Here is a 57,671-nt window from a genome sequence, read left to right as displayed (position 1 = left end):
AAATATCTCGCTAATTGTGCATCATGATTGTTTAAATTTTCATTTACTGATTTTGCTTCTATAAATATTATTGGTTCATTTTCTTTAAATAAAGCATAATCAACCTTTTCGCCTTTTTTTATTCCAAAGTCAGCACTATATTCTGGTCTAATTTCAATAGGATTAAAAACATCAAATCCTAATATTTGAATAAATGGTATTATTAATGCTTGTTTTGTCATTTCTTCATTAGTGATATATTCTTTTCTCTCTTTTACCTGAACTGATAATTTTTGAATGTCATCTTTAAAAGCCATTTTAAACCTCCCCTTAAATTAACCTCTTTAAATAATATGTATTTGTTACTCTTTTATTACACTAAGCTAGTTCATCATTTTAAAAATTTAAAGCTTTAAATATATTTTTATATAATTTATTTTTATATTTATAAAGCTTAATTTTTCTATCTCTTGGCATATTAAAATTAAGAGTCTTATAATTGAATTATAAATAAATATTTGGAGATGATTTCATGGATGATAAGATAAACAAATTAAAAGAAATAATAAAAAATAGTAATAACATAGTTTTCTTTGGAGGAGCTGGCGTGTCAACTGAGTCTGGAATTCCTGACTTTAGAAGTGCTAATGGCTTATTTAATGAAAAGCTTAATATTACTTTTACCCCTGAACAATTAGTTTCTCATAGTTTTTTTGAAAGATATCCAGAAGAGTTTTTCAACTTTTATAAAGCTAAACTTATTTATCCTAATGCCAAGCCTAATGATGCACATATTGCCTTGGCTAAACTTGAAGAAATGGGAAAATTAAAGGCTATAGTCACTCAAAACATAGATGGACTTCATCAAATGGCAGGGAGCAAAAATGTTTTTGAACTTCATGGTTCAGTTCTTAGAAACTACTGTGTAGATTGCCACACTTTCTATGATGAAAAATTTATTCTTGAATCAAAGGGTGTTCCAAAATGTACTAAGTGTGGTGGAATAGTTAAACCTGATGTGGTTTTATATGAAGAGCCTTTAGATGATAATGTTATTAGAGGTGCTATTGATGCTATTTCTAAAGCAGATACCCTTATAATAGGCGGAACTTCCTTAGTTGTTTATCCTGCTGCAGGGCTTATTAACTATTTTAGAGGAAAGAATTTAGTTTTAATAAACAAAAGTTCAACTCAAGCTGATTCTAAAGCTGACTTAGTTATAAATGACTCCATAGGAAAAGTATTAGGAAAAGTTATTGATTAATTTTTATTGTACTATAAATTTTTTGTTAAAAATATCCAAAAGATTATTGTTTGATATATAATTAATAAAAAGCATTATTATATATTACTTTAAATAAATTTAATTTAGGTATATTAAGGGGTTGGGTATTAAACAAATGTTTATTCAAAAGATTTTAAGTTACAAAAAAATTTTTAAAATTAATATGTTATTTTTAATACTATGCTTAGCTATAAATATTATCTTATTTAAAAATTTACCGAACAAAATTGCTTTACAGATAGTAGAAAGCGGAGAATTAGGTAATTATATTCCAAAATTATTTTTTATATTTTTCACACCAATAGTAATTTCTTTAATAACTTTTTATAATTATATGAAAACTGAACTTAGGGTTTCACGTTCTATAGTACCAGTAATAGTTCTGTTTATTCTTAATATAATTATTTTAATAACAAATTTATTTGCTTAATAAAAAAGAGACTATTAATTTTTTAATAGTCTCTTTCTAAGTTTATTTAACAAATTTCTATGTAGTATTCTTAGTTAGATAATTTTATCCTTGAGAAACTTGTTGTTTTACAGTAGCTACTTCTTCTGGAGTTGCTTGTTGAGCAGGGATATAGTATCCTTTTTCTTTTGCAATTTTGAAAAGAGCATACTGACGTACTTCATCTTGGTTTCTCATGTTTTGTATAGTTTCTCTTAATTCTTGATTCTCACATTGAGAAATTATACCACCATATCCTGCTAAACTTGCATTTATTCCAGCAAGATAATCGCTTATCATTTCTTTTTCTTGCATGTTAATTGCCTCCTATCCTAAAAATGACATTAATTTTTCTTTACTGTTTTTAGCATCTTGTGCATCTTTTTTTAACATATTTTTTAATGTTGGATCAGTACATTGTTCTGAGTAACATTCAAGTTTTTTCTCAATTGTACAATGAGCTCCTATTAAGTGACGAAGATTTTGTAATTCTAATTCATTTAGATTAGCCATAATAATCCCTCCTAACATTTTAAAATTCTCTATTAGTTTAAGCTTTTTTTTTTAATTTATTCATACAAAATTATGTAATTAATCTTATGTTTAAACAATATATTATATTAAACACTAATATAAAGGAGTAATTTAATTTGATCTTTTTATGTATTTTTTTAATACTATTAGGTGTGTGTGCTGTTGCCTTTGTACTATATCAATGCAATATTAAAATTACTGAATATAAAAGGCAAATTTTAACTTTAAATAATCAACTTTCAAAATATAAAGATACAACTTATAAAAAAAGTAACAATGATTCCAAAAAAAATTTAATAATAAATTTTAATAAGCCTGAATTTAAATATGGAATTACACTACCTTATACCTCAATTTTCATAGCTCCCTCTGAGGAATCTATTGCTATTAGTAAAATCAAAGAAAAATCACAAGTAAAAATTATTGATGAAGCTGAAATAAACAATGAAATTTGGTATTATTCATTGTTAAATACAGAATCAAAAATAAATTGTAATGGATGGATTAAAAAAAGCCAATTTTCAATGCTTATGGAAGATACTAATAATATTATTGGAGAATAAATATTTACTTTTTAAACTTAAAACCCCCACTTCATTCTAAAAATGAAATGGGGGTTAAAAATAAATTTTATGTTATTTAAGTTTCTCAGTATCTTCTCCTAATAATATTGTTTTTTCACTTGGAATAAATTCACCGGTATTATTATTTCTACCTTGTAAAAAATATCTTTCATCAGATTTTCCCATAGTTTCAATGGCTTTATCACAAAGCTCACCAATCTTTCCACCTTTACATCTATTTATAATTAAGCTAACCTTTGTATCATCAAAATCTGATAGCATATAATAGTCACCATTACTATCTCCTCCAGTGATTACAGGGCCTTTATTATGAGTTGGAACTAAAAATTTTTTAATAGTTTCTGTCTTACCTTTTCCTTGAGTTTGATAATACTCTGGATTTAGTTCAGCCTTTATTTTACCATCATCTGTTTTTAAAAGTTCCATAGCATATATATTTTTAGATGGTAATTCATATCCGTACTTAGGATTTGTTGCAAATTCCCTAACAACGTCAATGTAAGAAGCTGAGCATACATAAACATCAATACCATTTTTCATTAAAGTTTTATATAAATTTTGTTGTTCTTTAATAGTTCTTAATCCTGTATCAAATGTAACAGAAACAATTCCTGCTTTTCCTGGAATCTCTTCACTACTAGTCCACGTTTCAACACCTAACTTTTCATTTAACCAGTAATCATTAGACTTTTCAGTAAGTTTAGCAACCTCCTCAGAAGTCATTCCTTTAAACAAATAAGTTACCCATGGATAACTTACATCTGAACTAAATGATTCTCCAATTGCACTATAAAGATATCTAAGTTTTGCTTTAAAATCCTCATACTCTTTTTCTTTTTTTATTTCATCCAAGGATTTATTTCCTTTAAAACCTTTATAATTTTCATATAGATATGTATAATCACTAACAATATCCTCTGTAATTAAATCAATATTAACAGGCTTTCCCTCTTTATTATTGCATTTCTCAACAAAGTTATCCTTTGGAATATTAGTTTTCATAACAGTATCCAATTCTTCAGGCGTCATTTTAAATTCTAAATTCATCAACTGATAAGCAAGTAATGCTTCTTCAACATCATTCATTATTGTTGTATTATCCCAATCAAAAACAGCATAAGGCTTTTGATTTTCATCATAATTTTTACTATCCTTTCCATATTCCTTTATAACATTTACTAATGCCTTATAATTATCAGGGTCCCAGTTTAACTCTTCTAATCCATATTGAACTTTTCCATCAGCTTTTTCTTCTAATTTTGTCTTTGAAGCCGTTGAATCCTCCTTTACTGAACTACTTCCACAAGAAACTAAAGAAACTGTAATTAATGATGCTAAAACAATACTTAAACTTATTTTTTTATTATTCTTCATAATATCTCCCCCTTTAAAATTTTTTAATATCCTTACAAACCATAATTTAAATATAAAAATAATCCTGTATATTAATTTTATTAAAAACTTATAACTTATTGATGCTTTTATAAATCTAAACGTTTTCAATAACTTTATAGTTATTATATCAAACTTTTTATTTAATAAATACTCTTTTTTTGAATTTTTATGAATATATTTTATTTTTTATTAACATTTTTAAATATAGTTTTCTTTAAAAGAAAAAGTCTATATCAAAATTTAATAAAATTATCTTGATATAGACCTATATTTAATAGCTTATAAATTAACATCTATCTTTTGAAGAATGAAAATAATCCTTTTTTCTTCTTTTTAACTTTTTGTCCTTGGAATACTATCTTTTCATTATTTAATAAAGCAAGTCCATTAGCTTCAAATCTTCTACTTGCTCCTCTGCTTATACTATTTGCAACTTCACAAGCTTCCTTTAAGCTAGTATTTCTATTTCCATTACTATGAGCATCAGATCCAATAAAGCTATATAGATTATTTTCTAAGAATAGCTCTGCTGTTTTCTTTACTTCTTTTCCAAATAATCCAGTAAGACTTCCTCCATTTAACTGGAATAAGTATCCCTCATCAATAAACTGATTTATTTCCTCTGGATTATTTATGAAATCAACATATCTTTCTGGATGAGCAATCACTGGAGTTATTCCTTTTATTTTAAGTTCATATATTTCATCTATTGCTTTTTGAAAATATATTTTATCCATAGGGAATTCTATAAGCATATATCTTGATTCCCCTAAGGTTCCAATATCTCCAAGCTTAAAATCCTCTAATATGTAATTATTAAAGAATACTTCTTGTCCTGGATAAATTTCAATATTTAAATTATTTTCCTTAGCTAGCTTATTTAATTCTTTAACTTTATCTTTTACACTGTTATAGTTTTCTGTCCAATATCCCTTAAAGAAGTGAGGAGTTGCTATTATTTTCTTAGTTCCTGACTCTTCTGCTCTTTTTAACATTTCTAAGGACATTTCTAAACTTTTTGAACCGTCATCTATATTAGGTATTATATGTGAATGTATATCTATCATTGCTTTCCTCCTTAAAATAAATACCTAAAAGGAAATCTATCTTCCTCTATAGGGTTTAAATAATTTTTACTATAATATAAAACCCTTTACTAATCTACTCTTAACTTTCTATTTTTTACATGAATATTTTACCATAATACAAAACCAAATAATACATTCTACATACATATATTTCACAGGAAATATTATCTTCATAAAAAACAAATAGCTGTATCAAATTATATTCTAAGAAATTTATTTTTTAGAATATATTTAATACAGCTAAATTAATTTATAAACTCAATTTTTCTTTTTTAGTATTTAAAGATTCAATTTCTAAATTCATATTTTTGATTTCTTCATATAAGGATTTTATTTCTTCATTTCTATACTTTAATTCCTCTTCATAAAAAGAGTTTATCCTATAATTCAAAATCATTACCAAATTTAGAATAGACTCAGAAAAAGTTAATTCTTCACTTTCCTCTTTTTCTTCATCCTTTGCTAAATCACATTTTATTTCATTATATATCTCTTTTATCTTATAATTTGATATATCATATGATAAAGCACTTTCTATATTTTTAAAGGCCTTATTTTTCTCATCTATTATCATATATAATAATGCTAATAGAATTTTAACTTCTATTAATTCACTTCTTCCTTTATTAATTTCCTCTAAAACCTCTATTGCTTGTGAATAATTTTTATCTTCTATTAAGTTTAGTGAATATATATATTTTTCACTTATTAGTTTAAAATCATCACTTTCTATATCTTCTATAAATTCAGAAGCCTTATTATCTTCACATGAAACTTTCAAACTCTCATTCCAATATTTCTTAGCTCCATAAAAATCGCAATACATATATTTTATTATCCCTAAAAGATTTAAAATATCTATATTTATATTTCCAGAGCCATAAATTTTTTCTAAGAGCTTTTCTCCCTCTTTCAATTTTTTATTTAAGATTAAATCTAAAGCATTATTATAAGCACCTTCTAAAGCTTCTTTACTATTTTTCATAAGAAATGCTCCCAATATTAATTTACGAAATCAAATAAAAAATCTGTAAGTTCTTCATCTAATTTCATAAGTGCCATTTTATCATTATCTACTATGGCATCCTTCATATCACTCATAATTTCTTGAAGCTTTTCTCTATCGGCACTTGGTAGCATAGGAATTTTTCTTTCTGCTAATCTAAAGTTAGGTTCTACTAATTTAAATAAATTGGCTGATTTCCAAGGTACAAGTTCATTATTATTTTCATTACTTGAAACTACCTCTTTAAGATCCTGAATCTCTTCTTTTGAAAGGCCTTTAGTAGACATTATTTTAGAAATTTCATCTCCAGTAGAAAGAATTTCTGCTGAAACATTTAAAATTCCATTTAAATCATAGGTAAAGGTAATATCTATTTTTTCTTTACCAGTATCAGCCTTTGGTATTCCTGATAATATAAATTCATCTATTAAGGTATTATCACTAACATATCTACTTTCACCTTCATAAACACTTACTAATACTTCTGTTTGATTATCCATGACTGTACAATATCTCTTTGTTACATTTGCAGGTAATTTTGAATCTCTATCAATTATAGGATCAAATATTCCTCCCTTTAATGCCACTCCTAAAGTATAGTTGCATGTATCAGTAACTATTATTGTACCTGAATCTCCAACTGGAATATCATTTTTAATAGCAGCTTGTACTGAAGCCCCTAAAGCCACAGCCTCATCTGGATTTACTCCCCTTGCTATTTTTCCTTTAAATCTTTTTTCAAGCATATTTCTTACATAAGGTATTCTACTAGAACCACCAACTAATAATACTGTATCTATCTCATTATCAGTAATATTTGCATCCTCTAAAGCCTCATTTACTATATCCTCAGTAGAATCTATTATCTCTTTAACATTAAACTCAAATTCTTCCCTAGTTAATACCATTTCTAAGTTTATTGGATTATTATCTTTGTCAGCACTAATATAAGGAAGTACTATTTCAGCCATCTTAGATGTGGATAATGTTTTTTTAGCTTCCTCTACCCCTTCTTTAAGTCTCGCCAAAATTCTACTATCTGAGGTATCTAATTTTACACCTGTTGATTTATTAAATTCATTTACCACATGGTCTATTAATTTATTATCAATATCTTTTCCACCTAAATAATTATTTCCTCTACTTACCTTTACATCTAAAACTCCATTAAACATTTCTAATATAGTTACGTCAAAGGTTCCCCCTCCAAAGTCATAAACTAGAATATTACCGTTTTTATCTAGGTTGTCTACTCCATAAGCCATGGCAGCCGCAGTAGGTTCATTTATTATTCTTTCTACTTTAAAACCAGCTATTTCCCCAGCATTTTTTGTAGCTTTTCTTTGTATATCATTAAAATTAGCAGGGACAGTTATTACAGCCTCTTCTACTTCTTCTCCTAAAAAATATTCAGCTACTTCTTTTAATTTTTTTAAAATTAGCGCTGAAATTTCTTCTGGTCTGTATTCTTTCCCTTGAATTTGTATAATATTTTCTGTTCCCATAACTCTCTTTACTTCAGCAACTGTTAATTCAGGCTTTAGTAAAATTTGATTTTTAGCTTTCTTTCCAACCTTTATTTCATCTCCTTCTATAGAAACCACTGATGGAATAGCATGTTCATCTCCTTCTTCAATATTTCTTATTATGCATGGCTTACCATCTTTTACATAAGCTATTTCTGAAGTTGTTGTCCCTAAATCAATTCCTATTATTCTTCCCATTCTATATCCTCCTTATTTTTAACTACTACTACTTGAGCTGTCCTCTCAACTTTTCCCTTGTATATGTATCCAAACTTTAAAACCTCGTTTATCTCATAATCTTTTCTTTCGTCATTCCAAATAGTACTAACACACTCATGTAAGCTTTCATCAAAAAAAGTTTCTTTCCCATCAATAAGAAGGATATCTACATTCACCATTGCCCTTTTTACTGTGTTTAATAGATTATTCATAGCCTCATTTAATACTTCATTGTTAGATTTTTGGCTAAAATCATAAATATATTTTATATTGTCCACTATACTTATTATGCTTTTAACTAATCTCTTTTCTCTTATTTCTAATTCTTTGTTTATTCTTTTACTTCTTAGCTCTTCTTCCTCACTCTTTTTACTTATATAGGTTGTAATCCATTCAAGGCTACTAGCTATTTTATAGACCTCTTCAATATATCCTTGATTCATATTTTCATTTTGTATGGCTATTTTTTTTATAAAATTTTTTATTTCTTTTAATCCTCTATCCTCTTCAAATAAATCTATATACTTTTTTTCTTCACAAATATCCTTTAAAGCCTCTTCATAATTCAAATTAGTACCCCCTTATTTTATTTATCTCTAAAACTATTTATTACTTTTCTAAATAAAATTTTTACGGGATTCCCCTCTCTCCTATTAGAATAAAATTCCTTAGGTACATTCTTTTCCTCTTTTATTTTCTGAACTTTGCTATATCTACCCAAGACCTTATCACTTAACTTTCTTGTTTCTAAGTACACATTCCTATAATCATTTTTTAACTTCCCAATTGATTTTACTAATTCATCATTTTCAAAGTTAAAGTTATTAAAAAAGTTTTGATTTATTCTTTCAAAATCCCTATTAAATTCAATATCATCCTTTAAAAATTTGCTTACAGCATTATAAAATACTATCTTTTTAAAATCTTCATTTATACTCTTATCCTCATAAAGCCTAGATAGTTCTAAAAAACTACGCCTTAAATCCATTATCTTTTCTAAGGTTTCCATATCTTTTTTTTCATCTATTAAAACTAAAGCTGTTGATGTAAGTCTAACTCCATTTTTAAAATGAAACTCTTTTAAAATTCTATCTAATAAATTTAATATTGAACTTTTTACTTCTTCATAATTATCCTTTAAAATGATTCCGCTTAAAGCTTCACACCCCTTATTAAAATCATCTTTGCAATCTAATCTATCTGATAAATCTAAAAACTTAAGGTATAACTTATACTTCTTTGAATTTATATTTTTATTTTCTAAGCCATCCTTTAAAACCTTAATAGCCTTTGTATAATCCCTTAATTCGCTTTCATTGTAAATTTCAAATAACTTTAAGTAAAAATCTACTTCTACATTTTTTAAATTCAAGCTCTTTTTAAGGACACTCTCTAAATTTTTAAGATCATAATTATCTCCATAGGCATTTATTAAAAGCTTATAGTATTCTATATTGTTAGGTTCTCTTATAACTAATTCTTTTAATATCTTAGAACTTTTTTTATAATTTCTACCTCTCATTAAACATACAGCTAAGTCCTTTTTAACCTTTGAATTATCAGGGTATTTTTTAAGAACTTTTTCAAAATTCAAAGCTGCTAAATCATATTTTTCACTTTTAGCTAAATCAATACCTTCATTAAGTATATTTTTTATTTCAATATCAAAAGTCTCTAAAATATATGCATCCCTTTTAGACTTGTCTATTAAGGTTTCATAGGCATCCCTTATAACTCTATATTCCTTTGGAAACTTTTCTGGTGGATATTTTTTAGTCATATTAAAATAGGCATTTTTAACTTCATTATCAGAGGCATCTATCTGAATATTTAATTCTTTAAAATAATCTATCATATAATCCTCCTAAAATTAATTAACGATATATCTCTATACCATAACTTTATTTCAGTAAAACTAATAATATTCATTGGTAAGCCTATTTTATTTATAAAACTTAGAATACTCTAGATTAGAACTATTTTTTTACCCATAATTATATTTATTTTAATTTGACATAAATTACTTATATTAATAAAATGTTAATGAATTATTTGATAAAAATAACTAATAATTCAAATATTATATTAAGAAGCTTTCGGAGGTTTATATGACGCATAGACCTATGCTCAATAAGATAAAACTTTTTTTTATAGTTCAAATTATATTAAGTTTTTTAGTTTTGGCAGGAACATTAATTTCTATATTGGTAATACCATCACACTTACCAGACTACTTTATATGGGCCATAGCCTTTTCATTTTGGGTTTTTCAATGTGGCTTTAGTACAATCTTTGCATTTAGATATAGAATTTCTAAAAGTTCTCTAAGCACCATAAAATTAAGCTTTATATTAATTGGAAGCATACAAATTTTAATAACCTTAGCAACAAACTTGTTTGGTATATTTGACCTTCCAATTTTTAATACACTAATAATAAAAAACTTTCAATTTTTAATATTATCATTGATATTTATTGTAATGATTTATAAACTTATAAAAGATATGCTTAAGTATAGGGTTTTAAAGGATTATATTATTCGTGATTCATTTTTTACCTTTATACCTTTTGCTTTTATTATTTATAAAAATTCTAAATACTTTATATCCTCAATATATTTCTTAGATGATTCAGTATATAGTTTGGCTCTATTAAATATAAACAGCTTAAGGATTTTTTTAGAAGGATTTCTTATTATATTGATCTTTGTAAAAACTATTTATTTAAGAGGAAATAAAAAGAGTAGTTTTCTATTATTAATCTACTTTTATGTTTCAAATCTTAACTGCTATATAGTCTCATATTTTAATAGTAAGTTGCTTTTTTCTCATTACTTATATCAAGGTATTGGAATCTACTTTATATGTCCAATATTATTAATGCTTTCTATATATTATTCAATTACAGAACAAGAAAAAGCTCCAGATCAAGTGCTATTTGATGATTCCTATATGAATATAAATAACTCATGGATAAGTATTACTATTGGAATTTTCCCAGTATCCTTTTCGGCTATAGATATAATTTCATCTTCTATAGCAAGTGGTGATTTTAACGGCATAGAAAGCTTAGTAATTATACTTCTTGTTATGATTTTACTAGTATGTAGAGATGTTATATTAAGAAAAGATAATCTAAGATTAATTGCAAGTGTTAAGAGGGCTAATGAAATAGACTTTTTAACTAATATGTATAGTAGAAATTATTTTTTAAAGAAACTTGAAACCATAAATACTGATTATGCACTTTTCTTTATAGATATAAAGAGCTTTAAGGACATTAATAATATTTTTGGACATGTTGTTGGTGATAAGGTATTAGTAGAAGTTGCAAATAAATTTAAAGAACTTAAACTACTTCTAGGTAAAAATGTTTTCTACTGTAGATATAGCGGAAATGAATTTGCCTTAATCTCTAAATTAGATCAAGTTGATCTTATATTAAAATTTTTTAGAGACCTTGAAAATATAAAAATTCAACATAACTCTGATTTAATACATATAAACTTTAATATTGGATATTCATTAAATGATTCAAATATTAACTTAGACTTACTAATTCAAGAAACAGATTATGCTCTAATGAGAGCTAAGAAGCTTAAAGGTCCTAATAACTCTATACTTATGTATGATGATAATTTAAAAACTGATTTAGAACATATGAATATATTAAAAAAGGATTTTAAAAATGATCTTTTAACAGGTAAGTTTCATTTAGTCTTCCAACCTAAAGTTTGCGTAAAAACATTAAAAATAGTTGGTTTTGAAACTCTACTTCGTTGGAAACATGATAAACTAGGTGAAATTTCTCCTTCTAAGTTTGTACCTATAGCTGAAAACTTAGGTGAAATTTCTTCCCTTGACTTATATGTTTTTAAAAAGTCCTGTGAATTTCAAAGATGCTTAATAGATAAAGGAATAAAATTAAAGTGCAGTGTAAATTTATCCTTAAACACTTTAAAATCCTATGAAAAAATCAATGAAATTCTAAATATTTATAAAGAATATAAAATTCCAAAACATTTAATAACAGCAGAAATATTAGAAAATGTATCACTAAATAATAATGCTAAAACAATCTCTTATATTAATCTTCTTAGAGAAAATGGAATTTGTATATCCATAGATGACTTTGGGACAGGCTACTCTTCTCTTAGCCAAATATCTAATCTGTATTTTGATGAGTTGAAAATTCCAAGAGAGTTTGTAATAGATGCAAGAACCCCTAGTAAATTAGCTGTTATTGAAGCAATATCTATATTAGCTAAAAAATTAAAGGTAACCTCTGTTATTGAAGGGGTAGAAAATTACGAGGACTTTAAACTCTTTAGTAGTTTAGGATTTGATATTGTTCAAGGATACTATTTTTCTAAACCCTTAACTAAATCTGAAATAATAGATTATATAAAAGTTAATATTAATAACAAAATAAGCTAGTAACTAAGTAAGTTTTCATATTTAAATAAGAAGAAAAAGAGGCCATATCAAAATATAATAAAATTTATTTTGATACACGCCCTTTTTCTTTATTTATATACATATCTTTCATATTTTCCAATGATTTTTATAAGTAAAAAATTAAATGCATAATTCCTAAAATTAAATTTCATACTAAAATAGCCACTATTTAGAAATTTTCCTAACTTTAATACATCTTGAAATCTCAATTAAATATGGTAAAATTAACAAGAAACTGAAATTATTGTAGTTAATACTATTACTACTATGATATTTTCTTTAATTACAATTATAGAGTGCCACAAGACATTCTTTATATTTTCAAAAATTATAATCATTTAAGCTATATGATTAAATCTTAAATAACTTAGGAGAAATTATATGAATACTACTAAAATAGCTTTATTTGATGTAGATAAAACATTGATACATGGTGATTCCATGTTTTATTTACTTAAATACACAATAAAGAAAAAACCTTATTTATCCATTCATTTACCTATATTATTTATAAAATTATTAGGATATAAGGCTAAAATAATAACTACTACCAAAGCAAAAGAATCTATGTTTTATACCTTAAATTATCTCTGTGAAGGTGATTTAAGTGACTTTTTTAATACAATGATAAAACCTAAGATTTATAAAGATGCTTTGACTAAAATTAAAGATTTAAAAAGTAAAGGATATTATATATTATTGATTTCAGCATCTCCAGAATGTTACTTAAAATATTTTGAGGATGAAGATTTTATAGATGGTGTAATAGGAACTAAATTCGAATTTATAAATGGCAGATTTATAAACAAAATAAGTGGACTAAATTGTAAGGGTGAAGAAAAGGTCTCAAGAATAAATACATTTTTACAAGAACATGATTTGATAATTGATAAAGAAAATTCCGTTGCTTATTCTGACTCTTTATCAGATGCGCCAATGTTTAGTTTAGTTAAGAATGCATATCTTATTAATAGCAAAAATTCAAATCATGAATATGAAATATTAAAATGGAAGTAGGTAAGAATTTTGAAGAATAAAAATTTAAATAAAGGGATAATTTTAATATTTTTCTCCGCACTCTGTACTTCTTTCGGACAATTATTTTGGAAAATAGGGGTTGATTCTAATCTCTTTCTATTAATTATAGGTTTTGTCCTATATGGCATAGGGGCTCTTAGTATGATATTAGCCTTAAAGTTTGGAGATCTTTCAATAATACACCCTTTAATGTGCACAAGTTATATATTTGCATTAATTAATGGTAGCTTATTTCTAAAAGAACATATATCATTAGTTCAATTATTAGGAATTATAGTTATTATTACTGGAGTTATTTTTATAGCAAGAGGTAAATCTTATGAATAATATATATTTAGTTTTTCCCATAATGACATTCTTCGGTGCATTAGGTGGTTTCTTTTTTAAAAAAGGTGCAGAAAATGTAGATAACTTCTTATCTCTTATATTTAATTTCAAAATTTACATAGGTGGTTTTTTCTATGTAACAGCTGCCATTTTAAATATATTTGTACTTAAATATCTACCTTATAGCATTGTACTACCCCTTACTGCCATGACTTACATATGGACTATGATCTTAGCCAAAATAGCTTTAGGTGAAAAAATAACTAGTAATAAAATTATAGGTACAATATTAATAATTTTAGGTTCTCTACTAATAGCTATATAATAACCTATTTAGAAATTTTCTATAAAAATAAACTTCTTTATCAACCCTTTATTTTTATAGATAATTTCTTTATTTTTTGATTTTATAAATAATTTATGAGACTAATGAAATTTATAATAAAATATATGGATTGGAGACTTTTTGATGAAAAAAAATGTAGCGCTCAGTAGTTTTTTAAACATATCATTGAAATTTTTATTTCTTTTGATATTAGTAGAAAGCATTGTTCATAGAAATTTATACTATAAATTTTCAATTACTTCATTAATGCTTTCTATTATAGCAATAAGCTTAGTAATATTTGTGTATTTTTATTTAAAGAAAAATTATAGCAAAAAACTATTATTTATTATTCTTTTATCCGTAGGACTAATATTTAGAGTCTTATGGTTTCTAAATTTAGATAGTATTCCTGTAGGTGATTTTAACAGGATGTTTATATGTGCAGGTGAATTTCTAACTGGAAGTAACTATATGTTTATAGGAACAAGTTACTTTGCAAGATTTCCACATATGACAGTAACAGTACTTTATTTTGCCATAATAAGAAATTTTTTTAGTAACCCCTTAATATCTATCCGAATTATAAACATATTACTTTCAATGTTTAACATAATTTTGCTTTATATGATTTCTAAAGAAATTTTTAAAGATGAAAAGAAAAGTTTTTGGGTTTTATTAATAAGTGCCCTGTATCCACCTATGATATTATATAACAATGTTTATTGTTCAGAAAACTTAGCTATGCCACTTTTATTGCTAAGTGTACTTATGTTCTTTAAATCAATAAACAATAAACAAAATTTATTATACTTATGTCTATCTGGAATCTTTTTAAGCTTATCTCATTTATTTAGACCTAATGGATATGTTTTTATAATAGCTTACATAATGTATTTATTTCTTTATTTCAAAGAAAACATTACTGTTAAGCTTAAAAATATTCTAGTAGTATTAGTATCATTTATAGTTCCTTTTGTTTTATTTAGTACACTGCTTATTAAATTAAATATAACTGAATATCCTCTTTGGCATGGTACAGAACCACCAAGCATTTCTATGCTAAAAGGAACAAATATAGCTTCTGGTGGAAAGTGGAATGAAGAGGACTTTAAAGTTTTTCATGACTGTGATGAAAACTATGAAAAGGCTGATAAAAAGGCTAAAGAAATAATAAAAGACAGATTAATAAATACTCCTAAATTAGAGCTTGCTAAATTCTATGTTTCAAAATTTTCAAACTTCTGGAATAATGGAAGTTTTGCTGGTGATTACTGGTCTGAAGCTGGATTAGATGAAGCTTATAATAAGGAAGATTACCTAAAAATGCTAGGAAAAGAAAATGGAAATATGACTATAAGAATCAGTGAAGAAGGAGTATTCTATATTCAAAGTTTCTACATTATACTTCTTGCATTATCATATGTTGGATTATATAAAAATAAGTCAAAAAGAAAGAACTTAATTGATCTTCTTTATATACTTTTTGGTGGTATGTCACTACAGTTATTACTTATAGAAGCTCAAGACAGATATTCATATCCTTTATCATGGATATTTATAATTCTTGCCATGACTGCTTTTAATCCAAAAGAAAATGAGGAGGCGTTAGATTATGATTAAATACATAATCAAACTACTTAGACCAAATCAATGGATAAAGAATCTATTTATATTTGGCCCAATAATTTTTTCAAATAAATTTTTAAATATTGATATTCTAAAAAATAATATACTTACCTTTATAGCATTTTGCTTTATATCTTCCACAGTCTACATAATGAACGATATTGTAGATGTAGAAAATGATAGAAAGCACCCAAACAAATGTAAAAGACCTATAGCTAGCGGTAAAGTTAGTATTCCAGTAGCAATATTAATTGGCATAATTCTTTGCATAACCTCTTTAGCTATAGCCTTTAGCTTAAAAATTTCTATATTATTTATAATAATTGTTTATTTAATAAATAATATATTTTACTCATTTAAAATTAAAAATTTAGTTATTATAGATGTCTTCTCAATAGCATTAGGATTTATTTTTAGAGTATTAGCTGGTAGTTTTGCTACTGGTGTCCTTGCATCAGATTGGATAATTTTATGTACATTATTTTTATCTTTATTTTTAGGTTTTGGTAAAAGAAGAAATGAAGTTATTTTTTTAGGTGAAAATGCAAGTACTCATAGAAAAAATTTATCAAAATATAATTTAGAATTTTTAGATAAAGTAATTAATATTTCACTAACTTGTACAATAGTCTTTTATTCTATATATTGTATTTTAGGTACATCAATAAGATTTTTTATTTTTACAGACATATTGGTAATCTGGGGAACAATAAGATACTATTATTTAATGTATTCCAGTAGTGAAGGAGAAAGCCCTACTGATTTAGTTCTTAAAGATAAACAATTAATCTATTTAATATTAATATGGGGAATTTTTTGTATAATCTTACTTAACTTAAATAATTATAATTTTTATTATTAATATGAGTATTTAAAAACTATAGGAAGATTTGTTTTACACAAATCTTCCTAAAAAATTTAATTTTTTCTTTCCTTTATTGCTTTTTCTAAATCTTCATTGCTAAATACCATACGCACTTCAATTCTTCTATCTTTCTTGGTTTCTTCTATATTATATTCATCATATCCCCTATCTCTTTCCTCTTTAGAAGCATAGTTTTCAAACTCAGACATCCCTGAAGCTTTAAACTTTTCTCCATGTAAATTTTCAAGTTCACTATCCTCTGGCATCATTTCATTTAAAAAGCTTATTGCTCTTTCAGTGGATAGCTCTCTTCCATGAATTGTGCTTCCTGCAAAATCTGTATGCCCTACAATCTCTATATAATCTATTTTTTCTTTTATATCCTCATTAGATAGTAACTTAAAAAATATATCTCCAAGTTCAGAGGCTAATTTCTTTCCATCTTCCTTTAAAACTGAACTATCACTATCAAAAAAAGTTTCTGTTTTTATATCAATTTTTCCTTCTTCTCTGTTAAAATTCATTACCTCTTCATTAACTGCATATTGATTTAATTCTCCTTGAATTTTATCATATACAGTTTCTCTTTCTACAGCTATATTATCTACAAAAATACTTGAAATTCCTATTGAAGTAAGTAAGATAAAGAAAAAAACTAATGTAACAGTAGTCATTATGTCAACAAAGGAAGGCCAATAAGAAGGTACTTCTTGTTCTGTCTTATACTTTCTTCTCCTAACCTTCATTTTTAACACCTACCAATCTCTTTACTATCTTTTTTCCACCCTGAATCTGCCTTTCCAATTTCTCTATTCCTATTAGTACTTCTACTTAACTCCTCAGTTGCTAGGCTAATATCTCTTAGAGGAACATTTAATTTATCAACTATATTTGATGAAAGTTCTTGAGTTTCTCTTTGAAGAGCATAGTATATACCATTTGCAACTTCATTTTTCATATTTGAAACATTGCTTGAAAATTTATTTATTCCTCTTTCAAATTCTCTATATCCATCATTTAATTTTGAAATTTGATTTGAAATAATTTTATTATTTCTGCTTTGCTCATCTTTTATAATATTAAAGACATCATTAAAGGTATTATATCCTCTTCTCACCTCATTACTTTGAACCTCTAATCTCATACAAAGCTTATTTATTTCTCTCTTATTATCATTTATAGCCTTTGATAGTTCATTTACACTCTCCTCAAGTCTAGTAGATTTATTAAGGAATTTATTATTTGTTGAATTTACAGAATTACAAAACTCTGCACTTACCCTACTAAACTTTTCTAAATCTTCCCCAAAGCTTTTTATAGGTGTTTTTATTCCCATAACTGAAACTCTAAAGTATGATACAATATTCTCTAAATCACTTATATGTTTATTCATTCCATTAAAGGTACTTGTCATATCTACGGTGTTTTTATTTATGCCTTCAACTAAATTATTTATTCCCTTGTTAAATAATTCATCTAACTTTATTGAAAAACTTCCTAAAGCTTTATTCATAAAATCAGTAAGTACATCTTTATCTGATTTTATATAAATAGAAAATAATATGTTATCTAAATAGTCTTCAAAAACATCATAAAAATCCTCTTTAGCTCTCTTTAAATTAATGTTTAGACAATTTAAGATGATAGAACCTATTACCCCTACAATACTTGTCCAAAAGGCACTAGACATACTTCCTAGAGGCATATTCATACTTCTTGAGAAATCAGCCATGCTCTGTGTTCCAGAGGATAATATACCTGTTGTTGTCATAATAGCCACAGTAAGCCCTAAAAATGTACCTATAAGACCTAAAGCTATTGAAATAGATGGCAGTATATTTGCAATATTTTCTTCTTTTAATATTCTCTTTTCTATATTCTTTTGAATTATTACCTCTGTATTAATATTATATGTTCCTTTAATAGCACTCTTTCTAAAATCATCTGCCATTGCCTTTAACTCTGAATTAAGAAATTTAAGTTCCTTTTGATCTTCATTATTTGAAACATTAATCCACTCACTCTCATTAAAAGCATTTAAAAGATTCTCATACTTTTTCTTAACCCTCATATTGTAGATAAATCCTAGGCATATAACTATTAAAATTAATGTAACACCAATATACCCTAAAATATTTTGAGTTAAAAAAGATTTTAATATGTTACTTATTGTACTCATTATAAAAAATTCTCCTCCCCTATTAATTAATCTTTATATGAAATATATGATTACAAATAGGTTTTTATAATGAATTTCCATAATAAATAAAATAAAAAAGCCTTATGAATACTCAAGTTACCCTTGATTTCATAAGACTTAATTTTAAATATTTCTTAAACTATAAACTATCTATATAAAGAATAAAGGCTGAAGAAATTATTCTCCAACCAAATCCAAAATAAATACTAACACGCTATAAGTATTTACTATATGTAGACAGTATCATATTCTGGTTAAAAATTCAATAAAATCTACATATTTTTCTCTATTCTTTAAAAATTTTTATCATTTTATTGAATAAACTGGCTGTAACACCATAAAAAATCATAAAAATCTGCCTATTTCTCTTGTCTTAACTTTAGAAATTAAATAAATTTATATTTCATTAAAGCTCTGTTTCCATAAATCTAATTCTTCTAAATGCTCATCAATTAAAGAATCTTTTATGTACTTAACTCGCTTTCCCTCTGCACTTCTATATTTAGTTTCACATATCTTTACTAAAAACTGCATTATTCCATCATAACATTTCATAACGTTTCCTATTCTATAGCTACGCTTCTCTATATTGCAATCCCCATATATTAGCCTGCTGCTTTGTATCATAGGTATGAAATCTCTAAACCGTTCCTCTATTGCTTCCCCTAAATTAGTTGCAGAACATATTAATTTATAAATTCTTATTAATTTAAGTTTATCATCCTGTGCACATTGTGATATCTTTTTCATTTCATCTCTTGCAGATTGTATTTCCATAGTTTCTTCATCTAAATTTTTATTTATTTTGTTTATCTTAAAGACCTTAATAAAAGGATTCTTTATATTTTTTATAATAGACTTTTCATCATAATCTATCAGTAGCAGTTCTTTAATAGGTCGTATATTATAATCATTTATTATATATTCACTACTGACTTCTTCTCCTAAAGTAGCTTTTATACTTTGTCTTTCTAAAATACTCATATTCTTAGCATATTTAGGTACTAGTGTTTCTAATATATATATTTTTTCTTCGTTTATTTTGTTAACTAAATGCTTTATGTCCCTATTTTCATTCTTTAACTCTTCATTATATTTTTCTTTTTCACCATAAAATAATTTCTGAAGTTCTAAAGCCCTATTATATGCCTCGTCAAAACCTTTGGTAAACATTTCTCCTCCTGAATAAAAAATTAAAACTAATATACGTCCCTATATTTATTATATATCACAAAAGAGAAAGTTCTAAGTACTTATAACAATTTAAATATAATAAATATTTAATTTTCTTGACTTTAATTATATATTAACGTATAGTTAAAGAGTAGTAGATACAATTTAATGACGCGGGATGGAGCAGCTGGTAGCTCGTCGGGCTCATAACCCGAAGGTCGTAGGTTCAAGTCCTGCTCCCGCAACCATAAAAGGTTCTGTAAAACAGAACCTTTTTTTATTTTTATTATAATATATGTTTAAAAAAGCTATATCAAAACAAATTATTAAAATAAAGTTTTGATATAGCTTATTTTTTAAATCTAACTATATTTTATTTTTCTAATCTTTTTAAATCTCTTCTAATATCTTTTTTTAATTCCTTGTATTGTTTTTTGTACTCTATAGCCTCTTTCTTTAACTCTCTTATCCATTTTTCAGCTATTTGTTCTTCATGAGTTTTAAAATGCTCATATTTCTTGTATTCTTTTAAAGCCTCTTTTATTTTTTTATCTAATTCTTTAGAATCAATTAAATCTTCGCATTCCTTACCAGTTAGATCCTCATACTCTCTATAAACTTCATATAAAGCTTTCATAGCTTCTCTTTTAACTTTTTCACCTTTTAAATTATTTAATAATTTTTTTAATATATTTTTATGTTCTGCTAACTCTTCATCCTCACCATCTTCAGCTAAAGCAAGTAACATCTCTAATTTCTTTTTAGTATAATCTAATGTAGTATCCTCTAAGGCATCTTCTATTCCATATTGTTTAAGAAATTTTCTAAATTCTTTCATATCTGCTGCATCATTAAATGGTATAAATTCTTCTACTTCAATATCTATTATTTCTTTACTCATTTGTATTACCTCCTAAGATAAATACAAATACTATAGTTTCAATGTAGACTTTCTCTACACTCAAGCCTTAGTATTTATATAATTATTTATTAATTATAATAATACTAAGACTGTTTCTTTTAAAGGATTATAATCACTAGTTATTAATCTCTCTATTTTAATCATTAAAAATCTTACTTTTTTTATATTTTCAATCCATACCTTTAAAAATAATTTAATAATAAATAAGCTTTCTTAAATTATTTTTAAGTTCTACACATTTGCCTTTACATTTAAATCTACACTTTTAGATTTATTATTAAAAACAACTTTCAATAAAATAGGGGTTACTATAGTTGTAACCACAACCACTATTACTACTGGTGCTAAAAATTCTGGCAGCATAAGTCCCATTGCAATTCCTTTATTTGCAACTATAAGTGCCACCTCACCCCTTGATATCATTCCTGTTCCTATTTGAATAGCTTCCCTATTACTATACTTACATAGTTTAGCTCCTAAGGCACATCCTAAAACCTTGCTTAATATAGCTACTATAAGTAATAATATTGCAAATATGAAAATAGTTTTTGTCATAGCTGTTAATTGAACTTTTATACCTATACTAGCAAAAAATATAGGAGATAATAGCATATATGACAAGGTTTCAAATCTTGAGTTTAAATATTTACTTCTATTTGAATCAGATATTACTAGACCTGCTATAAAAGCTCCTGTTATATCTGCAACCCCAAAGAATTCCTCAGCACAAAAAGATAATAATAAACAAAATACAAAGGCTATTATTACAAATCTTCTTAAATCTCTCTGATATCTTTCATCTAATTTTATAAATGCCCAGTGGAATAGATATCCTGCAAATCCAGCAAAAATAAAGAACATAACTATTTTAGCTAAAACTATTATTACATTAATTGATGGATCTGCTAAGCTAGTTGTTATGGTTAAGGCTATTATTCCTAAAATATCATCAATAATAGCAGCTCCTAGTATTGCATTTCCTGCCCTTGTGTTTAATTTTCCCATTTCCTTTAAAGTTTCTACAGTAATACTAACTGAAGTGGCTGTTAATATAATTCCTATAAATACATTTTGCAATATTGTATTAACATCATTTCCCTTATTAAATATACTTGCAATAAAAAATCCTCCTGCAAGAGGAATTATTACTCCAAGTACAGCTATTATAAATGATGCTTTGCCAGTTTTCTTTAATTGATTAATATCAGTTTCTAAGCCAGCTGTAAACATAAGTACTATAACACCTAATTCTGCAAGCTTTTGAATAAATTCTGTCTCAGATAAAACATTTAAAACAGCAGGTCCCAAAATAACCCCAGCTACCAAAGCCCCAACAACCTGTGGCATTCTAACCTTTTTAGTTATTAATCCAAATAGTTTAGTACTAATAAGAATAAGTGCTAAATCAAATAAAAACTCATAAGATAGCATTACAAATCCTCCTACTCAAAATATACATTAATTTACATTATAGTTTTATTTTGTAATTTTTTCAATCCTATTTATAAGTAAATTCTTTAATATATTGATTTTATATAAGTATTAATACACCCCAAATTATTTATATTATTAATAGGAAAAATTTTACTTTACTTATTCCAATAATCAAAAATATGAAATTTACTCTTTAACAATAAAATTAATATAGTACAATTAATAAGTAACCTTTTATGCTAAAATTAAAATTGCTGCTAAATTCTAATAAAGGGGGAATAAACAGTTATGAAAATTTTAGTTGTAGATGATGAAGTAAGTATTTTACAACTCATAAAAATGAACTTAGAAATAGAAGGTCATGTTCCTATAACGGCTGAGAATGCTTTAGATGCATTAGAATTAGTAATAAAAGAAAAGCCAGATATAATAATTTTAGATGCTATGTTACCTGATATAAGTGGATTTAATTTAATCCCTAAAATAAAAAATATTGATGATATACCTATAATAATGCTAACTGCAAAAAGTGATATAAATGATAAGCTTTTAGGGTTACAATTAGGTGCTGATGATTATATAACAAAACCATTTAATAGCACTGAACTAATTTTAAGAATAAATATAGTTGGCAAACATATTTCAAGTGATTCAAAGAAAAAAGTAAAGGATTTAACCGTTGGAGATTTAACCTTACTATTAGATGAAAGAAAGGCTCTTATTAAATCTGAATATATAAACTTAACCTTTAAAGAATTTGAAGTACTAAGATGCCTTTGCCAAAATAAAAATAAAGTTTTTTCAAGGGAAGAGCTTCTAAATAAAGTTTGGGGATATGATTTTGAAGGAACAACTAGGGCTGTGGATATTCTAATTCAAAGACTTAGAAAAAAATTAGGTCCCTGTCAAAATTACATAAAAACCTTATATAAGGCTGGTTATAAACTAGATGAAAAATAATAAAATACAAATAAATTTAAACTTAAAACAAAAAATTATTTTAACTAATTTATTAATATTAGCTCCTATAATAATTTTTATCTTCATAATAACTTATAACGCTTTAAGTAAAAATTTAATAAATAACTCTATTGAATATTTACTTGATAAAAGTAGAACAACAGAATCATATATACTTAATCTACTTTCATCAAATGATTCTGGAGATAAAGAAGATATTATTAGAGATAATGCTCCATTTATAGCTTCAACACTTAGTGAAAAATATAATGTGAGAATACAAATAATTAGTAATTCAGCCCAAATAATATATGATTCTTCCTCAGATGAAGTCTCATTATTTGGTTCAGATATAAATGAATCCTTAGATGGGCAGACTGCTTACATAGTAGAAAAAATAGATAACGTACCTACTCTCTTCCTTTCTAGTCCAATATTTTATAAAGGAAAGGAATATGGTGCAATTAGGCTTATATTAATAAATACAGAAGCCTATGAGATTTTAAGAAATACCTTAACCATATTTATTATAAGTGGTTTAATAGCCATAGTAATTGCCATCTTTTTAATAAATACTTTTGCTAAAGAACTAGTTAGTCCTTTAATGATTTTAAAGCAAAAGTCTAAAAATATTTCTGAAGGAAAATTCAAAGAGGAATTGCATATAACAAGTGGAGATGAGGTTGAAGACTTGGCAAACACCTTTAACATAATGAGTGAAAACCTTGATAAATATATAAATGAAATAAAGTCAGCTAAGCTTCACCAAAAAAAGTTTTTTGATAATGTATCCCATGAATTCAAAACCCCACTTACTGCCATAATTGGCTTCTCTGAAATAATTCCTAAGTTAAATGATAAGGAAAAAATAGTTCAAAGTTCAGCTCTTATAGAGAAAGAAGGGAAAAGACTTTTAAATTTAGTAGAAGAAATACTTCTTTTAGCTAAAAGTAATAAGAATACCTTTGAAATTGAATACACCTATATAGATGTTAAATCCTTAATAGAAGATTGTCTAAAAATATTAAAAATAAAACTTGATAATTATGATATTAAGGTTTATAGAAATTATGAATCCTTTTTCATATATGGAGACCATGATAAAACAAAACAAGTCTTCATAAATATAATAGATAACGCCATAAAATACAGTGGTTGTGAAACTCTTAGTATATCAACAAAGAGATCTCCAAATAAAATGGAGGTCATTATAGAAGATGATGGTACAGGTTTTATAATTAAAGATGAGTATGTTAATCCTAAAGGAAATGGACTTGGAATAAAAATATGTAAAGATATAATGCAAAGTCAAAACTATGGTTTCAACATAGAAAGCGAATTAGATGTTGGTACCAAGGTTACACTCTCCTTCTCTATTGGTAAAAATAATGAGATTAAGGAGGAGGATTTTAATGAGTAAAAATTTTAAAAACACACTTGCTATTTACTTATTTTTCATAGTAATAATACTTGCTACCTATATCTATTATTCTAGTAATATATATGACTCATTAACAGTTGTTAAAAGTTCACAAGAGAATAAGGGAGATTTAAATATTAAAATACCTGATAAAATAATACTTTCAAACCCTTATTTAGGAACTACAGTAATATCAAATAAATCTGAACTTAATGAATTGCTTCAGTATTTTAATAAAATATGCCTTACTAACTCAACTAAAGAAAATGCTTTACCTTTAGAAAACACCTTATTTATATCTGGTGAAATTCATTATTTAAATGGAGATAAAACTCCCTTTGAAATATCAAACATATTAAAATTAGACGGTGAAAGTTATTCTAATAACTCCTCTTTAATAAATATGCTTAGAAATAATCTAAAGGATGCATTTTATACTGTTAACAACCTTGAATCCATATTATCAAGTCCTGATAATCTAATAACCTATAAAGAGGATGGAACTATGAAAAATCTATCAAAGGATTCTAAATCTCTTTTATTAGAGGACTTTAAGTCCTTAAGACTTATGAATGATAATAAGGATTTTTTAAAAACTGATTTAAGTGAAATACCTAAACATCATTTAACTTTATATAGATATGCTAAAGAAGGAGATATCTCCATTAATACTTTTTATATAGATGTTTATAAGGACTACGTGATCATACAATATCTAGGTGATGAAAATGGTAAAAATATTTATTTAAAGGGGAATTTAAATGAAGAAATTTTTAAATAAAAAAATCACCATAATATTAACTATTATAATTCTACTATTAATAGCCAAATTACATATTATAAAAAAAGAAAAGGCTTTAAGTACATCTAACATGAACCATATAGTTGTTTATGGCTCTCTTAGAGAGGAAGAGGGTAAATATCTTCTTGAAAAATTTAAAAATGAATATTATTGTACTTATGAATATATAAAGCTTCCAACGGAAGAAGCTGTGCAAAGAATATTAGACACCAGGGATAATCCTCAAGGAGATATCTTTATTGGGGGAAGCTGTGATGGATATGAAATTTTGAAAAAGTATGATGCCTTAGAAGAATATAACTCTCCCTGGGCTAATAATATTCCTGCAAAATACAAGGATTTAAGAGGATATTGGACTGGTTTTCAAATAACTCCACTATCAATAGGAATAAATAAATCTCTATGGCAAACACATTTTGGAGGTTCTGTTCCCTACCCTAAGAAAATTGAGGACTTATTAAACCCAGAATTTAAGGATAAAATAATACTTCCTAATCCTCAAACCTCTGGTACAGGATATACCTTAATGGCATCACTTTACCAGGAGCTAGGGAAAGAAAAGTTTGAAACATTTATAGCTAAGCTTAATGACAATGTATCCTCTTCAACCATAAGTGGATTTAACTCAATTCAAAGGGTTGCCTCTGGCGAATATCTTATAACGGTTAACTTTCTAAGTGACCAATTAATAGCTAATAGATCTTCAGACAATATAATTAGCATAGTCCCTGAAAATGCTGGTTGGAATGTAGACTCTATAGCTTTAATCAAAAATTCTAAACATGAAAAAATAGCTAAAAGCTTTATAGACTTTGTATTATCAAAGGAAACCTCAAGTGACTTATCAAAGTTCTCTAAGGCTATTTCTACTAAGAACTTTGACACAAATCAATTTAAAATATATGATAAATATAATTTCTATCTCGCTGCTGAAGATAGGGAAAAAATAATGCAAATACTCTATAAAAATAAAGAGTAATTTAAATAATAATAACTTATATGTAAGTGAAATTTATTTAATAAACATCATAGGATTAAAATTAATTAAAATCTCTTAAATGTTACATTTATGAAACATTTAAGAGATTTTGTTGTTTAATTCTTATTTTATTATTAATAAGTAAACTGTTTTTTGAAAACATTAACACGTATAACACATATAACTAGGAGGATTATAGAATGTTTGGATTTTTTAGCCCAGCTCCAGCAATACCTAGACTTCCAAAAGATAAGGTATCATCAGCATACAAAGCATATCGTATTCGTATGTTCCTTATGATATTTATTGGATATACAGGTTACTACTTAGTTAGAAAAAACTTTGCTGTAGCATCACCATATTTAATTGATAACTATGGATTTTCAAAAACACAAATCGGACTTATAAGTATGGGACTTGCTGTATCTTACGGTTTAAGTAAGTTCATTTTAGGAAATTTATCAGACAAATCAAACGTAAAGAAATTTATATGTTTTGGACTTATTGCATCATCAGTATTAAGTGTTCTAATGGGATTTGCTCGTACAGTTCCAATATTCTTAATACTTATGGTATTTAACGGATTCTTCCAAGGTATGGGAGCTCCACCATGTTCAATAGTATTAGGTAAATGGTTCTCTCAAAAAGAAAGAGGACTTAAAATGGGAATATGGAATACTTCTCATAATATAGGTGGAGGTTTAATCGCCCCTATAGCAACTTTATGTTTATTAATATTTGGACAAAATCATTTCCAATCAATATTCTTTGTACCAGCAATAATATGTACAATAGTAGCTTTATTCTGTTATGTAATTGGAGCTGATACTCCAGCATCTGTTGGATTACCTCCAGTTGAAGAATATAGAAATGATTATCCTGAAGTTAAGGCTGAGGTTAATCCAACAACTTTATCTTCAAAAGAAATAATGGTTAAATATGTTCTTAAAAATAAATATGTTTGGTACTTAGCACTAGCTAATATCTTTGTTTATTTAATAAGACAAGGTGTTGTTAACTGGATTCCTATATACTTAAAAGAATCAAAAGGATTCTCTGCTGCTAATGCAAACTGGGCAATGTTCTTATTTGAATATGCTGCAATACCAGCATCAATATTACTTGGATGGCTTTCAGACGTTGTATTCAAAGGAAAGCGTGCTCCACTTAGTATCTTATGTATGATCGGTGTTATATTTGCTACAGTAGCTTACTGGCAAACAAGCAGTACATTAGTAACAATGATTTCTGTTGCATTTATAGGATGCTTCATATACGGACCTCAATTATTAATAGGAATGAACTTAATAGACGTTGTACCTAACTTCGCTGTTGGTTCTGCTACAGGTTTCTCAGGACTTTGCGGATACCTTCTTGGTGAATTCATGGCTGACTTCGTTTTAGGTATGATAGCTGATAGCTTTGGATGGAACGGTGCATTCATATTTATCATAGTAGGTGCATTCATTGCATTACTTCTTTTAGCTTTAACTTTAAAGATAAAGAAAAATCCACAAGTTGAAGATAAGATAGCTTAATATTTTAATCACAATATAACTAAATATATACATATATAAATCAGATAAAGGAAACTAGGAGGCTCCCCCTTTCTAGTTTCCTTTTTTATTATAGAAATTAAAAATTATAAATATTTTTAGAGAATCACTGATTTTATCTAAAAACATATAAATTTTATTATCTTATATGTTTTAAAGTGCTTACTGGATGTCCTTTTAAAAGTCTATTTCCATCAGTATATCCTTCTTCTCTTCCTTCAAGCTCTTTAATTAATATTTTTCTTAAGTAATCTATTCTCTCTTTATACTCTTCTGAATCTATAAGATTAGTAAGTTCCTTTGGATCATTCTCTAAATCAAAATATTGTTCTTCCCCTCTTTGAGAAAACCACAAAAACTTATCTCTCTTTGTTACAATGTAGTGGTTAGAATCCTCTCCAAATGAATGTTCTCCATGAATATAATCTCTCCAAGTAGAATTTCTTTCCTCTATTAAATTCTTAAGGCTTAATCCTTCTACTGAATCAGGTATAGAAATATGAGCAAAGTCTAATAAAGTTGGCATAATATCTCTTAACTCTAAAACTTCATCAAATACTTTTCCTTTTTTCCCTTTTAATAAGTTTCCTGGGTCATAAATAAAAAATGGAACTCTAGAACTTCCTTCATAAGGAATTCCCTTTCTAAACCAATTATGATCTCCCATCATATCTCCATGGTCAGAAACAAATAAGAATATTGTATTATTTAATTCCCCATACTCTGATAAGGCTATTAAAAATCTCCCTATTTGATGATCAATATGAGTTATTGACCCATAATAAGCAGCTTTAGCTCTTTTTAATGCCTTCTTATTAATTATTCCCTTTACACAATTTATATCTTTTCCTCTATTTTCTTCATCCTCTTTATTAGCCCAATCTCCCATTAAAGGTTCTGGTAAATCCTCATCCTTATACATATCAAAATAAAACTTTGGTGGATCTAAAGGGGAATGTGGTCTAACAAAGGACATCTTTAAAAAGAATGGCTTACTTGGATCTTTTCTTCTTAAAAAATCTATTGATTCATTAACCACCCAATTAGTAGGGTGTAAGTTTTCCTCATATCCCCAAGGTCTAGATACCCACGAATTGCAATCAAATCCTATATCTATTAAATCAACATTATGCCCTTTCTTTTCTCTAAACCACTTTAAATAATCATCACATTGTTCAATTTGAGTAGATGCTTTTCCTTCTTTATTTCTGGCAAAGTGTAAATACCCATCATGTAACATAATATTATGAAATCCACAAAGATTTCTCTCTGGATAAACATGCATTTTCCCAATACATTGAGTATGATAACCAGCTTTTGAAAATTCTGAAGCTATGGTATTTTCATAATTCCATGAAACTCCATCTTCATACCCAACTCTTCCATGAGATTTTTGGCTCATGCCTGTTAAAATAGATGCCCTAGATGCAATGCAACTTGGAACTGCTGTATAAGCATTTTCAAAGTTATATCCTTCAGTGGCCATCATATCTAAGTTTGGAGTTTCTATAAATTCATTTCCATTAACCCCTAGACAATCTCCTCTCATCTGGTCAACCATGATTAACACAATATTTGGCTTCATATTTAATCTCCTCCCATTTTTCTCTTCATTTATACCAATTTAAATATATTATAACTTTTTCATTCTAAAATGTAGATTATCTATTTTTACATATTTATTTATTATTTTTAGGCTCCTTTAAACAAAGCCTACTTTTAAAATATCTATAATGAATATCTTCCTATTAAAGTTTCCACCAAGCAAAATATACTCATCTTATAATAATTACTCTCTTAAATAAAAAAAGATTATATCAAAACTTAAAATAAAACATATAAACAATATATTTATAAATTTTATTTTAAGTTTTGATACAACCCTTTAATTTTATCCTATTTATTTTCCTCTAATAATTTTTTTATTTCTAATCTACAAGCAAAACAGCCATAAGTATTGGCACCTGTCTCTTTTTTTACTTTTTCATAAGTATCTGCTCCATTTTTTATTGCTTCTATTACTGTTCCTTCTGATACCTTTTTACATCTACATACAATTCTATCTTTATCTATATTACCCATTCTAAAAATCTCCTTAAGTTAAAAATATATTTTTAGCTTACCACATAACTCTTCAATATATAAATAAAAAGATGCATCCAAACAAGAAATATTTTCCCTATTTAGATACATCCCTTTTTTTGCAAAACTATTTAAATATATGTCTTATATATTCCTTTGGATTATATATAAGTATTCTAGGTCCTGAAAACTTCATTACCTCTTTAACTTTTTCTCTCATATCTTTTTTATAACAATGAATAGGGCACTTTTTACAAGAACTTTTTTCATTTCCAAACTTACAATAAGTTAATCTCTTATGAGCATACTCTTCTAACTCTCTACATTCATTACAAAGTTCCCCATTTAAACTTCCATGTTTCTTCTTACAATAAAGCTTTATCATTAATGTTATTATCTCTTTTTCTTTATCTATTCTGTTCAACAACCTCACCTACTTTTACGGTTTTAATTCTAAAGATAAAATAATAGAATTTAAACATCATTAATATTACTATAAATATTTTTAGATGAATACTCTTTGATAGTATCAGTGGAAATAATAACATAATGTCCGCTGTAAGTAGTATAGTTAATTTAGTTTTTAAAGTCATAGCCCTATTTTTCTCAAAGCTTTCTAAATGATTTTTATATATCTTTGTCCCTTTGAACCACTTATCAAACTTGTCTGATCCTTTAACAAAACAGAATGCTGTTAATAATAAAAATGGTGTAGTAGGTAATATAGGTAAGATTATTCCTATTAACCCTAATCCTAAGGAAATAAAACCTAAAATAACATAAAATATCTTAAGCAAGCTCATGTTTCACCTCTTCACATTGAATTAAATTTCCCTTATTAATTCTAAATACCTTTTCACATACCCTAGTTGTAGACTTTCTATGAGTTATAAGTATAAGTGTTTTATCTTTTAAATATGTTCTTATAGACTTTAAGATTATTCCTTCATTTAAAGTATCTAAGTTACTTGTAGGTTCATCTAGAATTACTATTTCACTTTCTCTTAGGAATACTCTAGCTAGTCCAATTCTTTGCTTTTCTCCTGAAGATAAGTTTCCTCCTAATTCTCCTACTTTTGTTTTATATCCATCCTCTAAGCCCATAATAAACTCATGTATTCCCGCTTTCTTTGCAGCTTCTTTTACTTCATCTAAAGTTGCATCTAGCTTTCCTATTTTAATATTGTCTTCAATACTCATATTAAATAGACTTGTTTCTTGTCCCATTAAGGCCATTTTCTTTCTTAACTCTTTTGTCTGAATCTCTTTTACATTCTTATTTCCTAGGCTAATTTCACCCTTTGTAACATCCCAGAATCTCATAAGTAATTTTACAAAAGTACTCTTTCCAGTTCCACTTTCTCCAATTACAGCAATCTTGTCACCTAATTTTATATCTATGTTTACATCTTTTAATACATTTTCTTTTCCCTTATATGCAAAAGAAACATCCTTATACTCTATGTTGTTTCCAACTTTCATTCCTTCTCCTAAAACTTCTTCTACAGAAGGCTTTTCATCTAAAATATTAAAAATTCTTTGAGCTGAAGCAAAAGTTAAAAGAAGATTGTTAGATAGATTACTTAAGGCTACAACAGGTCCAAAGGAAGATGCTATTAAAGTAACCACAATTATTAACCCTCCAATTGTCATAGTTCCTTTTAAAACCTCTAAATAAGCAACATATAAAGCAATAAGTATTGTTAACATTATGATTAAATCACTAAAGGCTCTTATTATTCCCTCATGTTTTTTTATAACCTTTTGCTTCTCATTTAATTCTTCAGAGAATTTTTTTATATTCCCTCTTCTTTCATTACCATTGTTGAAAATTAAAACCTCTTTAATTCCTCTAAGAGAATCTAAAATATAAGAATTTGTTTTTCCGAATGCTTCTCTATATTGAACACCAGCTTCTTTTCCAAAGCTACTACTAATATAAGGAACCCCAAAACCTATTAGTATATAACCAATTATTCCAACTATACCTACCTTTACATTTATACTTAAAAGTATTAATCCCATTATGGTGTTAGTTATAATTGCTATACTGATTGGTGCTATAGTATGAGCATAAAAAACTTCTAAAAGTTCAATATCAGAAGTTATCATAGAAATTAAATTTCCCTTTTCCATTCCTTCTAATTTAGCTGGCGCAAGTTTTCTAAGAGCTGAAAACACTTTGTCTCTTAATATAACTAATATTTTAAAAGCTATATAGTGTCCACTTAATTGTTCTCCATATCTTAAAGGTCCTCTTAATATTCCAAGTACTATCATTAAAATAAGAGCTGTTTTAAATGAAAAACTTATAGTGCTATCTATTAAACTTGATATTGCTACACTTCCAAGTACAGTTATTCCTATAGCTGCTAAAAATCCTAAAACTCCCATAAATACTGTTATAAACATTACAGGGGCAAGAGGCTTAAGCTCTACTATAAGCCTTTTCATTATTGAAAAACCTGATTTTCTCATTTATATAACACCTCCTACTTCTAATTCATTTTGATAATTTACCATGCCATAATATTTGTTCTTTCTTTCCATAAGATCCTTATGACTTCCCTCTTCAACTAGAACTCCTTTATCTAGCATATAAATTCTATCTGCATTTTTAACATTAGCAAGTCTATGAGAAATAACTATTACTGTTTTCTCTTTTGATATTTCATTTATAGATTTCCAAATCATATTTTCACTTTCAACATCAATATTTGAAGTTGCTTCATCAAAGATTATTACTTCTCTATTTGCTAATATAGTTCTAGCTAAAGCAAGTCTTTGCTTTTGTCCTCCTGAAAGCTTTGATCCACCTTCACCAACTTCTAAATCTAATTTTTCCTTTTTAGAATTCACAAAATCTAAAAGGTTAGCCTTTTTTAAGGCGTAATTTATCTCTTCTAAAGTTGCATCCTTCTTAGCTATTAATAAGTTATCCCTAACTGTTCCATTAAATATATAACTGTTAGTTGATATTATGGATACCCTATTATAAAGCTTTGAAAAATCAATATTATTTATATCAGTTCCGTTTAAAGTTATCTTTCCTTTTGAAGCCTTATAGTTATTTAAAATCAATGAAGCTATAGTACTTTTTCCACTTCCACTTTCACCAACTATTGCTACATAGTCTCCTTTATTTATTGATAAAGATATATCCTTTAAAACTTCTCTTTTTCCATCATAAGAGAAACTTACATTCTCAAGAGAGATGTTTGATATTTCATTAAGATTACTATCTGAAGAAACCTTGCTTTCATCAGCTTCTAAAACTTTGAAAATTCTATCTGCAGCAGCTATTCCATTCATAGCAATGTGGAAATATGATCCTAATAATCTAAGAGGTATGAAAAATTCTGCTGATATTAATAAAATTACTATCATTCCTCCAAGGCTTACTGTTCCTGCTCTAAATTGTAATAAAGCCACTATACTTCCAAGGGCAGCTCCTCCAAAAGCAATTAAATCCATAACATTTATTGAGTTTAATTGCATACTTAAAACTTTCATAGTTATCTTTCTAAAGCTTTCAGCCTCTTCATTCATAAGTTCATGTCTTTCATTATCCATATCAAAAACCTTTAATGTTGTAAGCCCTTGAAGGTTTTCTAAGAATGTGTTTCCTAAATCTGAATACTGTCCCCAATATTCCTTTAATATTTTCTTTGCTATTTTCATTATTAATATTATTGATATTGGTATTAAAGGCAGACAAAGTATAAATACTAAAGCTGCTTTAAATGAAATAAATGCTAAAGCACAAAATAAAGTTAAAGGCGCTAAAATAGAATATATTAACTGAGGTAAGTATTTACTAAAATAAACCTCTAAAGCCTCCACCCCTTCAACAGCCATTTGAACAATTGAAGATGTAGAATCTACCTTATCATATCTCATTCCAAGTTTTAAAAGCTTCTCATATATCTTATCTCTAAGGGTAATCTTAACCATCTCTGAAGATTTATATGAGAAGTGTCCACTTAATAAATTCACACAAAATCTTACACCTAAAAGACCAACTAAAATTAATACTTTTTTATTTAAGTTTTCAATATTCCCTAAACTAAAAAGTTCCTGAATGCTAAATCCAATAACTATTATTGTCATCAGATTACAAATTACAGAAATCCAATTCATTAAAACAGTTAAACCTATGTATTTCTTAGATTCCTTACACAAGTTTAAAAGCCTCTTGTCTATCATCATAATTCCTACACCATCTTTCTGAAGTTTATAAAGTTTATTTAACAAATAGTTTTTGGTATAAAATAAGTCTCTCCAGTTTCCTTACATTTGTTAATAACACCATTAACCTTATAAACTTCCTTTAATAAATTTTCATCTATTACATTCTCTGATTTTCCCTCTTTTACAATTTTTCCATCTTTCATGACAACAATATTATGACTATATTTAATTGCTTGATTTATATCATGTAAAACCATAACAACAGTTAGCCCATTATACTTATTTAACTTTTTTACAATCTCTAATATTTCTATTTGATGAAAAATATCTAAATAAGTTGTTGGCTCATCTAAAAATAAAATTTTAGGCTTTTGAGCTAAAGCCATTGATATAAAAGCTCTTTGTCTTTCTCCCCCTGATAAATTCATAACTCCCTTATGTTTTAAATCATCAAGTCCTGTACATTCTAAAGCCCATTTAATTATGTTTTTATCTTCCTTGTTGTTACTTTTAAAATATCCTTTATGAGGATATCTACCATAGGCAACAAGCTCCTCAACCTTTATATCCTTTGGCACACTATTTTGTTGATGAACAGTTGCTAAAATCTTTGCTATATCCTTATATTTAAGATTGTTCATGTTTATATCCCCCAAATAAACATGTCCAGTTTTACTTTTATTTAAAGCACATAATAGACTTAGCAAAGTTGATTTTCCACTTCCATTAGGGCCAATAATAGTTGTTATTTCTCCCTCTTTTATATCTATATTTAAATCATTAATGATATTTTTTTCTCCCTTGTAATTGAATGATAATTTTTCCCCTCTAATCATCTACATATCACTCCTTCTTAGTAGATATAAGAAGAACGGTGCTCCAATAACTGCCATAATTATTCCTGCTGGTATTTCATATGGCTTTACTAGCATTCTTCCTATTGTATCTGCAAGTAAGACTAATGCTCCTCCAACAAATATTGAAAAAGGAATCAAATATCTATGATCAGAGCCAATTAATATTCTACAAATATGTGGTACAACTAATCCAACAAAGGAAATAATACCTACAATAGCCGTTGATACACTCCCTAAAAATACAGCTACCACTGTTATGAGAATCATTTGTAAATCTGAATTAAAACCTAAACTTTTTGCATTTTTATTTCCTAAAACTATAACATTACATGATTTAGCTAAAATTAATGCAAAACCCATTCCTATTATTGAATATAAAAATAAAATTTTAACTTCATCCCATGAAGTGGCAGCTAAGCTTCCACTTATCCAAGATTGTATATTCCCTGCACCTACGCCACTACCTATAGTTAATATTTGTGATAAACCTCCTAAAAGAGCATTTATAGCAGCCCCTGCAAGGACTATTCTCATAGTATCTAACTCTTTTTTATAAGCCATTAAATACACAACTATACAAGAAACAAGCCCTCCAAAGAAACCTACTATTGGTCTTATTGATCCTGAAGCTGGCATAAATATTATGAATATTAATGATACTAAGCATGCTCCAGAAGATATTCCTGTTACTTGAGGATCAGCCAAGGGATTTCTTATTACTGCCTGAAGTAATACCCCTGCCAAGGCAAGATTTCCTCCAACTAAAGCAGCTATAATGACTCTCGGCATCCTTAAATCTTTTATTATTCCTATATTTCCTTCATTACTTCCACTTAAAAGACCTTTTATTAGTTCACCAAAACTTATATCAATACTTCCTAGCTTTAAAGAAACTATCATTAAAATTAAAACTATTAATATTGATAAACCTATATATAAGCTTTTTAACTTATTATTTTTCACCATATATTATTTCACCTAACTTATCTAAAGATTCTATTACTTTTAGGTTTGCACTCATACCAAAGTACCCGTTTTCTAAGTAATAGACCTTTCCTTCTTTAACAGCTTCAATTCTGCTCCAGGCTGGATCTGAAGCAAATTTTTCTTCAGCCATTTTTTTAGCTTGTTCAGGCATTCCATGAGTCATAACTAATACCATATCTGGATTTAGCTTTACTATTTCTTCATTGCTATATGAAACAAATGGCTTTTTATCATCTTTAACTATGTTATTTGCTCCCACCTTATCCACTAAGTTTCCTATGTATGATGAAGGAGTAGCAATCATCATGCTTCCTGGTGCTGCAAATACTAATAAAACATTCTTTTTTTCTTCTTTAGATAAGTTCACAAACTCATCTTCCTTAACTTTAAGCTCATTTAATATTTCATTTGCTTTTTCTGTCTTATTAAATCTTTCACCTAAAGTTGATATACTTGTTTTTAATCCTTCTAATGTAGTTAAATCTATAAATTCACTAGGTATATTGTTATCAGTAAATAGTTTTTTATAATCTTCTCCTAAGGTATCTACAGATACTACAACATCTGGATTTAAAGATTTTATTATTTCTAAATCTGGATTCATGGGATTACCAACTTTAACCGCATCTTTAGTACTTTCAGGAAAATCATAAGAACTAGTTGGAACTCCACTTACCTTTACTCCTAATTCATCTAATATTTCTGTTACAGCAACAGAGGTTGCCACAACAATCTCTTCTCCATTTTCTTTTTTTAAACTTTCCTTTGATTCTCCAGAGTTATTTGAACATCCCATAACTCCAAAGCCTAAAAGGCATATTAAACTTAAAGCTATACCCTTTTTTAAAAACACTATTTTCCCTCCACTAACCTATTAATTTTGCTTTAACTATGTATCTGTCTTTTCCTCTATTTGTACATGTAACTATGGTCATTGTTTTCTCATCTAAATTTTGATTCAAAACATCAGTATCACTAGGTGATGTGACAAAAATCTCATTAATTTCATACTGAAATATATCAGTTAAAGTTGTGATTTTTATTTCATCTCCTACTTGAAGCTTGTCTATATTTCTAAAGACCTCATTATTTATAGTATTTCTATGTCCTGCAATACTAAAATTTCCATTTTCGCCTGGCATAGCAGTATTTTCAAAGTGACCAATGTTATTTTCTAACACATCTAAGGTACTACCCTCAGCAATAACTGTATGTACACCTATTTTTTCTATATCTATTAAAGCTATTCCATCTCCATTTTTTATTTCTTCTAAAGTCTTTTTCTTCTCTTCTTCTGAATAATTAAACTTTTCCTTAAACTCTTCTAAAGTTTTTTTCTCAACACTACTTTTATAAAGTTTTCCTATAAGAACTGTAGAAACTATAACTAAACCTAAAATAAATAATCCTTTAGCTAGTTTATTTCTCATTTTACTTTTTCCTTTTAAATATTACTAAGGAAACTATTAAAGCAACTATTATAATTCCGCCACCAATATAAATGAACATATTCTTATTATTTGCTAAACCTGTTGCTTCGCTTATAGCATCTTCACTTTTTCCAGTTTCATCAGAAAGATTTTCATTGCTACTTTCCTTGTTTTCCACTTTAGGTGCTTCTAACTTCTCAACAAGAGTTAAAGTATCAAACTTTGGAATCACCTTAAATTGAACATCTCTTTCCATAGGTCCTACATATATTTTCGCCTCTAGCTCTGAATCCTTATTAGGAACCTTAACTTTTAGTTTTATAGTTCCATTCTCTTTATCTTCTTCAACAATCTCAGCATTTCCATCATTACCATCTACTAAGATTCTGAAATTTTCCATATATTCTGTTCCTGAAAAACCTATAGTATATTCTGTTTCATCCCCTAAAATTTTAAGCTGCATAGTGTCATTTAAATAGCTTCTAGACATTGACATCCCTATATCTGAATCATGATAAACATCATTTTTAACATCATATATTCCATTTTCTAAGTTTTCATTTGCTAGTACATCAACACTTCCAAAAACTCCTGTTAAAGAAATAAAAATTGTCAACATAACTAATAAAACAGGTTTTAAAAATCTCATCTAATTTCCCTCCATTTGTTTAAAAATAGTTTGAGAGGAAATCCTCTCAAACTAAACTGCTTTTACTCTTCTCTTTTTCTAATAAACATAGAAGCTCCCATCATTGCCATTCCTAATAATGCAACTGAGTTTCCTCCTATTGGTGAACCAGTCTGTGGTAAGCTTGATACAGTAAAGTCTTTTACAAACTTTTTAGTATCTTTTAAAAGTTCTACATTAAACTCAACATTTCTTCCCATTGGTATTACATATAAACTTACTTTAATATCTGCATCTAAATTAGGAATTTCAAATCTTAATTTAATTGAATCACCATTCTTAGATACAACTTTATAGTTAGCATCTTTACCATTTACAGTTATCTTGTGGTCTTTCATAAACTCTTGACCAGTAAATGTTAATGTTAAATAAGTTTTTCCATCAATTTCTTCTAAGTCAGATATTTTGTTTAAATATTTTCTTGCCATATCAACACCAGTCTGACTTTTATGAACAACTTTGTTTTCTATTGTGTAAAGTTTTCCCTTAGTAACTTTATTTTCTGTAACTGTACTGTTTCCTTCGTTAGCTGAGCTTCCATTATTAGAAGAGCTTGTACCGTTACTTTCTTCTGATTTATTTTCTTCTTCTATGGCAGGTTTGTCCTCTCCACTGACTAATTCTAAAGTTCCCTTATTAAGTATTGTTTTAAAGCTTACATCTCTACCCATTACACTTACAAAGGCTGTAACAACTATATCAGCATCAAGACTTGGTATCTCAAAAGATATTGTTCTATCAGCTTCATTTGGCGTTGCTACCACATCTTTACTATTTACAGTTATTCTAAAATCCTTAAAGAATGAGAACTGCTCTTCATTAAACTTTAGTGTAAGAATTTTTTTATCATCTTTTACCTCTAATTTACTATTCTTAGATAGAGCTTTTCTTGCCATATCATTTCCCACATCTTGATTTCCATCACCAATGTATGAAACATCATTTTTTATGTTATAGATACCATTCTTTAATTGATTTGCATCTACTATTTCTCCTGAACTTCCTTCACTTTCATTTTCTTTATCTTCATTTGCACTTCCATTGCTTCCTGAGTTAGTATTTCCTGAATTATCTTGATTTCCACTATTCTCATTTCCACCTGGAATATTCTCATTATCTTCATTACCAGGCTTATTATTTTCTTCTAAATTATCTTCTAATTTCTTAGCTGTATCATAATTTAAAGTAGTTTTAAAACTAACTTCTTTCCCCATCATACTAACTAGTGTAGATACAACAATATCTGAATTTAAATCAGGTATATTAAACTTTATAGTTCTATTATCTTTATTTACTTCTGCTTCTACTTTTTCTCCATCAACTGTTACATTAAAATTCTTTAAGAAAGCATATAATTCACTATTAAAAGTTAATGTAACTGTATTTTTTCCATTTGATATATCAATTCTTGAATCATCTGATAACACTTTTCTAGCCATGGAATTTCCTGTTTCCATGTTTCCTTGTCCAACATATTGAACTGTATTCTTAAGGGTATAGCTTCCATCCCCTAAAGTTGTTTTTTTATTAACTGTAACATTTACTGTTTTTTCATCAAATTGCCCTGATGAATCTGTAACTTTATAAGTTATTGGATATACTCCAGGAATCTCAGCTTTTCCATCTTTTATAAATGATGTATCTCCACTTATCTCAACTTTTAAATTAGAATCTTCCTTATCAGTTCCAATAACTCCAGATAATAAATCAATAGCATCACCTTGAGTAACACTAATATCCTTAGCATTATTTATAGTAGGTGCTTCATCTAATAAATTAACAGTATTCATATCATTAACTAAGAAAAGCTCAACCTTTCTTCCCATCATTGTTATGAATAATCCTATTTTTACCTTTGTATCAGGTGATGGTACTTCAAATGTTATTGATTTATCATCTTTATTTTCTTCTATCTTTAAAGCTTCTCCTCCAGCGCTAACTTCAATATTGTTCATAAATCCATATAAACTACTATTAAAGTAAACAGTCATTAATGTTTTGCCATCTTCAATCCTAAACTTTGTTTTTTCTCCTACAGCATTTCTTGCCATATTTTCGCCTGTAGAATTTCCTTCTTCAACATATGAAGTTACATTATTAGCTTCATATATTCCATCTCTAAGTCCTTCTGAACGCACAATTGCAGTTCCATTATTTATATTAGTGGCTGCATATACAGTATCCGCTCCTACTCCAACTAACATAGATGTTACAAGTGCATAACCTAAAATTTTATTAATTTTCTTTCTTCCCAAAGTTAATCCCCCTTTTGACTTTCTTTTCCTATTGAAAATGATTATCAATAATGTTAACATACTTATATTATCATAGATTTTTATAATTGTTTTTCTCTATATTAAGATTTTTTTTAATATATTAAGTTTAAAAAGGAGGATTTTGTGTGATTTTTTTAAAATCAGTTCTTATAGATTTTTATAACTGCTGTGAAATTCCAATAAGAGCTGTAGATAATAATATGAATATTCTTTCTGAGGTGGGTTACTCTTCTTTTTATGATTATATATTTAATGACTTGAACTTAAATAGCAAGTTTGAACGCTCATATTTAAAACATGATCATAATGACTCACTAATAATTACCTTTGAAAATAATATATCTTTTTATTCATTGTTTAATTATAAATCAATTGATAAAGACTTAATTTTCATAATAGGTCCCTTATATTTAAAAGAGGATTTAAAAAATTCTAATGATGATTTAGAACTTTATAAAATACCTTTAAAGACTAAAAGTTGTCTTAAGTATTATAATTCTCTATTGAAAATAATCTTAGATGAAAAACTTAAAGATAATTTTTCAATTTCATATTCTCCTTATGTAGGAAGAGCTATAGATTTCATAGAAAAGAATTACGCAGAAGAAATTACTATAAACTCTCTTTGCACAGAATTTAAAATAAATAAGTCCTACTTCTGTAACATATTTAAAAGCGAAACTGGCCAAACATTTATAAACTTTTTAAATAATTATAGAATCGAAAAGAGTAAGGACTTACTTAAGGATCTTGACCTCTCACTTTTGGATATTGCACATAAGGTTGGATTTAGTAATCAAAGTTACTACTGCACAGTATTTAAAAAATTTACTGGTCTAACTCCCTTAAAATACAGAGAGGATAACTATAAAAAAGGTTTGTAAACTCTTTAAAGTTTACAAACCTTTTTATAAAACTATTTACTATAAATTATTTACCTATTAATTCTACAGTTTCCTTAGCTATCATTAATTCCTCATTTGTTGGAACAACATATGCTTTAATTTTTGAATCAGCTTGTGATATTTCTGCAAGTTTTCCTCTAACTTTATTTTTTTCTTTATCTAAAGTTAATCCTAAGAATTCTAGATCTTTTAAACACTCTTCTCTAGTTTCAGGTGAATTTTCACCTACACCAGCAGTAAATACTATTACATCTACACCACCCATATTTACTATAAATGAACCTATTTCAGCTCTTATTCTATAGTGGAATATGTCTAATGCTAATTGTGCACGCTTGTCCCCTGTTGAAGCGGCATCTTCTATATCTCTAAAATCTGAACTAACTCCTGATATTCCTAAAACTCCTGATTTTTTATTTAAGGATTCAGAAACCTCTTCTATAGTATATCCACATTCCTCAACTAAAAAAGGAATTATTGAAGGATCTATATTACCTGATCTAGTTCCCATTGGAATCCCAGCAAGTGGAGTGAATCCCATAGTTGTATCTATACACTCTCCACCTTTTATTGCTGATATACTTGCACCATTTCCTAGGTGGCATGTAATTATTTTTAAATCTTTTATATCTTTTCCCATAGTTTCTGCAACCTTATGAGATACATATTTATGTGAAGTTCCATGGAATCCATATTTTCTAATTTTATGATCTTTATATAAAGCATAATCTATTGCATATATATAAGCTTTTTCTGGTAATGTTCCATGAAAGGCTGTATCAAATACAGCTACCATTTCTTTATTTGGCATAAGACTTTGACATGCTCTTATTCCAATTATATTTGCTGGATTATGTAGTGGAGCTAATTTACTACACTCTTCTAAGTATTTTATAACTTCTTCATTTATGATTATTGAAGAAGAGTATCTTTCTCCCCCATGAACTACTCTATGACCTACTGCTGTAATTTCATCAATAGATTCAATAACTCCAACCTTTGAATCCACTAAAGTGTTTAGAACTATATCTATAGCCTCTTTATGATCTTTTATTTCTTTTTCTAATATATATTTTTCTCTCAATTCATTTTTTTGGACTAATCTAGATTGATCAAGTCCTATTCTCTCAACTATACCCTCTATGATATCCTTTTCATTAGCCATATCAATTAATTTATATTTTAATGATGAACTTCCACAATTAATTATAAGTATTTTCATTTTTATCCCTCTCCTAATCTCAGTTAAATTGATTTAAACCTTTAACCCATGCCAATCTTAAGATAAATTTTATATTCTAATCTAATATATTTCAACCTTAAACATAAAAAGATTTTGTAAATATTTTCGCAAAATTATTTTATTTCAAAGAAAATAATATAATAACTCCAAATTAGGAATTTTATGTAACAAATTACTTCATAATCACTTTATTAATAATAAAAATAACTTCTATTTTTTTATAAATACTTCTATTAATAACCATATAAATAATTTTACAAGATTTATTTTGAAAACCTATTATCTAAAACTAATAATAAATATATAAATCTCTTTTACCAAATTTAAAATCTTTTTAAATATTAAATCAAAAGAGCTTATTTATTAAGCTCTTTTGATTTTAATTTAACTTCTCTCTATTTTAACCTTGCTTCCACCTATTCCTGCCTCTGCCGGTGTTAATATAAGCTTAACTGGAACTCTGTTTTTTATAGATTCAACGTGGCTTATTATACCTACAGATAGTCTTTCGTGATGAAGTCTTTCTAAGGAACTCATAACCACATCTAAAAGATTATCATCTAAAGTTCCAAAGCCCTCATCTAAGAAGAATAATTCTAAAGGGGCTGTTCCTTTTAACTGAATTTGTGATGAAAGTGATAATGCTAAGGCTAAGGAAGCTAGGAAGGTTTCTCCCCCTGAAAGAGTTGAGGCATCTCTCTCTGCACCTCCATTTTTATAATCTCTTATTATAAACTTACCATTTTCATCAACCTCTAATCCATAAACTCCATTAGTTATATCCTTAAGCTTTTTAGAGGCCTCTATGGATATATATTTTAATTGATTTGCTGCAATAAATTCTACAAACTTCTTTCCTTTAAACAATTTTTCTAAATCACTTAAAAGAGCAAGCTTATGTTCTTGTTTAGCTTTAATATGAAGTATATCCCTTTGTTCTTCAAGTTTTTTCTTTATAGACTCACTTTCAGTAACAAGTCTAATTTTTATTTCTTCAACTTCCTTTAATTCTTTTTCAGTATTATTTTTCTCCTGAAGAACCCTTGTCCATTCTTCTTCTGTTAAACTCTTTCCATTTAACTTTTTAATTAATAATTCTATATTTGCCCTAACCTTAATAAAGTTATTATGGTATTCTTCAATTAATATTTTTAATTTTTCCTTTTCATCCTTAGATAAAATCCCCCCTTTAACCTCTAATATTGTCTTAAATCCTTCTTCCTCTAAAGCTAAGTTTACTTTTTTCTCCTCATTTTCTTTTCTAAGATTTAATGAATTTACTCTTTCCTTAGTAACAGCCATCTCTTGATTCATATTATTAAAGGCTTTTTCTAGTTTTTCTTTTTCCTCACTTAGATTTAAATAAGCCTTTTCTATATAATCAATCTCTAATTGTAAATCTTCTAATAAGCCTTTTATATCTATTTTTTCAATAGGTAAAGCTTCATCAATTAAGCCCTTTAAAGCTCCTTTAATCATTCTTTCCTTTTCTCTATAAACTTCTACTTTACCATCTAACAAGGATTTTTGACTTAAGTAATTCTCCTTTAATTCATCTCTTTTTTCTCTTAATTCATCCTTTATCTTATTTGATTCCTCTAACTGAGTTCTTAATATTCTAATCTCTTTCTCTAATAGATTTTTTTCTTTCTCTTTTTTTAATATCAACTCATTTTCTAGTTTAATATCCTCAATCTTTAGTTCATTTTTTATGGAATTAAGCTCAGAAATTTTTAATTTTAACTCCTTATCTAATTCTTTTACCTTTGAAGCTATTTCTTTCTCTCTAACTATTTTTTCACATAAAATAACCTCAGCCTTATTGAAGATATTTTCTAAATTATTTTTCTCTTCCTTTAATTTTTCTAAATTTTTTTCTAGATTTTCTTTTTTAAGATTAAACTCCTCTATTTTATCTTTTAAGGTATTAAACTCTTCTTCTAAGGATTTTAATCTTTCCTCATTAACTTCTCCTACTTCTTCTATGGAAATATTTAATTCCTCAATTTTCTTATTTTCATATTCTAAAGTAGCTTCTATTTTTGAGAACTCTAAAATAAGCTCTTTTAGTTTTTCTTCCTTACTTTCTAATAAAGTTGTTTTTTGATTTGATTCATCTAAATTAATTTTCTCAACCTTATTAAGTTCATGGTGAGTTGATCCACAAACTGGACAACACTCCCCGTCTACTAAATTCTCTCTAAGTTTATGAGCTAATTCTTCAACCTTAACCTTATTTATATACTCCTTAAGCTCTCTTACCTCTTTTTCTAATAATAATTTTTGATTTTCAAAACCTTTAAGTTTTTCTTCAAAGTTATTTTTAGTCTTTAAGGACTCTTCTAAAGAATTTTTTATCTCTTTATATTTATTAAGCTTCTCTCTATACTCTCCAAGTTTTATTTGTTTTTCTAAAATAGAATTACTATCCCCTGGTGTTTCCTTTAAAAGACTTTCTAGTTTGTCCCTTGTCTTACCTAAACTTTCTATCTTAACTTTTAAATCCTTCTCTGACTTTTCTTTATCCTCTGTAAGCTCTTTTATATATCTCTTTAATTCAGCCTCTTCACTCTTTATCTCATTAAATTGTTTATCTAAACTTTCATAAGAATTTAAAATAAATAATCCACTATTAATCTTATTTTTAAATTCTTCATGGACAAAAAGCTCTTCTTTTCTCTCTTCCTTCTCTTTTAATTCTTCATTTAATCTCTTTTCATTTTCTTCTATAGAATTTAATTTAGTATCACATTTACTTCTATCCTCAAAAATCTTCTTGCAAGCTTCCTTTAATTTAACCCCATCAGCCTTTATTTGAAAAAGTATCTCTCTTTCCTTTTGGCTTTCTAATAACTTTTCCTTCTTTAATCTTAAGTCAGGTAATTTTTCTTCCTTCTTTTTAGCAACCTCTTCAAACTTTAGCTTATTTTCTTCTCTTAAATTTATAAGTTCCTCTAATTTCTTATTTAACTCACTAAATTTTAAATCCTCTTTATTTATTTCCTTTAAAATATCTTCAAGATTATTTATAAATACTATTACCTTATCCGCCTTATTTGAAATTTCAACCCTTTCTTTAAAAGATTTTATTTCCTCACTTCTACTTACTAAACTCTCTTCTTCAATTCTTTTGTCATAAAGTTCTTTTTGAGTATTCCAAACTTTTTCCGCTTCCTCAAATTCTTTTTTTATCTTATTTAATAACTCTTCTTTACTTTTAATACTTAAGTTGATTTCCTTAATTTCTTCTTCCTTTGCTTTTAAAGCTTCTTCGCTAATTCCCTCATATCCCTTTAATTGTCCTTCTAAGACATTCATCTTATCTTTTTCTTTTCTTATTTCAAAACTAAGCTTACTAGAAAGATCATCACCATATTTTCTAAGATTAAATAATCTCTCAAGCATATTTCTTCTCTCTTTTCCTTCTAGCTTAAGAAATTCACTAAACTTTCCTTGTGGAAGAACAACAGTCCTCATAAAATCATCTAATTTTAGCCCTATAATCTCCTCACACTTTGAAGTTACAGCCTTTGCCTTTTCCTCTAGTACATTTTCAACTCCGCCTGTTATATCAATTATCTTTGAACTTTTATTTCTTATTCCGCCACTTTTATTATCTCTTTTAAATTCCCTATCAACTCTATACCTTTTTACTTCATTACCTGTTATTTGAAACTCATAACTTACATAGACACCATCACAGTTAGTATTTATATAGTTTGAGCTTTTTCTTGCAATATCACCATATAAAGCAAGGGTTATTCCATCTAGAATTGTAGATTTTCCACTTCCAGTAGGTCCAAAAATACCAAAAAGCCCTCTCTCTGTTAACTTATCAAATTCAACAACTTGCTTATCTATAAAACTATTTAATCCCTTAACCTCTAGCCTAATTGGTTTCATTTTCTTCATCCCCTTCCTCTTTAACTATATTAAGTAAAAGCTCTAATAAATCTTCCTCTGGCTTAACCCCTCTTTCCTTTTCATAAAAGTCAGTGAATAATTCTTCAAAAGATTTTTCTGAAAAACTTCTTTCATCATTCTCCTCTTCATCTAGTGTTATCTTAGGAATAATTTCAATAATATCCCCTTTAAGCTTCTTCATGGCCTTTATTTCATCTTCTCTTATATATCTATCTGTTTTTATTTCTAAATAAACCCAACATTCTCTATCTTTATTTTCTTCACATTTGTAAATGGCTTCATCTATGCTATCACACTTCCAAACTTCTATAGGCTTGTACACATCAAATTTTATTTCATCTATATTTGCTTCCTCATTTGCTTTAACATCTACAATAAAACACTTTTTTTCAAAGCTTATTTCTTTTTTATTATATTGAAGTGGTGAACCTGCATATCTTATCTTTTTATTAGTTCCTGGTAGAATCATAGGCTTGTGTATATGTCCTAAAGCAATATATTGAGCTTCTTCTGGGAAACATTCCTTATCAACAATGAAACTTCCTCCAAGCTCTATATTTCTCTCTGAACCAGTATTTTCTGCTCCCGTTGCAAAAAGATGAGATACCACTAAATTAATTGTATCCTCTTTAAAATTTCCTTTAAGAGAATCAAATAAAAGCTTTATTCTATCACTATAACTTTTTATTCTCTCACAAGTTTCATCCATTGCACCATATAAAACTTCATTTAATCTCTTTTCACTTGGATATGGAACAGTTAATATTACAGACTTTTCTCCATTTATATCTAATTCAATAAATCCTTCTCCTGAATTTAAAACTTTATTTCTTCCATATTCCCCTACTTCAACTATACTCTTAGGAGTTCCAACCATCACTATACCATGTTCTCTTGCTAAGGGACCTGCAGCCACTAATCTTTCTGGATTATCATGGTTCCCTGAAATAACTAAAGTCATCCTCTCTCCATTAGCTGATATCTTTTTTAAGGTATCATAAAACATTTTTTCTGCCCTAGCTGGAGGATTACTAGAATCATATACATCCCCTGCTATAATAACTAAATCTATATTATTATCCTTTACTATGTGAACAAAATCCTCTAAAAATCGTTCTTGCTCATCCATACGACTTAATCCTTCTAAATTTTTTCCTAAATGCCAATCAGCAGTGTGAAGTATCCTCATTCCGCATCTCTCCTAACACCTTTTTAAATTTATAGAAACTTTCCTCTTTACATAAGATTATTTCTAACTTTAATCCTTATAAACATTATACTAAACCCTATTTATATTTAATAAGATTTTGATAAATATTTTATAGCATAAATTGCTATTTTAAATTTATATTTTTTATAAAATTCTAGTATTTTTATTAATAATAATTATTCTCAAATAATTATTAGCTTAACTTTCAAAAAAATATATATTTTATTATCAAATTGTATAAAAAATAATTATTTTATGAACCTAATTCGTAAAATATCTTATTTGATGATGATATTTTTAAGTAGTATATTAAATTTATAAAAGAGATATTAAAACTTTAACATATTAAAATTTTGAATAGATTTACGAGGTGATTTTAATGAACTCATTTATGATGGATATAAAAAACAATAGTAACGATTTACATGCTGTAGCTGAAAAAACAGGATTCTTAAAAAGATTATTAGAAGGAAAAGCTTCTACTGAAAGCTACGCTGAATATCTTTATAATCTTTACGAAGTTTATAACGCAATAGAAGTTAACTTAGAAAAATGCAAAGATAACAAAGTAGTTAAAGACTTTGTACTTCCTGAAATTTATCGTGCTGAAGCTATACTTAAAGATTTAAAATTCTTATTAGGAGAAAACTTAAATACAATGAAACCATTAGCTTCTACAAGAGCTTACGTTGCTAGAATAAATGAAATAGGCGAAACTGCTCCTGAACTTTTAGTAGCACATGCTTATACTAGATATCTTGCAGATTTATTTGGTGGAAGAACAATCTATGGTATGGTAAAAGATTTATATAAAATAGATGAAGAAGGATTAAATTACTACAAATATGAAACTTTAAGTGATGGACCTGAAATGAAAGGTTTCGTTATGAACTATCATAATAAACTTAACAATATTGAATTAAATGAAGAAATGAAAGAAAGATTCATAAATGAAGTTGCTAATTCTTATGTTTATAACATAGCAATTTCAAATGAATTAGACTTTATAAGATTTAATAGATAATTTATACTCCTAAAAATATATTAGAAAAAGGGATTATATCAAAAACTTAAATATAAAACTTATAAACATCTTGAGAATTATTAAATTGAAAATCTATAGTGCTTACTCCCAATGTTATATAATCTATAGAATGGCTTGAATCTCATAATTTCTTAAGATACATTTTAGAAGTTTTGTTAAGAAGTTACTTTGGTATAAGCCCTTTTTTATATGACTTTATCCTTTAATTTCATATTTCTTTTAATATAAATACTATATAAAATTAGAGCTATGGAGTATCCATAGCTCTTTCCCTAGTAATGCCACCCCATAGTTCTGCCCAAAACTATGGTTTTTATAAGGTCTTTTCACCTTATATACTTCCCTAATTTTAAAATTTATAAACATAAATTCATTATTATTTTTAATAGTTAATTTATTTACTAAAGAAATTTAATTTTTAGCATAGTATATGTTACTAAAGCATACCTTATTATCTATGGACATACCTTCTTTTTAGTTGATATTTGTCGAAAGAAAATTTATAATATATTTTGCTTTAGTAATAAGTAATAATTTATAGGAGGTTTATTGATGAAGTTTGATCTTAGTAAGATGTACGAGAAGCTTTTATCTTGGATTACAACTAATGGCTTTAAATTAGTAATTGGTTTAATTCTACTTTATATTGGATGGAAAATTATCAATAAAGTAATTAAGATTTTAGCTAATATAATGAAAAGTAGAAATGTAGATCCTACATTAACATCATTTGCAGAAGCTTTTTCAGAGGTGTCTCTAAAAGTTCTTCTAGTTATAACCCTAATGAGTTATGTTGGATTTGATATAGCTGGACTAGCAGCTCTTATAGCTTCAGCAGGTTTAGCAGTTGGACTTGCCTTACAAGGAAGTTTATCTAATTTTGCTGGTGGAGTAATAATTCTTTTATTAAGACCTTTTAGAGTTAATGATTTTATAGAAGCCTCAGGATATTCTGGAACTGTTGAAAGAATAACTGTGTTCTATACTCATCTAGTAACGCCAGATAACAAGGAAATACTTATTCCAAATGGTACACTAGCTAATGGAAGTCTTATAAACTATTCATCAAAGGATACTAGAAGAGTTGATTTAGTATTTAGCGTTGGATATGATGACGACATAATCAAAGTTAAAAATGTTCTTTGGGATATTATAAATAAAAATGAGTTAATTTTAAAAACACCTGAAGCATTTGTAGGTATAAGCCAACATGCTGCAAGCTCTATAGATTTTACTGTTAGAGTTTGGACTAAACAAGAAGATTATTGGAAGGTTCATTTTAGCTTATTAGAGGAAGTTAAATTAAGATTTGATGAGGAAAACATAACTATTCCATATCCTCAAATGGATGTAACCTTAACTAAATAAAATATAATAAAACAATAAAAAGCCTAAATTAAATGAACAAATAAACACATTTAATTTAGGCTTTTATCAATCCTACCACACTAAATCTTAAATAATTATCTTAATTTTATAATAACGTTTTCAAGTGCTTTTGTCAATATCTTTTTCAAAATATTGACAAAAATTATTTTAAATATTTTTAATATAAATATTCATCTTCTATATAATTAGTTAAATTATAATTGCTTAAAATATTATTATTACTATCTAAAACATCTTTATTATTCATATAAAACTCTAAATTTTCTTTGCTAATTATATTAAAGTTTAAATCAGCAAAGTACCATATCTCTTTGTCATCTTCACCGAAATAACTACTTACAGGCATTTCAACAAATTTATAATATATATTTTTATTTATATAATATGGTTTTTCAACATCAAATATTAAGCAAGTATCTTCAAAAAATCTTTTTGAGGTTCTTATAGGTTTTAAAATATATCCCTTTTTATTGCTAAAATCCTTATTTTTATCTAAAGGAAGCTTTTTAGATTTTCTAAACTGAATATAGTATTCCTTACCTGCTGACTCAATACTACGAACATCTGGTGAAAATTCATTATTTTCTAAATAAATATTTAGAAGCTCTACTTTCTTTTGATCTACACTTAAATCCTCTAAATTCTTTATTGGTTTATCCCTAAAGCTATCCTTATTTGAATCTATGCTATTTTCTATTTCTAATATATCTTCTTGAACATTTTTATCTTTTAAATCAAGGTTTTCTTCTTTTATTATATTAAGCATAATTTCTGCATTTACTAAATCTCCATGATTAATATAAGTTTTTGCCTGAAACACCTTAGCTTCTAATCCCTTAACTCTCTTATGCTTAAATTCCTCTATTCCAAAAACTGATATTCCAGCAACCAAAACACCTATTATTCCTACAGCTAGGAATCTTTTCATCTTTATCCCTCACTTATCTACTTTGTATCTTTCTATATTTTTTATTACTTCTTAATCTCTAATTCTCTTCAAACCTCAAAATTTTATTATAATATCCTAATTGTTCACTTTCAATAGTTCTGTTTATTACAACAAATTGTATATAAAAATAATACAATAACACTTTTCAAAATTAAAATAAAATTATTAAAACACTTATTTAATCCTTAAGATTTTTTCATAATATCTCTAATTATCTATTTGTTATATATCTCTACAAAATTTATTATATTAGAAAAAAAGTTATATTTATATAACTAAATTTGTGTTATAATTAAGTAAAATTTATAGATAATGCTAATTAAACTAAGAACTTTCAAAAATTGTTCTTTTTCACCTTTATGAGAATTGTAACAAAATTTATTTGTCCAAATAATAATATAGTATGTAGAAGTTAGCATAATTTATAAATTTAAAGCTGGTATAAAAATACCAGCTTTTTTATTTAGCAAAATCAAAGTTATCTTCTTTAAACTTTTCCATAAGTTTATTGCTGTTACTTATTAGTCTATTTAACTTTTCATTTTCAACTGAATTTTCTTTTAAATCAACTCTTATGTCTTCTAATCCACTCTCTTTATCTGCTAATATTTTTTCTAATTCTCTTATGGTTAAAAGCTCATTTTCAAAAACTCCAGACTCCTTGGCCTCTTCAATAAGCTTTTCTTCTAAAACTTTTATATTTTTACTTATTTCTAATTTATTTAGTTTATACTTCCATGTATCTAATGAGAAGAAGTTTTTAATAATACCCCTATCCTTAAGACTATGCTCTTCTGACACCTCTATGAGATTTTTTTGGTTAATAGCCCTTATATACTCTTCATAAGAATTAAAGGATTTAATCTCCTCAGACTGAAGAGCCTTCTCTTTAAACATATCCCATTGAGATTTTATAGCATTTTCAGTATTATCTTTTTCAGCTACGAATTTTCTCTCATTTGTTAATAATAACTCCCTTGCCTCTTGCACTTCCTTAAGATTTTTTTCTAAGTTATTTTTTTCTGAAAGTATTTTATCATATTTCTCTTTTTCTTCTAACCAAGCTTGAACTAACTGATTATAGTATATTTTTTCTCTTCTTTCTTTTCTTAATATTTTATTTGATATGCTTATTTCCATTACAAAAATAGGCACTAAATTCTCTCTTGAAATTTTAAACTCCTTTAAAAGAATTACTAATAATAAAGGACCTATATAAGCTCTTAACATATCATGTCTAGTTCTAAATTCATAAAAATCAAAATCTTTTTGAAAGGCTACATAAATTGAAAAAACTGATCTTATAACAAATTCAGAGCTCTCACTTATTCCACAGTCTAAGGCAGCTTTTAAAAACTCCACTTGATTTAATCTTATATTTTCCTTAATTGCTCCCTCAGATATATCTGTAAAATTCATCTTATTTAATATGATTTTTCTCTCATCTAAAGGTATTGTTCTTAAAACTTCATAAATTATATCAGAAACCTTGTCTTTATTATCCTCTTCATGATTTATTTCAGCTGACAAACTATTCATTATTACTATTAAATAGTAATTTATTATAGCCTCTAATTTATCTACCTTCCCATTAAATCCATTACGGCTTTCAATTATAAAATAAGCCTTTTCAACTATACTATCTAAAGATTTATCAAAGGTTTCCTTATCTGCAACTGAGGCCACTGGAGTATTAGTAAGCTTTAATAAAATATAGTATAGCTTTAATTTTAAAATCCCGTCAGAATATTTTTTTAAGTCCTCTACCTCTTTTTCAATAAACTTTAAAAATTCTTTCCTTTGAGATTTCAAAAATATACTTTTAGATTTATTTAAGAAAATACTACCTAAACTTAAACTCTTCAAAAAGGCATAGACAACCCTAAGTTCATATCCTTGTAAGGATAAAAACCCCTTATAAAAGTCTGGATATTTATTATTACTTTCTTCAGCAGATTGATCCTTCTCTATATAAGTAGTAAGTTTAACTTGAAGTTCTTTAAAACTATTTAAAACTTCCTGAAGCTCTAACTCTTTCTTCTCTAGTTTTTCTGTAAGCTCCTTCTTTTCTTCCTTAACATTTCTTAAAAGTTCCTCAAGCTCTTCTTGCTTTTTTTCATCATCACTATTAGTTTTTATTTGTTTTTCTAGACTTATAATAAATTTTTCCTTATTTTCAAGGACCTTTTTATCTATTGCTAAGTCACATTCACTCTCTTTTATGCTTTCTGGAGTAATGAAACTATAATCTGCCTCTAAGCTCATCTCTTTAGTTACATTTTTTAAGTACCATATTAAAATTTCATGCACTTTCTTTAATGCTAATAATGTACTATTTTCTTCTAAATTGCTATCTATTTCTTTATTAGCACTTTTCTCCCCTTTAATTCTTATATATTCCCCATACTCAATTATCCAACTTGGAACATATTCTTTTAAATTATTTAAGGTATTCTTAAAATTAGCTTCTTTATCTCTATTTATTTCATATTTTTCTTCAAGCTTAATTAATAGGTCTTCCACAACCATTCTTAAAGCGATATATGTTAAAGCTGCATGGGTCTCCCATGCCTTTTCAGCATTTTTCAATAAATCATAATAGCTTTCAATACTTGTTTTTAATATAAAATCAAAATTTGTACTTTTTTTACTCTCCATACTTTCCCCTCTAAGCATATATATTGTTTAATGCTTGTTATCTTTAAATAAATCAAAAATACCTTTTAATAATACTTGAGCTTTTTTGTCTTCAAGCTTTTTAAATTTATTATTAATGTATTTTTTATTAGCCTCAACTTTAAGATTAACAAAATCTATATCTTTTTTAATCTCTTCAGTAACAGTTTTATGTTTTATTATGTAAATATATTCTTCATAGCATAAATTTAAGTTAGAAAATGATTTTTTAATTATGAGTATTAGAGCTACTATTAACACTACTCCTAATACTGAAATCACTCTAGCCATATTATTATAATGCTGATTATAATTGCTAATTAAACTTACGATAAAATCACTAGACATTATACTGTTTAAATTTTCTATAGCTATTAATATTGCAAATATTATAAAATAAATTATTCCTAAATACTTAACTCTTGTATATACTAACCTTTCAAAGTTACTTTTCTCCTCAATATTAATATTTATGTTATCTATAGATGACATAATTTCTCTTATTCCTGACAATATAAAAATCATAGCTATTATGCACATAACATATACATCTAATGATTTAGAAAGTCCATATGCACTTCCAAAAAATTTATAACTTATTACTCCTAGTGTGGTATATCCTATTATAATTTTAAAGTCACCCAGTATAAATTTCTCTTTTATAATTTTTATCTTTGTTATAACAAATATGACAACTATGGCTATTATAAACTTAACTATAACTTCTCTATATAAAAATATCTCATTAAATATAATTTCAAATAAATTTTTATTATTTATTTTAGAATTCATTCTCCCTAAGGTATCTATTAAAATAAATAACATTGGAATTAACATTATTAATAGGGATACTTCCTTATAATTATTAAAGTTCTTTCTTTCCATTGCCATGGTAACACCTCCATTCACAGTTATTTTATAAATATTTTGTGAATTCCTTATTATATTATATACCTTTAATTTTTAGGTTAAAACATTTAAAATATAAAAAAGTTATGAAATAATTACATATCTCATAACTTTTAAAATATTAATATACAATACTATAATTATTTAAAGTTCCAATTAATATACCATCTAAATAAATATCTCCATTCTTCTTTATAAATCCTCTTCTTCCTTCTATATATATAGCTCCACTTGGTTTTAAAATTCCTGCATACCTACCATCTAAATATACACAACCATTAGTGTCTACTAAGCCTCTTCTATTGTTTAAATAAAACTCCTTAATACACGCTTTTTCTCTCCTTAACATATATAACCTCCATTATATACTTCTTGTTGTAAGATTATATTATTCTTTAAGATTAAATATTACAAAAAAGGCTTAGAAAAACTTTTCTAAGCCTTAATAACTATTTATTATCTATAATTATATCCTTTGGTTCTATATCCTTAATATCTTTAATCTTTCTATAGAAAGTAAGATCTCCATTAAATAAAAATTTGCTGACAATACTTTTATTTATTAATACCATCATAAGAAGTGGTAAACATACTCCAATTATAGTAAACATTATATACCCATAATTAAATACATCCATAAATAAAGTTGCAACTTGTTTATGTAAATACATTATTACAAGAGAGTTAGCTCCAATTATAGTAAATAATTTCTTATACTTAAACTTACTAATCTGATAGCTTAAGGAAAGTATAAAAATTGTTATGGTAACTGGCATTAATATATCAAAAATAGGATCCTTATAGTAAGAGTATTTTATATTTAAGTAATAGTATATTCCAATACTACTATTTAGTATAAACATAGCTACTACCCCTATACTTGATAAAATTAATGTAGAAGTTTCTTTAAACACCCTTTGTATATTTAATTTAGTTATATAGTATCCTAATGCATAGTATGGCAATGTTATTAAAACAGTATCTAAATTCCAAAATACAAATTGATTTTCAGTTATATCAGTTACACTTGATGGTATAAAACTCATAGAATATATGTGAGCTAATATATAACTTAATATACACACAAAAGCTAACTTCTTAGATGTTAATCTCTTATTTAATTGATCAAATACTACCTTTGTAACAAACATTACAGGTATAAACCAAAATACTCCCCATGTGGCCTTTCCACCATATGCATATTTGATAATTTCATGTATTAAATCACCTAAGGAAAAATTCCCATGATAATACATAATATAATTAAAACTAATATCTATTAATGAAAATATAGCATAAGGAACAAAAAACTTTATTGCTTGCTCCTTTATGTTCATTCCTCTTTTATATAACATTCCACTTATTATAAAAAAGGCTGGCATGTGAAACCAATAAAGATAATAAGCATTTTCAAAAGGCGAATGACATAATACAACACTTATTATAAGAAGTCCCTTTGCAATGTCTAAATAATCTAATCTTTTCCTTTGTTTTAAAACAGTATTCATATTACTTCTCCTAATTTAATCATTAATATAATGTAGCTATTACCCTATATTTATATTTCCCATAATTTATATAAATATGAAGATATCTTAAAAAATTATAATTTTAAAATACTCCATTAATCTTTTATCATATCTAATATAATACTTTTATATTTTAAATATGATTTAAACTCAATATGAATTTATAATTAAATATATAAATTTTATAATTAAAAACAACTTAATATTACACTATTTTTAATTATATTGTATTTTTAATATTATATTTTTAACTTTTTTGTGAATATATGCATATATCTGTGTTAAAATCTAATATATGCTATAAAATATAATTTTAATAACTCTTATATTAAGGAGATTTAAAACATGGATAACCCAATATTTTTTCATATTTTTAATGATGATAAAAATAAATTAGAAACTCAAAGAATAATAAAACTATCCATTTTTATAGTTTTCTCTATATTTTTTATATTACTAATAGATTTATCCTATAAAGTGCTTATTAGAAAAAATATAGAGTTTATTCCTGGTAATTCTATGCCAAGTTTCTCATTAAGTTTATCATTAATATTAGGAACAATGGCATACATAAGTTCATTAATATACTATTCAAGCACCAAAAAAGATGATTTTTTTATAATCTCTTTAATATATATGAATTTATCTGTAGAACTTTTAATTACTAAAGGACATAACCTAATAATATTCGATAAGTTTATTTTTATACACGCAATATTTAGGATAATTTTGCTTTTTTATGTTGCCTTTAATAAGAAAGGAATATCCCCTCTTATTACTAAACATAAAATAATTACATCAATAGTAGTTTTTTTATTTTCAGTTATAACACCTATGATTAACTATAGAATTTTTTCTAACAATTTATTTGCTAAAGATATTTATTTTTATGCTACTTTAATGACTATGATTATTATCCTATACATAATCGCTTGCATATTCTTATCAAAGAAATCTTTAGATGATTGTGAGTTAATATATTCATTTATAATTGCTAGTATTCTTTTAATAGCCCTTAGAGGATTATATTGGATTTGTGAAGTACTTCTTTCCAATATAACACTTTTAAAAACCAATAATGTTGTTCTTCTACTTACCATACTATCATTTTTATTGGCTATAAGTGGAGTTTTTAATGAAATTACGGCTAAAAACAAAAGAAGCTCTTTACTACAAAATGAACTTCAAGTTTTTTATCACTTAGTTGAATTTAATACTAGTAGTTCTATA

51 protein-coding genes and 1 tRNA gene (2 of these 52 only partly in view) are annotated in these 57,671 nt (G+C 26.6%); 18 read left to right on the top strand and 34 right to left on the bottom strand.

The window, feature by feature from the left end; translation table 11 throughout:
• Positions 1-296, bottom strand: partial view of a type I restriction endonuclease gene (locus GOM42_RS01525; protein ID WP_003479536.1) — the start only. The gene continues 847 nt to the left of window position 1, outside the view; only the first 296 of its 1,143 coding nucleotides appear in the window; the start codon lies at positions 294-296; its stop codon lies off the left edge, out of view.
• A gap of 215 nt (positions 297-511) precedes the next feature.
• On the opposite strand from GOM42_RS01525, the gene GOM42_RS01520 reads away from it, so the two are divergent.
• A complete protein-coding gene (locus tag GOM42_RS01520; RefSeq protein ID WP_003472385.1) occupies positions 512-1,243 on the top strand; it encodes an NAD-dependent protein deacylase in 732 nt (243 codons plus the stop codon).
• 535 nt (positions 1,244-1,778) lie between these two features.
• Here GOM42_RS01520 and GOM42_RS01515 read toward each other — a convergent pair.
• Together GOM42_RS01515 and GOM42_RS01510 are read right to left on the bottom strand one after the other, a co-directional pair.
• Positions 1,779-2,027, bottom strand: a complete 249-nt coding sequence (locus GOM42_RS01515) for a spore coat protein (RefSeq protein WP_003458352.1) — start codon at positions 2,025-2,027, stop codon at positions 1,779-1,781.
• A gap of 12 nt (positions 2,028-2,039) precedes the next feature.
• Positions 2,040-2,225 (bottom strand): hypothetical protein, encoded by a 186-nt coding sequence (locus tag GOM42_RS01510; protein ID WP_003458368.1) that lies wholly within the window; start codon positions 2,223-2,225, stop codon positions 2,040-2,042.
• A 137-nt stretch (positions 2,226-2,362) separates the two neighbouring features.
• Here GOM42_RS01510 and GOM42_RS01505 point away from each other — a divergent pair, with 137 nt between their 5' ends.
• On the top strand, positions 2,363-2,809 hold the full coding sequence (locus tag GOM42_RS01505; protein WP_041702525.1) for a hypothetical protein: 447 nt from the start codon (positions 2,363-2,365) through the stop codon (positions 2,807-2,809).
• 72 nt (positions 2,810-2,881) lie between these two features.
• On the opposite strand, the gene GOM42_RS01500 is transcribed toward GOM42_RS01505, so the two are convergent.
• The 6 genes from GOM42_RS01500 to GOM42_RS01475 form a co-directional block, all read right to left on the bottom strand.
• Entirely contained in the window at positions 2,882-4,204 is a 1,323-nt protein-coding gene (locus tag GOM42_RS01500; protein WP_011590111.1) for a phosphoserine phosphatase, read from the bottom strand.
• 314 nt (positions 4,205-4,518) lie between these two features.
• Positions 4,519-5,292 carry a CpsB/CapC family capsule biosynthesis tyrosine phosphatase gene (locus GOM42_RS01495; protein ID WP_003458363.1) on the bottom strand — a complete coding sequence of 258 codons (774 nt, stop codon included), beginning with the start codon at positions 5,290-5,292 and terminating at the stop codon, positions 4,519-4,521.
• 271 nt (positions 5,293-5,563) lie between these two features.
• On the bottom strand, positions 5,564-6,298 hold the full coding sequence (locus GOM42_RS01490) for a hypothetical protein (protein WP_003458339.1): 735 nt from the start codon (positions 6,296-6,298) through the stop codon (positions 5,564-5,566).
• Positions 6,299-6,315: 17 nt separating this feature from the next.
• Positions 6,316-8,043, bottom strand: coding sequence for an Hsp70 family protein (locus tag GOM42_RS01485; RefSeq protein WP_003458288.1), 1,728 nt, complete (start codon positions 8,041-8,043; stop codon positions 6,316-6,318).
• Positions 8,031-8,633, bottom strand: coding sequence for a nucleotide exchange factor GrpE (gene grpE / locus GOM42_RS01480; protein WP_003458364.1), 603 nt, complete (start codon positions 8,631-8,633; stop codon positions 8,031-8,033). Before grpE ends, GOM42_RS01485 begins: the two co-directional genes overlap by 13 nt.
• 17 nt (positions 8,634-8,650) lie before the next feature.
• A complete protein-coding gene (locus GOM42_RS01475) occupies positions 8,651-9,919 on the bottom strand; it encodes a tetratricopeptide repeat protein (RefSeq protein WP_003458361.1) in 1,269 nt (422 codons plus the stop codon).
• 253 nt (positions 9,920-10,172) lie between these two features.
• Between GOM42_RS01475 and GOM42_RS01470 the strand changes: the two genes are divergently transcribed.
• The 6 genes from GOM42_RS01470 to GOM42_RS01445 all read left to right on the top strand — a co-directional run bounded on the left by GOM42_RS01470 (position 10,173) and on the right by GOM42_RS01445 (position 16,702).
• Positions 10,173-12,500 (top strand): bifunctional diguanylate cyclase/phosphodiesterase, encoded by a 2,328-nt coding sequence (locus GOM42_RS01470; protein WP_003458359.1) that lies wholly within the window; start codon positions 10,173-10,175, stop codon positions 12,498-12,500.
• A 402-nt stretch (positions 12,501-12,902) separates the two neighbouring features.
• The gene (locus tag GOM42_RS01465) at positions 12,903-13,538 is read left to right on the top strand and encodes an HAD-IB family hydrolase (protein WP_061414292.1); all 636 of its coding nucleotides are present in this window, start codon (positions 12,903-12,905) and stop codon (positions 13,536-13,538) included.
• Between the two features lie 9 nt (positions 13,539-13,547).
• The gene (locus tag GOM42_RS01460) at positions 13,548-13,886 is read left to right on the top strand and encodes an EamA family transporter (protein WP_003479574.1); all 339 of its coding nucleotides are present in this window, start codon (positions 13,548-13,550) and stop codon (positions 13,884-13,886) included.
• Positions 13,879-14,211 carry an EamA family transporter gene (locus GOM42_RS01455; RefSeq protein WP_003458293.1) on the top strand — a complete coding sequence of 111 codons (333 nt, stop codon included), beginning with the start codon at positions 13,879-13,881 and terminating at the stop codon, positions 14,209-14,211. Before GOM42_RS01460 ends, GOM42_RS01455 begins: the two co-directional genes overlap by 8 nt.
• Before the next feature lie 432 nt (positions 14,212-14,643).
• Positions 14,644-15,834 carry a glycosyltransferase family 39 protein gene (locus GOM42_RS01450; RefSeq protein ID WP_110035201.1) on the top strand — a complete coding sequence of 397 codons (1,191 nt, stop codon included), beginning with the start codon at positions 14,644-14,646 and terminating at the stop codon, positions 15,832-15,834.
• On the top strand, positions 15,827-16,702 hold the full coding sequence (locus tag GOM42_RS01445; RefSeq protein ID WP_003458338.1) for a decaprenyl-phosphate phosphoribosyltransferase: 876 nt from the start codon (positions 15,827-15,829) through the stop codon (positions 16,700-16,702). The genes GOM42_RS01450 and GOM42_RS01445 overlap by 8 nt, the downstream gene beginning before the upstream one ends.
• Positions 16,703-16,758: 56 nt before the next feature.
• Here the strand turns inward: GOM42_RS01445 and GOM42_RS01440 are convergent, their stop codons facing one another.
• From GOM42_RS01440 to GOM42_RS01430, 3 genes are all read right to left on the bottom strand, one after another.
• Positions 16,759-17,451: an OmpA family protein gene (locus GOM42_RS01440; RefSeq protein ID WP_003458366.1), complete on the bottom strand. Its 693-nt coding sequence runs from the start codon at positions 17,449-17,451 to the stop codon at positions 16,759-16,761.
• A gap of 2 nt (positions 17,452-17,453) precedes the next feature.
• The gene (locus tag GOM42_RS01435) at positions 17,454-18,884 is read right to left on the bottom strand and encodes a hypothetical protein (protein ID WP_011590107.1); all 1,431 of its coding nucleotides are present in this window, start codon (positions 18,882-18,884) and stop codon (positions 17,454-17,456) included.
• A 417-nt stretch (positions 18,885-19,301) separates the two neighbouring features.
• The gene (locus tag GOM42_RS01430) at positions 19,302-20,078 is read right to left on the bottom strand and encodes a hypothetical protein (RefSeq protein WP_003458253.1); all 777 of its coding nucleotides are present in this window, start codon (positions 20,076-20,078) and stop codon (positions 19,302-19,304) included.
• Between the two features lie 172 nt (positions 20,079-20,250).
• On the opposite strand from GOM42_RS01430, the gene GOM42_RS01425 reads away from it, so the two are divergent.
• A tRNA-Met gene (locus GOM42_RS01425) sits at positions 20,251-20,326 on the top strand.
• Positions 20,327-20,451: 125 nt separating this feature from the next.
• On the opposite strand, the gene GOM42_RS01420 is transcribed toward GOM42_RS01425, so the two are convergent.
• Positions 20,452-20,979, bottom strand: a complete 528-nt coding sequence (locus GOM42_RS01420; protein ID WP_003458267.1) for a hypothetical protein — start codon at positions 20,977-20,979, stop codon at positions 20,452-20,454.
• Positions 20,980-21,231: 252 nt separating this feature from the next.
• Complete coding sequence (locus GOM42_RS01415; RefSeq protein WP_003458362.1) at positions 21,232-22,431, bottom strand: cation:proton antiporter; 1,200 nt, start codon at positions 22,429-22,431, stop codon at positions 21,232-21,234.
• 291 nt (positions 22,432-22,722) lie between these two features.
• Between GOM42_RS01415 and GOM42_RS01410 the strand changes: the two genes are divergently transcribed.
• The 5 genes from GOM42_RS01410 to GOM42_RS01390 all read left to right on the top strand — a co-directional run bounded on the left by GOM42_RS01410 (position 22,723) and on the right by GOM42_RS01390 (position 28,133).
• Positions 22,723-23,394, top strand: a complete 672-nt coding sequence (locus GOM42_RS01410) for a response regulator transcription factor (protein WP_003458350.1) — start codon at positions 22,723-22,725, stop codon at positions 23,392-23,394.
• Positions 23,384-24,814 carry a HAMP domain-containing sensor histidine kinase gene (locus tag GOM42_RS01405; RefSeq protein WP_003458297.1) on the top strand — a complete coding sequence of 477 codons (1,431 nt, stop codon included), beginning with the start codon at positions 23,384-23,386 and terminating at the stop codon, positions 24,812-24,814. Before GOM42_RS01410 ends, GOM42_RS01405 begins: the two co-directional genes overlap by 11 nt.
• Positions 24,807-25,595 (top strand): DUF3919 family protein, encoded by a 789-nt coding sequence (locus GOM42_RS01400; protein ID WP_003458381.1) that lies wholly within the window; start codon positions 24,807-24,809, stop codon positions 25,593-25,595. Before GOM42_RS01405 ends, GOM42_RS01400 begins: the two co-directional genes overlap by 8 nt.
• Entirely contained in the window at positions 25,576-26,595 is a 1,020-nt protein-coding gene (locus GOM42_RS01395) for an ABC transporter substrate-binding protein (RefSeq protein ID WP_087327414.1), read from the top strand. The genes GOM42_RS01400 and GOM42_RS01395 overlap by 20 nt, the downstream gene beginning before the upstream one ends.
• Positions 26,596-26,795: 200 nt before the next feature.
• Positions 26,796-28,133, top strand: a complete 1,338-nt coding sequence (locus GOM42_RS01390; protein WP_003458294.1) for an MFS transporter — start codon at positions 26,796-26,798, stop codon at positions 28,131-28,133.
• Positions 28,134-28,290: 157 nt separating this feature from the next.
• Here the strand turns inward: GOM42_RS01390 and GOM42_RS01385 are convergent, their stop codons facing one another.
• From GOM42_RS01385 to GOM42_RS01330, 12 genes are all read right to left on the bottom strand, one after another.
• Positions 28,291-29,736 (bottom strand): arylsulfatase, encoded by a 1,446-nt coding sequence (locus GOM42_RS01385; RefSeq protein WP_252597687.1) that lies wholly within the window; start codon positions 29,734-29,736, stop codon positions 28,291-28,293.
• Positions 29,737-30,047: 311 nt separating this feature from the next.
• A complete protein-coding gene (locus GOM42_RS01380) occupies positions 30,048-30,233 on the bottom strand; it encodes a (2Fe-2S)-binding protein (protein ID WP_003458360.1) in 186 nt (61 codons plus the stop codon).
• Positions 30,234-30,360: 127 nt separating this feature from the next.
• A complete protein-coding gene (locus tag GOM42_RS01375; RefSeq protein WP_003458317.1) occupies positions 30,361-30,657 on the bottom strand; it encodes a nitrous oxide-stimulated promoter family protein in 297 nt (98 codons plus the stop codon).
• Positions 30,641-31,036 carry a YbaN family protein gene (locus GOM42_RS01370; protein ID WP_003458262.1) on the bottom strand — a complete coding sequence of 132 codons (396 nt, stop codon included), beginning with the start codon at positions 31,034-31,036 and terminating at the stop codon, positions 30,641-30,643. Before GOM42_RS01370 ends, GOM42_RS01375 begins: the two co-directional genes overlap by 17 nt.
• On the bottom strand, positions 31,023-32,711 hold the full coding sequence (locus GOM42_RS01365) for an ABC transporter ATP-binding protein (RefSeq protein ID WP_011009685.1): 1,689 nt from the start codon (positions 32,709-32,711) through the stop codon (positions 31,023-31,025). Before GOM42_RS01365 ends, GOM42_RS01370 begins: the two co-directional genes overlap by 14 nt.
• Positions 32,712-34,439: an ABC transporter ATP-binding protein/permease gene (locus GOM42_RS01360; RefSeq protein WP_011590103.1), complete on the bottom strand. Its 1,728-nt coding sequence runs from the start codon at positions 34,437-34,439 to the stop codon at positions 32,712-32,714. It lies immediately after the preceding gene.
• 41 nt (positions 34,440-34,480) lie between these two features.
• Positions 34,481-35,260, bottom strand: coding sequence for an ABC transporter ATP-binding protein (locus GOM42_RS01355; RefSeq protein ID WP_011009683.1), 780 nt, complete (start codon positions 35,258-35,260; stop codon positions 34,481-34,483).
• On the bottom strand, positions 35,261-36,247 hold the full coding sequence (locus GOM42_RS01350) for an iron ABC transporter permease (RefSeq protein ID WP_003458270.1): 987 nt from the start codon (positions 36,245-36,247) through the stop codon (positions 35,261-35,263). It abuts the gene before it with no gap.
• Positions 36,234-37,121, bottom strand: a complete 888-nt coding sequence (gene isdE, locus GOM42_RS01345) for a heme ABC transporter substrate-binding protein IsdE (RefSeq protein WP_252597686.1) — start codon at positions 37,119-37,121, stop codon at positions 36,234-36,236. Before isdE ends, GOM42_RS01350 begins: the two co-directional genes overlap by 14 nt.
• 13 nt (positions 37,122-37,134) lie before the next feature.
• Positions 37,135-37,698, bottom strand: a complete 564-nt coding sequence (locus GOM42_RS01340) for a class D sortase (RefSeq protein ID WP_003458327.1) — start codon at positions 37,696-37,698, stop codon at positions 37,135-37,137.
• A 1-nt stretch (position 37,699) separates the two neighbouring features.
• A complete protein-coding gene (locus tag GOM42_RS01335; protein ID WP_003458334.1) occupies positions 37,700-38,347 on the bottom strand; it encodes an NEAT domain-containing protein in 648 nt (215 codons plus the stop codon).
• Positions 38,348-38,409: 62 nt separating this feature from the next.
• Positions 38,410-40,641 carry an NEAT domain-containing protein gene (locus GOM42_RS01330; protein WP_110035197.1) on the bottom strand — a complete coding sequence of 744 codons (2,232 nt, stop codon included), beginning with the start codon at positions 40,639-40,641 and terminating at the stop codon, positions 38,410-38,412.
• Positions 40,642-40,787: 146 nt separating this feature from the next.
• On the opposite strand from GOM42_RS01330, the gene GOM42_RS01325 reads away from it, so the two are divergent.
• Positions 40,788-41,546, top strand: a complete 759-nt coding sequence (locus GOM42_RS01325) for an AraC family transcriptional regulator (RefSeq protein ID WP_003458348.1) — start codon at positions 40,788-40,790, stop codon at positions 41,544-41,546.
• Positions 41,547-41,592: 46 nt separating this feature from the next.
• On the opposite strand, the gene GOM42_RS01320 is transcribed toward GOM42_RS01325, so the two are convergent.
• The 3 genes from GOM42_RS01320 to GOM42_RS01310 all read right to left on the bottom strand — a co-directional run bounded on the left by GOM42_RS01320 (position 41,593) and on the right by GOM42_RS01310 (position 47,923).
• A complete protein-coding gene (locus GOM42_RS01320; RefSeq protein WP_003458278.1) occupies positions 41,593-42,789 on the bottom strand; it encodes an acetate kinase in 1,197 nt (398 codons plus the stop codon).
• A gap of 405 nt (positions 42,790-43,194) precedes the next feature.
• A complete protein-coding gene (locus GOM42_RS01315) occupies positions 43,195-46,713 on the bottom strand; it encodes an AAA family ATPase (RefSeq protein ID WP_110035199.1) in 3,519 nt (1,172 codons plus the stop codon).
• Positions 46,700-47,923 (bottom strand): exonuclease SbcCD subunit D, encoded by a 1,224-nt coding sequence (locus GOM42_RS01310; RefSeq protein WP_003458260.1) that lies wholly within the window; start codon positions 47,921-47,923, stop codon positions 46,700-46,702. The genes GOM42_RS01315 and GOM42_RS01310 overlap by 14 nt, the downstream gene beginning before the upstream one ends.
• A gap of 400 nt (positions 47,924-48,323) precedes the next feature.
• On the opposite strand from GOM42_RS01310, the gene GOM42_RS01305 reads away from it, so the two are divergent.
• Positions 48,324-48,968: a biliverdin-producing heme oxygenase gene (locus GOM42_RS01305; RefSeq protein WP_003458341.1), complete on the top strand. Its 645-nt coding sequence runs from the start codon at positions 48,324-48,326 to the stop codon at positions 48,966-48,968.
• 573 nt (positions 48,969-49,541) lie between these two features.
• Positions 49,542-50,357 carry a mechanosensitive ion channel domain-containing protein gene (locus GOM42_RS01300; RefSeq protein WP_003458319.1) on the top strand — a complete coding sequence of 272 codons (816 nt, stop codon included), beginning with the start codon at positions 49,542-49,544 and terminating at the stop codon, positions 50,355-50,357.
• 178 nt (positions 50,358-50,535) lie between these two features.
• Here the strand turns inward: GOM42_RS01300 and GOM42_RS01295 are convergent, their stop codons facing one another.
• The 5 genes from GOM42_RS01295 to GOM42_RS01275 all read right to left on the bottom strand — a co-directional run bounded on the left by GOM42_RS01295 (position 50,536) and on the right by GOM42_RS01275 (position 56,420).
• A complete protein-coding gene (locus GOM42_RS01295) occupies positions 50,536-51,306 on the bottom strand; it encodes a hypothetical protein (RefSeq protein WP_003458282.1) in 771 nt (256 codons plus the stop codon).
• Between the two features lie 480 nt (positions 51,307-51,786).
• Positions 51,787-53,985, bottom strand: coding sequence for a hypothetical protein (locus GOM42_RS01290; RefSeq protein WP_041702516.1), 2,199 nt, complete (start codon positions 53,983-53,985; stop codon positions 51,787-51,789).
• Positions 53,986-54,012: 27 nt separating this feature from the next.
• Entirely contained in the window at positions 54,013-54,894 is an 882-nt protein-coding gene (locus GOM42_RS01285) for a hypothetical protein (RefSeq protein WP_011590099.1), read from the bottom strand.
• Positions 54,895-55,033: 139 nt separating this feature from the next.
• Positions 55,034-55,261 carry a hypothetical protein gene (locus GOM42_RS01280; protein ID WP_003458280.1) on the bottom strand — a complete coding sequence of 76 codons (228 nt, stop codon included), beginning with the start codon at positions 55,259-55,261 and terminating at the stop codon, positions 55,034-55,036.
• 100 nt (positions 55,262-55,361) lie between these two features.
• Entirely contained in the window at positions 55,362-56,420 is a 1,059-nt protein-coding gene (locus tag GOM42_RS01275) for an acyltransferase family protein (RefSeq protein WP_003474645.1), read from the bottom strand.
• 366 nt (positions 56,421-56,786) lie between these two features.
• Here GOM42_RS01275 and GOM42_RS01270 point away from each other — a divergent pair, with 366 nt between their 5' ends.
• A protein-coding gene (locus GOM42_RS01270; protein ID WP_110077550.1) for a PAS domain-containing sensor histidine kinase crosses the window boundary here: on the top strand, positions 56,787-57,671 show its 5' end (the start). The gene runs 1,491 nt beyond the window's last position; only the first 885 of its 2,376 coding nucleotides appear in the window; its start codon is at positions 56,787-56,789; its stop codon lies off the right edge, out of view.

It is taken from the genome of Clostridium sp. 16K-1-R1, from assembly GCF_023921145.1.
GTDB lineage: Bacteria > Bacillota > Clostridia > Clostridiales > Clostridiaceae > Sarcina > Sarcina perfringens.
This window is presented reverse-complemented; position numbering and strand designations above follow the sequence as displayed.

Excerpts from the sequence above, each read along its gene's own strand:
- GOM42_RS01520 (WP_003472385.1), top strand. The coding sequence starts at position 512 with ATGGATGATAAGATAAACAAATTAAAAGAAATAATAAAAAATAGTAAT.
- GOM42_RS01515 (WP_003458352.1), bottom strand. The coding sequence starts at position 2,027 with ATGCAAGAAAAAGAAATGATAAGCGATTATCTTGCTGGAATAAATGCA.
- GOM42_RS01510 (WP_003458368.1), bottom strand. The coding sequence starts at position 2,225 with ATGGCTAATCTAAATGAATTAGAATTACAAAATCTTCGTCACTTAATA.
- GOM42_RS01500 (WP_011590111.1), bottom strand. The coding sequence starts at position 4,204 with ATGAAGAATAATAAAAAAATAAGTTTAAGTATTGTTTTAGCATCATTA.
- GOM42_RS01495 (WP_003458363.1), bottom strand. The coding sequence starts at position 5,292 with ATGATAGATATACATTCACATATAATACCTAATATAGATGACGGTTCA.
- GOM42_RS01490 (WP_003458339.1), bottom strand. The coding sequence starts at position 6,298 with ATGAAAAATAGTAAAGAAGCTTTAGAAGGTGCTTATAATAATGCTTTA.
- GOM42_RS01485 (WP_003458288.1), bottom strand. The coding sequence starts at position 8,043 with ATGGGAAGAATAATAGGAATTGATTTAGGGACAACAACTTCAGAAATA.
- GOM42_RS01475 (WP_003458361.1), bottom strand. The coding sequence starts at position 9,919 with ATGATAGATTATTTTAAAGAATTAAATATTCAGATAGATGCCTCTGAT.
- GOM42_RS01470 (WP_003458359.1), top strand. The coding sequence starts at position 10,173 with ATGACGCATAGACCTATGCTCAATAAGATAAAACTTTTTTTTATAGTT.
- GOM42_RS01465 (WP_061414292.1), top strand. The coding sequence starts at position 12,903 with ATGAATACTACTAAAATAGCTTTATTTGATGTAGATAAAACATTGATA.
- GOM42_RS01455 (WP_003458293.1), top strand. The coding sequence starts at position 13,879 with ATGAATAATATATATTTAGTTTTTCCCATAATGACATTCTTCGGTGCA.
- GOM42_RS01450 (WP_110035201.1), top strand. The coding sequence starts at position 14,644 with ATGTTTATATGTGCAGGTGAATTTCTAACTGGAAGTAACTATATGTTT.
- GOM42_RS01445 (WP_003458338.1), top strand. The coding sequence starts at position 15,827 with ATGATTAAATACATAATCAAACTACTTAGACCAAATCAATGGATAAAG.
- GOM42_RS01440 (WP_003458366.1), bottom strand. The coding sequence starts at position 17,451 with ATGAAGGTTAGGAGAAGAAAGTATAAGACAGAACAAGAAGTACCTTCT.
- GOM42_RS01435 (WP_011590107.1), bottom strand. The coding sequence starts at position 18,884 with ATGAGTACAATAAGTAACATATTAAAATCTTTTTTAACTCAAAATATT.
- GOM42_RS01430 (WP_003458253.1), bottom strand. The coding sequence starts at position 20,078 with ATGTTTACCAAAGGTTTTGACGAGGCATATAATAGGGCTTTAGAACTT.
- GOM42_RS01420 (WP_003458267.1), bottom strand. The coding sequence starts at position 20,979 with ATGAGTAAAGAAATAATAGATATTGAAGTAGAAGAATTTATACCATTT.
- GOM42_RS01415 (WP_003458362.1), bottom strand. The coding sequence starts at position 22,431 with ATGCTATCTTATGAGTTTTTATTTGATTTAGCACTTATTCTTATTAGT.
- GOM42_RS01410 (WP_003458350.1), top strand. The coding sequence starts at position 22,723 with ATGAAAATTTTAGTTGTAGATGATGAAGTAAGTATTTTACAACTCATA.
- GOM42_RS01405 (WP_003458297.1), top strand. The coding sequence starts at position 23,384 with ATGAAAAATAATAAAATACAAATAAATTTAAACTTAAAACAAAAAATT.
- GOM42_RS01400 (WP_003458381.1), top strand. The coding sequence starts at position 24,807 with ATGAGTAAAAATTTTAAAAACACACTTGCTATTTACTTATTTTTCATA.
- GOM42_RS01395 (WP_087327414.1), top strand. The coding sequence starts at position 25,576 with ATGAAGAAATTTTTAAATAAAAAAATCACCATAATATTAACTATTATA.
- GOM42_RS01390 (WP_003458294.1), top strand. The coding sequence starts at position 26,796 with ATGTTTGGATTTTTTAGCCCAGCTCCAGCAATACCTAGACTTCCAAAA.
- GOM42_RS01385 (WP_252597687.1), bottom strand. The coding sequence starts at position 29,736 with ATGAAGCCAAATATTGTGTTAATCATGGTTGACCAGATGAGAGGAGAT.
- GOM42_RS01380 (WP_003458360.1), bottom strand. The coding sequence starts at position 30,233 with ATGGGTAATATAGATAAAGATAGAATTGTATGTAGATGTAAAAAGGTA.
- GOM42_RS01370 (WP_003458262.1), bottom strand. The coding sequence starts at position 31,036 with ATGAGCTTGCTTAAGATATTTTATGTTATTTTAGGTTTTATTTCCTTA.
- GOM42_RS01365 (WP_011009685.1), bottom strand. The coding sequence starts at position 32,711 with ATGAGAAAATCAGGTTTTTCAATAATGAAAAGGCTTATAGTAGAGCTT.
- GOM42_RS01360 (WP_011590103.1), bottom strand. The coding sequence starts at position 34,439 with ATGATAGACAAGAGGCTTTTAAACTTGTGTAAGGAATCTAAGAAATAC.
- GOM42_RS01355 (WP_011009683.1), bottom strand. The coding sequence starts at position 35,260 with ATGATTAGAGGGGAAAAATTATCATTCAATTACAAGGGAGAAAAAAAT.
- GOM42_RS01350 (WP_003458270.1), bottom strand. The coding sequence starts at position 36,247 with ATGGTGAAAAATAATAAGTTAAAAAGCTTATATATAGGTTTATCAATA.
- GOM42_RS01340 (WP_003458327.1), bottom strand. The coding sequence starts at position 37,698 with ATGAGAAATAAACTAGCTAAAGGATTATTTATTTTAGGTTTAGTTATA.
- GOM42_RS01335 (WP_003458334.1), bottom strand. The coding sequence starts at position 38,347 with ATGAGATTTTTAAAACCTGTTTTATTAGTTATGTTGACAATTTTTATT.
- GOM42_RS01320 (WP_003458278.1), bottom strand. The coding sequence starts at position 42,789 with ATGAAAATACTTATAATTAATTGTGGAAGTTCATCATTAAAATATAAA.
- GOM42_RS01315 (WP_110035199.1), bottom strand. The coding sequence starts at position 46,713 with ATGAAACCAATTAGGCTAGAGGTTAAGGGATTAAATAGTTTTATAGAT.
- GOM42_RS01310 (WP_003458260.1), bottom strand. The coding sequence starts at position 47,923 with ATGAGGATACTTCACACTGCTGATTGGCATTTAGGAAAAAATTTAGAA.
- GOM42_RS01305 (WP_003458341.1), top strand. The coding sequence starts at position 48,324 with ATGAACTCATTTATGATGGATATAAAAAACAATAGTAACGATTTACAT.
- GOM42_RS01300 (WP_003458319.1), top strand. The coding sequence starts at position 49,542 with ATGAAGTTTGATCTTAGTAAGATGTACGAGAAGCTTTTATCTTGGATT.
- GOM42_RS01295 (WP_003458282.1), bottom strand. The coding sequence starts at position 51,306 with ATGAAAAGATTCCTAGCTGTAGGAATAATAGGTGTTTTGGTTGCTGGA.
- GOM42_RS01290 (WP_041702516.1), bottom strand. The coding sequence starts at position 53,985 with ATGGAGAGTAAAAAAAGTACAAATTTTGATTTTATATTAAAAACAAGT.
- GOM42_RS01285 (WP_011590099.1), bottom strand. The coding sequence starts at position 54,894 with ATGGCAATGGAAAGAAAGAACTTTAATAATTATAAGGAAGTATCCCTA.
- GOM42_RS01280 (WP_003458280.1), bottom strand. The coding sequence starts at position 55,261 with ATGTTAAGGAGAGAAAAAGCGTGTATTAAGGAGTTTTATTTAAACAAT.
- GOM42_RS01275 (WP_003474645.1), bottom strand. The coding sequence starts at position 56,420 with ATGAATACTGTTTTAAAACAAAGGAAAAGATTAGATTATTTAGACATT.